The following is a 56,566-nucleotide window of genomic DNA, read 5'->3' as shown; positions in this document are numbered from 1 at the left end:
AAGTGTAAGGATTCATGTTTGCCTCCCAGAAGCCGGGGCGCTCGCGTGGCGGCCCCGGCTTTTTCTCTATCCCCGATTATCCGAGAACCGCTGGGGGAATGAATGGAGAGAACCGACGGAAACCTTGGACTTTTTTGACCATTATTCCTTAAGTTTGGCGATTGAAGCGGGCGGGTGCGGCCGCTTACACTAAGGCGTGAACCCAAACAAAAAACGCCCGCAAGGCAGGCGCTTGATTTAGTGACCGAAGCGTTTTTCCAAGCTCGCCAGGGTCTGCGTGTAGATGATGATGAAGACCAGCCCGAGCAGAAACGAGCGGAGGCCAAAGGTCCAGGCGCCGATGCCGAGAACGGTGAAGTTGATCACGCGCAGGCCAAGCGCCACCGAGACGCGCGGCCAGCGGGCGTTCACCACCAAGGCAAACACATCCAGCCCCGCGGTCGACGCGTGGTGGTCGATGCACAGAAAGTAGCCGGCGCCGACGATCATCCCGGCGATGGGCAGGCTGAGCCAAACCGGTCCGGTGCTGTCGGGCTGCCAGCTCTGCGCGAGGCTGAACCAGCCCATGTAGCTGAAGCTGGACACCAGCGAGTTGACGAAGTTGCGGCGGCCGAGGAATACCAGTGAGGCGCCTAGGCACACGAGCGTGATGGTATTGGTCCAAACCGTGACCGACCACGGACTCATGCGGCCGGCGATCATCGCGCTGGCGGTGACGCCGCCGGAGATGACGTTCAGCCGCACCAGCACCCAGGAGTATGCGAACGCGGTGATGCCGTTGCCGATGATCACACCGATCAGGTCCGTGATGGCCTCACGCGAGCTCAGCGTCGTCGTTTGTTTCATGTGGAACCTTCTTTCCGTGCAGAATACCCGTATTGTAAAGAATATGTAACGGATTGTGAATGGCCATATTAAACTATTTATTAACTCGAAGGCTGGTGTGGTTTTACGTGCTGGGCTCCGGCCCAGCCGGTAACACCTCCAGCTCCGGCGAGCGGCGGCGGAACGCGTGGGGCTCCCCCGAGCCAAAGTCTGGTCTCGGGACCCGCCCTTGCTGTAAGCCGGCAAAGTGCGCCGACTAACAGCAATTTCACGCCTCCGGTCGCGATGCTCCCTACGGTGGCTTGCGGCGTTGCCGGCAAGCACGCTGGCTCGCCGCTCGCCTCCGCTTCCGGTGTCACCGACTGGGCCTCCGCCCTTCGATTTAGAACGGCTCAATTTTGAGCCGAAATGGTTTCATCAACAAGGCATGACGATTGCGGCGCAAATTTATGCTGTGCTTAAAGCGTCTGAATTGGTTCTGATCCGAGTGCTTGAACTTTGAACGTAGAAGGATTTTGCGGTGGGACAAGATCTACGAAGCACGCAGTCGCACAGTTAAATCGCGATTAAATTTCTGATGTCGCCATTTATCTTGGCTATCCAAGTCGCTCACCGTCAGAGGACGGAGGTTCAGCCAGCGGTACTGGAAGCGCCGCTGGCTGGGCCGGAGTCCGGCAGTACAGGTTCGCGCGCTCGTCAAACGCCGTCTCGCTAAGTCCGCGCCGTGTCGCTCTGGGTCTGAAAGGAGGTCCCTGTCCGTGTTTGATCTGAAGAACTTTGCCCCGGAACTGCTGTACGCGTTCACGTTCCATAATGCGCGGCCGGGGACGTATCCGTATCACCAGCACGACTTCATCGAGCTGTCGATCTTGCTGGACGGCAGCTCCGACTACCGGATCAGCGGTCAGTGGCAGCACGTCACGGCCGGCCAGGCGCTGCTGTTCAACCCAGGGGTTTGGCACCAGGAGACTCAGAAGCCGCGGACGCACAGCACGCAACTGCACATCGGCCTGCGCGAGCTAGCCTTGCCGGGGGTGACCCCCGGGGCGCTACCGTTTGCCGACAGCGTGGTGGCGCTGGGGGAACAACAGGCGGCCTTCATGGCGTGCGCGCGGCGGGTGGCGGCGGAGAGTCAGGCGGCCGGGGCCTTTGGGCACGATGTGATGGTGCAGGCGCAGGTGGTCGAGTTGCTGTGCCTGCTGCTTCGGGCGCTACCGGACAACCGGGTCAGCGCCGACCGTGTGATGACTGGGGAACCGGCGGCGACGACAGACCAGCGGGCGCTGGTGGCTGCGGCCACGTACTACCTGGAGGCGCACTACCGTGAGGCGTTGACGCTCACCGCGTTGGCCGCGGAGCTGCACGTGGCACCGGCCCACCTGTCCCGCACGTTCAAGGCGGTCAACGGCGTCAGCCCGATGACGTTTTTGACCCAGCTGCGACTGAAAAAAGCGCATCAGATCCTGCGGGACACGGACTGGCCGGTCAATCAGGTGGCCGGCGCGGTCGGCTATCAGGACCCGTTTTACTTCAGCCGGTTGTTCAAGCAACACTACGGGTCGCCGCCATCCGCGGTGCAAGGCGCGTGGGATAAATAGTATTGCCGGGTATGCCAACTTTTCACAAATAAATGGTTGCGCTTACTTCACACCCAGTTAGACTGAACTTATAACCTCAAAGGAGTGACGCTCTTGAAACGGAATGTGATCTTGATGATTGCCGATGACCAGCGCTTCAACACCATCCACGCGCTGGGCAACCCCGAAATTATTACCCCCAACTTCGACCAACTGGTGGCCCGGGGCACCAGCTTCACGGAAGCCTTCATCCCGGGTGGCTCAAGCGGCGCGGTGTGCATGCCTTCGCGTGCGATGTTGCACACCGGTCGCTATGTGACCAGCTGGGAGGACGATGGCGATACGATCCCAGACGACCAGGCGCTGCTAGGTGAGGAGCTGCAAAAAGGCGGCTACACCAGCATCGGCGTCGGCAAGTGGCACAACGGCACGCGCGCCTTTGCCCGCAGCTTCAACGATGGCGGCAACATTTTCTTCGGCGGCATGTGGGACCACTGGAACGTGCCAGTCAACGACTACGACCCGACTGGCAAGTACGACCACTTCAAGCGCTTCGTCCAGGACCCGTTTTCGTCTAAGCGCATCATCGACCTGCCGGCCGACCGCATCAACATCGGCAAGCACTCCACCGACCTGTTCGCCGACACGATGATCGAAAAGATCCATGAACACGCCGAAGACGATCAGCCGTTCTTTATGTACGGGGCGTTCATGGCACCGCATGATCCGCGGACGATGCCAAGCAAGTACAGCGCGCTGTATGATCCTGACACGATTTCGGTGCCGGACAACTACCTCCCGCAGCACCCGTTCGAGTTTGACATGCGCGCCCAGCGTGACGAGTCGCTGGAGGCGTACCCGCGGCCGATCGCGGCGGTCAAGCGCCACATCGCGGACTACTACGCGATGATCACGCACATCGACGACCGCGTGGGCGACATCGTGGCGGCGCTTGAGGAAACCGGCCAGCTCGACAACACCCTGATCGTTTACGTGGCTGACCACGGGATCTCCCTCGGCCAGCACGGGCTGATGGGCAAGCAGAACCTGTACGACAACTCGATCCGCATTCCGATGATCCTCGCCGGTCCGGACATTCCTGTCAACCACCGCGTGGCGGGCAAGGCGCTGCTTTTGGACATGATGCCGACGATCCTCGACTACGTGGGCTTGCCCAAGCCAGACGGCATGTTTGGCCACAGCCTGCTGCCGCAGATCCACGGCGAAAACGCCGGGCGCGACGCGGTGTACCTGCAGTTCACGGATAAGATTCGCGGGGTGGTGACCCCGGACTACAAACTGATCGAATACCGGACGGTGCAGGGCTCCCATACGCAGCTCTTCGACCGGCACACCGACCCGCTGGAGGAAGTGGACCTGGCCAAGACCGAAGCGGCGCAACCGATCGTGGCCGAGTTGCGCCACCAGCTGCGCGTGATGGCGGCGGCGCAAGGCGACTTGGCGTTTTCACAGGGGCAGGACTTCTGGGCCCGGGAGGAAAAATGATGCGCATTACCACTTACAATGTGCGTTACGACACGCCGAACGATGGCGATTGGCGCTGGCCGGCGCGGCGCGCGGGCGTCTTGGCGAACCTGGCGCGCCTTGCGCCAGACATTTTTACCGTGGAAGAGGCCCTGCCGCACCAGTACGTCGACTTGAACGAGCTACCGGGCTACGCGCACGTTGGCGTGCCGCGCGATGACGGCTTCAGCAAAGGCGAGGCCACGGTGATCTACTACCGCGTGGGGCAGTTCGACCTGCTCGACTCGGGGCACCGGTGGGTTGCCCACACGCCGATCGTGCCAAGCACGTTTCCGGGCACGGGCAACAAGCGAGTCTTCCAGTGGGCGCACCTGCGTCGGCTGAAAGACGACCAAGAGCTGGTCGTGGTGGCCAATCATTTGGATGACTGGATCGCAGCGGCCCGGGTGCTGGGCGTTCAGCAGGTGACCGCCTTCTTGGCGCCCTACCTGGCCGGTGGCGTACCCATCATCTGGTGCGGCGACTTCAACATGCAGCCGGGCGACGTGGCCTATCAGGCGGTTCCGGCGACGCTGCAGGACGCCGCGCTGATCGCGGCGACCAAGGTGGATCCGTTCAACGGCACTTGGCCGGACCAGGAGACGTTTGCGCCGGTGACCACGCAGGCCGTGCAGCGCCTGGATTTCTTCTTTGTCAACGCGGCCGTGCGGGTGCAGCGTTACACCGTGGACACGACGGCCACGGCGGATGGACGCTACGCCTCGGATCATTTTCCGGTCACGCTTGAGGTCGAGTTGGGAGGCCAATCATGAGTAAAACCCCGAATGTGTTATTTATTTTGACGGATCAGCAGCGCAAGGACACGCTGGACGCGTACTTTGACGGGGCGCTGTGCAAGACCCCGAACATCGACGCGCTGGCCCAGCAAGCCACCGTGTTGACCTGTCCGATCTGCACTCCGGCGCGCGCGTCGCTGCAAACTGGGCTGTACCCGATGCACCACGGCATGCTGACGAACTCGTACAACTACGGCAACATGGTGCAGGAGCTACCGGACACACCGGAGCTGTTGTCCCGGCGGCTGAACGCGGCGGGCTACCAAACCGGCTACACCGGCAAGTGGCACCTGGGCAGCGGCATCTACAACGTTCAACACGACGAGTACCTCCAGCACTACATGGGTGACATCCAGTTCGCCGAGTACGCCAAGGGCTTCGATTCCGTGCCGACGCACATCGGCTACACCGGCGACGACTTCCCGGGCCACGGCTTCGGTGGGTTCGGCTACCCTGAGTACTTGGACTGGCTCAAAGCCCAAGGCAAGGAACTCAAAATTGAGCACCGCATCAACGGGTTTTATGAAGGCCACCAGGCGGGGCAGATCACCAGCGGCAAAGACACCAGCATCGACCAGTTCCTGGTCGATCGCACCGAGCACTACCTCAAGCAGTTCGAATCGGCCGGTGAGCCGTGGTACTTCCAGCTGAACTTCTGGGGCCCACACGAACCGTACTTCGTTGCCAGCGAGTTCTTGCACGAATACGACGACGTGAAGCTGCCGCCGTGGCCGAACTTCCAGGACCCGGCCGGCAGTCAAAAACCGCGGGTGCACGACCTCAAGCGCGGCAACATCAGCAGCTGGGATGAGCTTGAGCCGATCATCAAGCACTACTACGCCGAGATCACCTCGATCGACTATCAGATCGGCCGGCTGGTTGCTTGGCTCAAAGCCAACGACATGTACGACAACACGCTGATCATTTTCTCCGCCGATCACGGCGAATCGCTGGGCATTCACGGGGGGCTGTTCGACAAGGCCATCTTCATGTATGACGAAACCACCACGGTGCCGCTGATGCTGAAGCTGCCGCAGCAGCAGGCCCAGACGCGCATCGCGCCGTTCGTCACCAGCGTCGACCTGTACTCGACGATCCTCGACTACGCCGGCGTCGGCAAGGCCGAGCGCGAACGCGACGGCCAATCGTTCCGACCGCTGATCGAGGCGACCCCGATCGATTGGCCGGACACGGTGGTCACCGAGTGCTCCGGCATTGGCAGCGTCCTGTTCTCCCAGCGGATGCTGCGGCGCGGTCAGTTCAAGTACGTGTTCAATTCCGGGGACATCGACGAGCTGTACGACCTGGCCACGGATCCGCACGAAATGGTCAACCAAGTCGATAACGTCGGTTACCAGAACACGCTGCACAGCCTGCGCCTGGCGATGCGCGACTGGATGATCGCCCATCACGACAACTTGATCTATGAATTCAATCACATGCGCTTGCCGTTGAACGAGCGCGAGAGCGGCCGGCAGTTCTAGTTGCTTAATCTCGTGGGCAGCCAGCAACACCTCCAGCTTCGGCGGGTGGCGGCGGAACGCGTGGGGTTCTCTGGAGCCTGCATGCCAGCGCAGCTCGCGCGCTGCTGGAGGAAGCGAAGCGACCGGAAGCACAGGTCTCCAGACCCGCCCTTGTTGTAAGCCGGCAAAGTGCGCCGACTAACAACAATTTCACGCCTCCGGTCGCGGTGCTCCCTACGGTGGCTTGCGGCGTTGCCGGCAAGCGCGCTGGCTCGCCACCCGCCTTCGCTTCCAGTGCCGCTGGCCGCGCGGCCGTCCTCTGGTTGTGAACGCCTCAAACGCATTGGAAATTGGGTTGATCGATTCGTTTCGACTCGAAGCGCAGCCGAACGGAAGCGATAGACTCAAAATTAGATTCAAAAAGGAATCGACAACGATTTAAAATGTTGTCCGATTTCGGAAAGGCCCCATCATGAAAAAAACGGTTAACCTGCTCATCAAACCCGCTTCGGCGCTGTGCAACCTGCGCTGCAAGTACTGCTTTTACGCCAACATCAGTTCCATTCGTGAGGTCCGCTCCTACGGCAAGATGAAGCAAGCCCTGGTCGACGAAATGATCCCGAACATCTACGCCGACCTGAACGATGGTGACGAGCTGTCGATCGCCTTTCAGGGCGGGGAGCCGACGCTGGCGGGGCTGAGCTACTTCGAGCACTTCATCGACGTGATCAACCAGCAGACCAAGCAGGTGACCGTGCACTACGCGATCCAGACCAACGGGACCATCATCAGCAAGCTCTGGGTGCCGCTGTTGCGTGACAATCATTTCCTGGTCGGGCTGTCGATCGACGGCGGCCCGCTCTACCACAACCTGAACCGTGTGGACACGCACCAGCGCGGCACGTTTTGGCGCGTGCTCCAGACCAAGGAGCTGTTCGATGAGGCTGGCATTGACTACAACGTGCTGTGCGTGCTGACCAACGAGCTGGCCAAGCACCCGCAGAAGGTCTACAAGTTCTTTCAGGAACAAAACGTGCCGTTTGTGCAGTTCATCCCGTGCTTGGACGACCTCGATGCGACGAGCAAAAGCGATTTTGCGCTGACCCCCGAACGCTTCGCGAGCTTCTACCAGCAGCTGTTCCCGCTGTGGCTCAACGAGCTCAAGGGCGGCCACTACCGCTCCATCAAGCTCTTTGATGACGTGCTGAACCTGTTTTTGCACGGTCAGGTCAACGCCTGCGGGCTGACAGGCCAGTGCCAGATCCAGTACGTGATCGAGGCCGATGGGTCGGTGTACCCGTGCGACTTCTACGCGCTGGACGAGTACCGCCTCGGCTACATTCAGGAATCGACGCTGCGCGAGCTGTTCAGCCAACCGATCGCCTTTGACTGGCTGAAAAACAAGCAGCCGCTGCCGACGTACTGTGACACCTGCCCGTTCAAAAAAATGTGCTGCGGCGGCTGCAAGCGAATGAAAGACGCGATGTATGTCGCGCCGTCCAACCGCTTTTGCGGCTATCGCACCGTGCTTGAAACGGTGCTGCCGCGCGCGGAGGAGATCATGCAGGTCATGGCGATCTGCCGGGAGCGGGAGCGTCAGCTGTTCAGCGTGCTGGGGCTGCGGCCTCCGCTGGCGGCGCTGGACACGGCCTACTACTGCGACATCGACTTGATGCAGTGGGTGAAGGAACGCTACGGGATCGCGTTTGCCAAGTACTTGGCGAAGCACACCACGCCGACGCAGATCTTGGTGCAGCTGGCGCAGCGCGAGCACCTGATGCTGCTCAAAACCAGTCCGTTCGGCAGCGACACCTGGTCCGTGCGCGTCAGCCTCGCCAATCTGGCCACCGCGCAGTACGCGACGGTGGGCCAGCGCATCATTGCCCTGTTTGACCAAGACTATGCCAGCTGGCATCACCAAGGAGGTGGCCCGGATGGGGACCACAAAATTCGATGAGGTTGCCGCCCAACTTGCGGCGCGCGTGCGCGAGGGGCGCTACGCCACAACGCAAAAGCTGCCGTCAGAGTACGACCTGGCCAAGGAGTTCGGCGTCAGCCGTCTGACCGTGCGCAAGGCGATCGACGCGCTGGTGCAGCGCCAGGTGCTGGTCAAGGACCCAGGCAAGGGCACCTACGTGATGTCCGGCCACGACCCGGCGAAAGTCGAAAGCGGCCGGCTGGGCCTGCAGGGGTTCACCGAGGCGGCCAAGGCGTATGGTCAAACCAGCCGAACCGAGGTGCTGCACTACGGCCCGCTGCCTGACCCGAGCGCCACGGTGCGCGAGAAGCTCGAGCTGGATCGCCGCCTCGACCCGACCGTGGTCAGCCTGACCCGGCGGCGGTTCTGGGGGGATGACCCGATGACGTTGGAACAGATCGTGATCTGCGCCGAGTATGTCCGTGACGCGCTGGCCTCAGACTTTGCCGGCTCGCTGTTCGCGTTGTTGAGCCAACGGGTCGACATCGCGTACTCCCATCAGGAAATCGAGGCGATCCTCGTGGACGCGGAGATGAGCCGGCTGCTCAAGGTGCCGGTGGGGGACCCACTACTGCGCGTCGCGTCGGTGACCTACACCGCGGATGCGAAGCCGATTTTCTACGACACCTCGTACTACCGCGCCGATAAGTACACGTTCAAATCCACGCTGACCCGCTTCGGGCGGGCGTGATGCCGCCGCCGAATGCGGCGAGAAGGGAGTCTCTATGTTAGATTCTGCAACGATTCAAGCCACCATTGCCCAGTCGCGCGACGAATTCGTGCGTGACCTAGCCACGCTGATCGCAGTGCCCAGCGTGCGTGGGGCCAAGGCGCCGCACGCCCCGTTCGGGCAGGAACCGCGGCGGGTATTAGACGTTGCGGTGGCGCTGGCGACCCAGTACGGCTTCAAGGCCAAGGTCGTCAATGACGCCATGGCGTACGCCCAGTGGGGGGATGACGACCAGCACTACATCGGCATCGTCGGGCACCTCGACGTGGTCGCCGCCGGCACGGGCTGGACCAGCGATCCGTTCACCCTGGCGGAGCGCGCCGGGCGCTTTTACGCCCGCGGCATCCTCGATAATAAAGGCCCCGCGTTCGCCTGCCTGTTTGGCATGAAGCTGCTCAAGGACCTGGGCGTGCAACCGCGCCGCACGGTTCGGATGATCTTTGGCTCCGACGAGGAAAGCGGTAGCGGGGACATCCCAATGTATCTCGCGAGTGAGCCGGCGCCGACGTTCGGTTGGACCCCGGACTGCAAGTACCCGGTCGTGTACGGGGAGCGCGGGATCGTCAACTACCGCGTGACCACCTCGCTCCCCGCGGCCGCACTCGCTGAGCTGGGCCCCATTACCGGTGACCAGGCCAAGGACCACGTGCCTGATGACCTGCGCGTGACCGTTGCCAGCCAGCCGCTGCACGTGCACGGCAAGCGCTCGCCAAGTAACGCGCCGGAGCTGGGTGTCAACGCGCTGACCCTGTTATCCCAGCAGATCGTCAGCCACCACCTGGTGCAGGGGCCACTTTTCGACTACTTCCAGTGGCTGGACGCCAGCCTACGCGACAAGCATCATGGGGAGGGCCTGGGCATCGACTTTGCCGATCCCGACAGCGGCACCCTCATCGTCACCCCGTACTTGCTTGAAAAAGTGCCCGGCGGCCTCGCGCTTGAGCTGGCCATGCGCTACCCGGTGACCTTCACCGAGGCGCAGGTCACGGCGGGGCTTGAGGCCCACGTACCGACCGGGTCCACGGTCGACATCGTCCGCAGCATGCCCGGCACCCTGCACGCCAAGGACGACCCGTTCATTCAGGTGCTGTCGGATGTGTACGCGGAGGTGACTGGCTTGGACGGCACCCCGGTGACGACCACCGGCGCCACCTACGCGCGCGAGATGCCTAACATCATTGCCTTTGGCCCGTCCTTCCCCGGTCAAAAAGGCATCGCGCACAAGGAAGACGAATGGATGGACGAGAAAGACCTGATCGCCAACATGACGATCTACATGACGGCCATCGACCGGCTGGTGACGAACTAGGGGCTGAGGGGTCCGTGAAGTAGAGCCCCTGCGTGTCTCAACGATATCTGTTTCAACTGAACGTGTTACAGGTGGCAGTTGCCAATGATCTGGCTGGGCCGAAACCCGAGATTTTCAAACAGGAACTAAGCGAGGGGCTCTGCTAAATACATGTTTTGCCACATTTGAAACGAGCGCCACAACGCAACGCAGGTGCGCCTCGCGACGCTAAGTCACTCGGGGCCAAGACCGCCCCAAGCGCCTTAGCTAGGCGATTCGAACTGCTAAACCCGCGTTGTTCTGCTCTCTGAAAGGACTGATTCAATGACTTGGGGAACGATTGCAACTTGGCGGATGGCGCATGATGGTGTCGTCAAAGCCAGTGACCTTTTAACTGCCGGCGGCCAAGCCGGTGACGCGGTGGAGGCCCTGATCAACGTGGTCGAGGCCTACCCGTACTACAAGAGCGTCGGCTACGGTGGCCTGCCGAACGAGGAAGGCGTCGTTGAAATGGACGCCGCCTTCATGGACGGCGACACGCTGGCGCAAGGGGCCGTGGGCGGCATTCACAATGTGATGCACGCCGTGTCCGTGGCGCGCGCGCTTAGTCACCAGCACTACAACAGCTTCCGCGTCGGGGACGGCGCGACCAAGTTCGCGCAGCTCAACGGCTTTGAAATGACGAACATGCTGACGGACCGCGCCAAGGCCCGCTGGCAAAAACGGTTGGCTGAGCTGGCCACCGAGAATATGACGCCATACGACGGGCACGACACGGTCGGTGCCATCACACTCGACACGACTGGCTCGATGGCCGCCGCCACCTCCACCTCCGGCCTGTTCATGAAAAAGGCCGGCCGCGTGGGCGACTCGCCGCTGTCCGGCTCCGGCTACTACGTGGACAGCGAAATCGGCGGTGCTGCGGCCACCGGTTTGGGCGAGGACATCATGAAGGGCTGCATCTCGTATGAGATCGTTCGGCGCATGGGCGAAGGCGAGACGCCGCAGGAAGCCTGTGACCACGCCGTTTATCCGTTCGTCGCGAAGCTCAAGAAGCGCTACGGCAAGGCCGGAGAGTTTTCGCTGGTGGCGATGAACAACCGCGGCGAGTGGGGCGTGGCGACCAACGTGGAGTTCACCTTCAGCGTCGGCAACGACCAGGCCGCACCGCGCATTCTGATCGCGCACCCGGGCGTGGACGGGCATTCCACGCTGATCGAACCGATCACGCAGGATTGGCTGGACGCGTACGAGAAGCGCATCAAGGCACCAATCGAGTAGGGCCACAATGGGCGCGTGTTGCGCGGCAACACGCCGAATGATAAAGGAGGATTGACCGTGAAAGCAATTATTATTCTAGATCAGATTCAGTCCGGCCTCGGGGGCAAGGAGCGGGCCGATACCCCACTGGGCGGCAAGAAGCTGGCCATGGGGAGTGCGGAAACCATCGATAAGGCGCTGGCTAAGGTCGATGGCAGCATCATGGCCACGTTTTACTGCGGTACGGCGTATTATGCGGACAACCCAACGCTAGTGCAGGACAAGTTTGCCAAAATGGCGACCAAAATGGGCGCCGATGTGGTGATCGCCGGGCCGACTTACGACTACCCGGAATTTTCCCGGATGGCGATGGCGATTGCCGCGCACATCCAAGACACGACCGACATTCCGGTACTGGTGGCCAGCGCCAGTGAGAAAAACGCGGACGCGCTCAGCGAGTTCCAGGACCGCCTGGCCATCGTCAAGATGCCCAAGAAGGGCGGTACCGGTTTGTCCGATGGCATCGCCAACTTGGCCACCGGTTGCCAGATCGTGACCCAAGGCGGCGACCTCGCGACATTCAAATCTGAATTCTGTTACCACAGTTAGGAGGGGTAGCCATGCAAAAGAAGTTCGAACAGATCCTGATGCCTGTGGCCACAAAGCTCGGCAATAACGTGGTCCTGCGCTCCCTGCGTGATGGGTTCCTGATCATCACGCCGTTGATTATCGTCACCTCTATTTTCCTGCTGCTGGCCAACTTCCCGATCCCGGGTTGGGAAAGTTTCTGGACCGGGATTCTGGGTGAAGGCTGGACCAGCTGGTTCAGCGCGGTTTCCAACTCCGTCTTCAGCTTCACCGGGATCTTATCCTGTATGGCGATCGGGTATGCCTACGGGAAAAACCGGGGACTTGAAGCCATTCATTCCGCGGTTGTCGCGCTGATCAGCTTCCTGATCCTGACCCCAACGACCGTTGAAGTCGGCAAGCAAACCACCAGTGCCGTGGGTCTGACCTACGTTGGCCCCAACGGGATTTTCCTCGGGATCTTCATCGCCATCTTCAGCGTTGAAATCTACCGCTTTGCCGTTAAGCGCCACTGGACGATCAAGATGCCCGATGGCGTGCCGCCGGCTGTCAGCCAGTCCTTTGACGCGCTGATCCCGAGCGCGATGGTCATCGTGGCCTTCTTCCTGGTGCGCATCGCCTTCACGCTCAGCCCGTTTGACACCGCGTATAACTTCATCTACTCGATGCTGCAGGCGCCGCTCAAGCACGTCGGCAACTCGCTGCCATCCGTTCTGCTGTACAACTTCCTGGCCAGTCTGCTGTGGTGCTTCGGGATCAACGGACCGACCATCACCAACTCTGTGTGGTCGCCGATCTTCTTCGTCCTCACCCAGGACAACCTGAAAGCGTTCCAGAACCACCTGCCATTGCCACACATTTACACCCAGCCATTCATTGATATCTTTACCACTTACGGTGGCGGTGGGAGCACGCTGTCGCTTTTGATCGTCATGTTCGCTATCTGCAAGTCCAAGCGCATTCGTGAGCTGGGCAAACTGGCGATTTTGCCAGGCATCTTCGGCATCAACGAACCGATCATCTTCGGGCTGCCGGTCGTGCTGAACCCGATCATCGCCATTCCGTTCATCGTGGTGCCGGTGCTGAACACCCTGATCTCTGGGATCGTCTTCACCATCGGATGGGTGCCGTACACCAACGGCGTGCTGCTGCCATGGACCACACCACCGATCATCTCCGGCTGGCTCGCCACTGGGAGCTGGACCGGTTCAGTCCTGCAGCTGTTCGAAATCGTCTTGGGGATCATCATCTACTATCCGTTCGTCAAAATGCTGGATAAGCAGTATTTAGGGGACGAACAAGCCGCAGCCGAGGCTGACCTTGAGATCGACTTTAGTGAAGTCTGAGGGGTTGGCTTAGGGACTAGAAACAATTGAGTGCGCAAAAAAACAGGGACGCCACCGCAGTATGCGGGGTGTCCCTGTTTTTTTGCTGTTAGTGTGATGCACGCTTGGGTAACGCAGACGGGTCAGTTAGCGGGCCCTTGACGAGGTTGGGATAAATGCAGGCTCAGGTTGGAATTCTGAATGATCCCGGACTAGGTTAGCTTTTTCCAAGCTGAGCCAACCGCTTTATCATCCCAATCTCGGCGTTGGCCTGATTGCCACGCACTTCACGTGTGACACATTGAAATCGTGACTGTTGGGAACTAAGATTGCATTGAACAACTATCATATGACAGGGGGAAAGACCATGACAACGTTAAAATGGTTCGCGGGTGGCACGGATAGAGCGGCACAAGCGATAAAAATTATTGATGACTTGCGCCATGAGCTGAACGGTGCCCCTGAGAATACCATGGGTCAGAATATGCTACTAAAGTATCGGCGTGAGCTGGTGGCGAAGGAATCCAGCGTTCCGTTCATCTTGAGCCGGATGAATCTAGAAGTTTCGAACGCGATGATAAAAAGCGGTCTGACTTTATCCGCGGATCAATCGCGCAAATTGAAGCAACTCATGGCCTTGGCAAATATTAGGTATGGTTACTGACTGCAGATAAACTCGTTCGGTATTGGTGGTGAGGTTGTTCAATAGACCGATCCAGTTATCGGTTACGGGCATGACCACGATCAACCATGTTAGGCCTTTTTAGCGAACACCCTGTAAACGAGACGAACGCCTCAATACCCAATTTTGAGTGTTGAGGCGTTCGCAATATGACGAGCTAGGGCTGGCACGGTTGCCAGCGACAATTATGCTTAGAATTGATTCTTATCGCCGTACCAGGCGCGATACGATCCGTTTAAACCAGCGCGTTGACCAGCCTGACTCAGCTGTGTAACCAGTGCGTCTTGTTGGTCAGTAAATGTGATTTTTTCAGTATAGCCGATGAAATGGATATAGTTGGCGAGTTTGTTTGCGACAACGATCGGGTCTCTTTGAGGCAGGTGGCGATAGGAACGCAACAGCACGTCACGAATTTCGGCTGTCTCCTCGTGATCCTGCTCGGCCAAACTGTTGTATAGATTGTGAATTAAGCTGGGGACATCATGTTGTTGTGCGAGATTTGGCAAGGTTTCATCACCTTTCAGCTGGCTCGAATGGAGGATCCCCTGGAAAAAGATCAACTAGAAGACCACATTTGGAGGATAGCTCTTTTGATCAGGCAAGTCAAAAATAGAAAATACGGGCGTATAATGAAGGCACGAAACAGGCGAAAAGAGGGTAGCTGTGGGCATTCAAACCTTGGCGCAGAAGTTGGTGCATGCGCTCGGGCAACTGGCGCGGGATGAGGATAGTCCAGCTTGTTTGGGCAACTTGTCAGTCAAATTAGGGATGGCAACCGGCTGACCCCGGGGGTTTATTTGGAGGAAGTATGAACAAAGTCAAAATCATCCAACATCGCCTTGGTGAGGGCGCACTTGTCTTCCTTATTGCGATTGGTTGGGCTGCCTTATCCGGAATCGGGGATATTGTTTTAGGCGTATTTCAGGTCAACGTCCGCTCCCTGCCGCTGAATTTTTATCTGCTGTCAATGTTGTATTGTGAAGGGATCGCAGTCTTGGCCATGTTGGTGAGGTATCGTCAGCGACCACTGTTGTTGGGGACTTCAAACAGTGACATAAACATAGACCGCGACTATCTCTGGGGCCTGTTGCTGGGGGGCATCGTGTTCACTGTGATCTGGGCTTTGATCCTCATTCAAGGTGGCTACGCTCTCAGCGTGGTATTTAAGGCAAGCCACTTGTGGTTGATCGTCCTCTATCTGTTTGGATTCATGATTCAGTCGTTATTCGAGGAACTGGTTTGTCGCGGCTATGTCATGGGGTATTGGCTCGAACAGGGGCACGTTTTGACAGCAGTCTTGCTCAACGCGCTACTCTTTATGGGCCTGCACCTTGGCAATCCTGGCTTCAATAAACAGGCAGCCTTAGGGATCTTCTTATTCGGGATCTTAATGTCGTTGGTCCGATTGGCTTGTGGGTCGATTTGGATGGGTGCGGGGTTTCATGCGATTTGGAACTTTTTTGAGGGGATCGTCTTTGGCACCGCGGTTTCTGGGCTGCCAAATATTGGGTTGATCGTTAAGTCGTCCGCCACTGCGAATAATCCGTTGGCTTCTGGCGGTGTATTTGGCTTGGAAAGTAGCACCACTTCGATTGTTGTGCACTTGATCGCCATTGCGGCAGTATTATTCATAATTCAAAATAGTGGTCCCAAGGGCAGCTTTAGTAAACGATTGTCGCTGAACGGCAAGGGCACGAATGTTGAAGCCCGAGATGATTGATCACGCAAACGGGAAGACTGACCGTGAGCTAATTTGCGGGCGAGGTGTGCTGAAACAGTCAAAATGGGGATCGTCGCGTGGTGTGCACGTTCCGATCCCCATTATTAATTGCGTGAGCGTATACTGAAGGCACCAAAAGGGGGCGAAAAAATGGAACTCGTGTTCAACCAAACCTTGGTCCGAACACTAGCGCACGCGCTGGGGCAACCGGTGCTGACACTGGCGCTGGAGGCGCAGTTCGGTGCGCTGACGCGCTGGGATGACCGAACGGATCCGTTTTGGGCGCGCAAGGCGCAGTATGCGCGCCCGCGCGTCACTGCCACTCAGTGCTGGGCGGGCTTTCAGCGGCAGCGGGTTGCGTTTCAGGCGGCCGTTGCAAGCGGGGTGCCACTGCGGCTGTGGTGGAGCGACACGGCGGAGGACCAGTTGGGCCAGCTGTGGGTGTTCGAGCAGTTGGCCGCGGCGCCCAATCCGCTGACCGCGGTGCACGTCCCACTGGTTGCCGCCCATGGCGACGGGGCGGCCGCAACGCTGACGACCATGGCCGCACCACGGGAGTTGGATGAAGCGGCGTTGCGTCATCTGACGGTCACGGCCACGCCGCAGCCAATGGCGTTGCGGCAGGCGTTGCGGCAGGCGTTGCACTGGCAGTGGCAACAACTGCAGGATGAGGCGGCGCCGGTGCGGATCGCGCTGGAGGGGCAGCTGATCGGTGTGGCGGAAGACTTCTTTGACCGGTTTCTGGCGCCGCACCGGCCGAACGAATCAGCCACGGCCGTGCTCGGGCGAACGATGGGCCAGACGCAGCTCAATGTGCCGGAGTGGTGGTGGCGCTATCGGCTGGTGCAGACAGGAAGGGCAGCAGAATGAAAGCAATCGTTTTTGATCAATTCGGGGCGCCTGCGGTTTTGCACGCAGTCGAACTGCCTGCGCCCACGCTGACGCCCACCACGGCGATCGTGCGGGTCGAGGCCGTGGCAGTGAACCACGTGGACACCTTCATTCGCAGCGGCGCCTTTCAGACCGCGCTGGCAACGCCGCATGTGGTGGGGCGGGATCTGGTCGGCGTGGTGACTGCGGTGGGGCGTGATGTCACCACCGTGCACGTGGGCCAGCGAGTGTGGACGAACTCGGCGGGCTACGAAGGCCGGCCGGGCGCCACGAGTGAGCTGGTGGCCGTGGCGGCGGACCGGTTGTACCCCGCACCTGATCGGGTCGCAGCGCCGGTGCTGGTGGCGGCGCTGCACCCAGGGGCGCCGGCCGCGATCGTGCTCAGCGCGGTGATGCAGGCCAAGCCGGGTCAGCGCTTGCTGGTGGAAGGGGCCGCGGGCCACGTCGGGCGCGCCTTCGTGACGCTGGCGCACCACCTTGGGCTGACGGTGGCCACGACCAGCGCGGCGGCAGACCGGGCGCAGCTTGCGGCCCTTGGCAGCACGCAGTGGCAGGACTATCATGACCCGCTGCCGGCGGCGTGGCGTGACACGTTTGACCATGTCGTGGACACTTCGGGGCGCGTGGCGCTGCAGGCCAACTTAGATGCGCTGCGGCTCGGCGGTGCGGTGACGCTGATCACCGCGCCGGCGGATGACCGGTTCACGTTCGGCGTGCGCGCGTTTTACATGGCGCAAAAGCGGCTCAACGGCTTTGTCATCAGCCACGCCACGGCCGCCCAGTTGGCCGCCGCGGCAACGGTGCTCAACGGCGCCTTTGCGCGCGGTCAGCTGCTCGATGCGCCGCTGTTGGTACGGCCGTTCGAAGACGCCGCGTGGGCGCACGCCACCTTGGCGGCTGGCACCCACCACCTTGGCGGCTGGCACCCACCACCGTGCGCGCATCGTGCTGGTCCCCAACCAAGTTGATTGAGCGCACTGCCAAAAATCCGCCGTGCAGGCAACTGATCGTTGCTTGCACGACGGATTTTTTTGGCAGGATTACTTAACGACCGTCCACGCATCGATGGTTTTGCCTTCGGGGTCGGTGAGCTGTAGCCAACTATTGGTGTTGGCGAAGTACAAAAAGTGACCGACCTCATTGACGCTTTTGAGCGTGACGTCTTCAGTGGTCGTGAAGTCGGCACTGATGCTGGCGGCGTGCTCCTGGCGCAGTTGCTGGGCAAAGCGCGCGGCAAAACCCAGGCTCCCATCGGCGTTCAGGTCGGCTTGTGGCTTGAGCTTGGCGCCCGCCTTGATCACCAGCTCGTTGCGCTTGGCCCAGTAAACAGTGGCCTGACTGCCGCCAAAGGTCGTGGTGAACGGCACCTTGGCCACAGCGGCGCGCCAGCGGTGCTGCGCCTTGGCCGGTCTCTTTTGCGGCGCAAGGGTCATGCCAAGCAACGTGAGCAACGGGGTGAGGGTGGTCCAGTAGGCAAGGGCCGAGGCGCGGTGGTTGGCCGGCAGGGCATCAGTCGGGGCCTGCACCAGCTTGAGCTTGGCGCTGTCGGCCTGTTCGGCAATGAGGCGCGCGAGGTAGGCCGGCTCAAGCGTCACAGGGGGGATGATCGTCAGGGTCCGCGTCACCGGTGTATCCGCGGGCACCCCGTCGATGCCGATCAGGTGCGCAGCGTGCCAGTAAAGGGTGACGGCTGCAGCATCAGCCGGCACTAGGCCGGCGGCGAGGTGCAGCGTCCCTTGCGCATCGGGCAGGGTCAGGGTGAGTGTGTCGCGGATCCAATCGCCAGAGAATGGGGTCATCGCAAAAGCCTCCTAGTGAATGATTGCTTTTAGTATACCGCAGTGGCGAATGACCGCGCTTGCCAAAAAACAAAAATTAAGGTATACCTAAATTAGCGCCAAGAAGCGCCGAAAGGAAGGGATGCCCATGTTGAAATTCCAACCCGTTAGGTCAATGCCGCAGCGCCGCGCGTGCCTGACTGTTTACCGTGATGCGATGGACTATTTTGCCCGGTGTGGCGCGCCGTACCCCGGCCGCAGTACCGTTGAAGACGACCGGACCACCATGCCTGAAGCGCCGCACGGCGAGAAGGTTTACGCGCTGGTGATGCGCGACGGAACCGTGGTGGGGGTGATCGCGTATGTTTTGGCCGCGCCAGGGCCACGCGAAGTCACCCTTGAGCTGCTACTGGTGCCCACGCAGGTGCGCAACCAAGGCATTGGGACGCAGGCCCTTGCGCAGCTGCAGATGCTGGCTGCGGCGGCCGGTATGCAGCGCCTGGTGGTGACGCTGATCAACCCCAAGAACGCGGATGCGGCATTTTGGCAGCACCGTGGGTTTCGGGTGGTGGGGCAGGCGCGTGAGGCACTGGCGGCCGGCGTTTACCGGCGCGTCGTGCGCTTGAGCGCACCGGTGCGCGTGCCCGTGACCGTTTAGCGCGCATCAAAAGGGGGCCCGTCCGCGTGCGGATAGGCCCCCTTTTTGCATCACTAGAACCAGCTGAGGATGTGGGTGATCAGCCCGCTGTCCCAGAAGACGTATAGCCCGATCAGCACGTAGCAGACGCGCATCAGCGGCTCACCGAAGCGGTCCATCAGCTGTGTCACGACCGGGGTGGCGGCGACTAGGTGAATTAGCCAGACGATCAAAAGCGTCAGGGCACCGATAAAAATCAGCGTTAGGCCGAAGTGACCGAATGATTCGCCGGCCAGCACCGGCAGAAAAATTGCAAGGTTGCACCCGGCACAGACGGACAGGTACGTCAGCATCACAGTCATCACCGGCTGGTGGTGCGTTGCGGTGGTCTCGTCATCCGAATCCGCACGCAGGGCCATCCAGATCGGAAGCACCCCGAGCACGCCCAGCAGCCATTCAGGCAGTATGCTGGCCAGCACCTTCCCCGCGGCAAAGCTCAGGGTCAAGAGTAACAGCGTGCCCAGCAGGTAGCCGAGCATGACAGTGTGCATGGCGTACTTCTTGAGCAGGAATAAGAGCATGAAGAAAAAATCGAGGTTCACGCTAAGAAACGTGAGGGTGAGCAAGACGTAATTCATCAGGTGCCTCCAAGTCGCATTTCCCCATCGCGGGATGATTCACCTATTGTAGGGCAGAATCGGGCCGTGGGCAATTTTGCGAAGTTCATGCAGACCAAAATTTCAACGACCGCTCAGTTGCCGCGGGCGATCGCACCGTTGCCCGCCCTCAACCGAAAAACCGGCCGGACTGGCGTGCCAACCAATCCCACACCGCAATAAGTGACCGCCAAAAGTTCTGTAAGCAGCAACTTTTGCCAACCGAAACCCATCAAATGTCGCGTGTAGACTGATACTGGCACCGACGGATCGTTGCGAAGAAGGCGTTCAGCCACAATGGCGGTTTTCAGAAATTTTGCGTGTTACTCGCACCGCGGATGAATAAAATGTGTCGGATAATTATTTTCATCGAATGCTTTGAAACGCCTAATTCTACAAGGCTTGGTATATCAGGTGATACCCGCTTATCAATTTAGAAATGTTAGCTTACCCTCAAAAAAATCTTGCCTTTGGATTTTTCTGCCGTATACTAACGGTGGTTCCAAAAATCCTCACACGGTGGGGCGCCGCATGAGCGGCAGTTCGGATCGGGGCACGATCCGGACAGAAAGGAAGGGTTGAGATGAAAGATGCACCAGAGACACCCCGTAAGCATAAGCTGATCGAGTATGCGAACGGGCCCTCATTGGAGGAAATTAACGGCACGGTTGAGGTGCCAAAAGGTAAGGGCTTTTGGCGGACGTTATTCGCCTATTCCGGCCCAGGTGCGCTAGTTGCGGTGGGATACATGGATCCCGGCAACTGGTCGACTTCCATCACAGGGGGGCAAAACTTCGGTTACCTGCTGATGACGGTCATTCTGGTTTCAAGCTTAATCGCGATGCTGTTGCAGAACATGGCGGCTAAGCTTGGGATTGTCGGACGCATGGATCTGGCTCAGGCCATCCGCGCCCGCACGAGTAAGACGCTCGGGATCATCCTCTGGATCATGACCGAGTTTGCCATCATGGCGACCGATATCGCCGAAGTTATTGGGGCCGCGATCGCCCTGTACTTGCTGTTCCACATTCCGTTAGTGATTGCCGTATTCTTAACCGTATTAGACGTTCTGATCTTATTACTGCTAACGAAAATTGGGTTCCGCAAAATCGAAGCGATCGTGGTCTGCTTGATCCTCGTGATCCTCTTGGTGTTCGTTTACCAAGTGGCGCTGTCTGACCCGAACTGGGGTGCGGTTATCAAGGCCCTTGTCCCATCCGCTGGGGCGGTCGCAACGCATCCAAGCGTGAACGGCATGACGCCGTTGAGCGGGGCCCTTGGGATCATCGGGGCGACCGTGATGCCGCATAACTTGTACCTGCACAGCGCGGTTTCCCAGACGCGCAAAATTGATCATGACGACGAAGAAGAAGTTGCAACGGCCGTTCGGTTCAGCCAGTGGGACTCTAACATTCAGCTGAGCTTCGCGTTCGTTGTCAACTCCCTGCTTCTGATCATGGGGGTCGCGGTGTTCAAGTCTGGCGCCGTCAAGGACCCGTCGTTCTTCGGGTTGTTTGAAGCCCTGTCCGACACCTCGACGCTGAGCAACGGTGTGCTGATCGCCGTGGCCAAGTCCGGGATCCTCTCCATTCTCTTCGCCGTGGCGCTGCTGGCGTCCGGCCAAAACTCCACGATCACCGGGACCCTGACCGGGCAAGTGATCATGGAAGGGTTCGTGCACATGCGCATGCCGCTGTGGGCCCGCCGGCTGGTCACCCGACTGATCTCGGTCATTCCGGTGTTGGTCTGCGTGGCTATGACCAGTGGCCTGAACAAGGTCGACCAGCACGAGGCGCTGAACACGCTGATGAACAACTCGCAGGTCTTCTTGGCCTTCGCGCTGCCGTTCTCCATGTTGCCACTGCTGATGCTGACCGATAGCAAGGCCGAAATGGGCCAGCGCTTCAAGAACTCGACTTGGGTCAAGGTCTGCGGCTGGATCTCGGTGATCGGCCTGACGTTTTTGAACCTGTTGAACCTGCCCGACTCCTTTGCCGCCTTCTTGGGGGACAACGCGAGTGCCGGTGCAGTCCAAAGCGCACATATCGCCGCTTACGTCGCCATTTTCTTGATCCTGGCCCTGTTGGCCTGGTGCTTGGCAGACCTGTACCGCGGTGATCAAAAACTGGCCGCGGCTGAAGCGGCAGCTGAATTGGCAAACAAGGAGGCAGAATAATGACTGAAGATTTCAAGAAGATCCTGGTCGGGGTCGATGATTCCGCAGACGCACTGGCGGCGTTTCAGTACGCCCTGCACCGCGCCAAGGCGGATGGGGCCGAGCTGATCATCGCCAGCATCCTCGAGGATGATGAGATGAACGTGTACCAGGCGATGAACAAGGATTACGTTCACGGCGAGCGGGCCGAGCTTGAACAGCACATCAACGAATATCGCCACCTGGCCGAGCAGGCGGGGTTGACCAACGTGCGCGCCATTATCGGTGAAGGGAACCCCGGCGAGACGATCGTGAAAACGATCATCCCAAAGGTCAAGCCGGATCTCTTGATCATCGGGGCGGAAGCGAAGAAGGGGCTGGCTAAGCACTTCGGGAGCCAAGCCACGTATATGGTGAAGCACGCCACAATTTCAGTCTTGGTCGTCCGGGAATAGCGCAACGGACCATCATATCGCGGAAGGGCGCTGGCCCTTCCGCTTTTTCTTTTGGTGCCCAGCGCAAAGGGTTAAGCCAGCCCTCGTGCGCAAAGCGCGCAACAATTGACCCAAAACCGGCCGAAGAAATGAGGACGAGAGATGACAACCAATGAAACCTTACGCACCCAGCAAAAAGCGGGCATTCTCGAAGTGGCCCGCCAGTTATTTGCCGCCCAGGGTTACCAGGCGACCACCACGCGCCAGATCAACGCCGCTTTTCGGGGAAGCGAAGGGCTGTTGTACTATTACTTCCGGCAAGGGAAACGGGAGATCCTCGATGCCGTGATCGCCCAAGGCGCCGACTGGCCGCTCCCTAAGGCGTGGCGACTCGGCGCACCGCAAACGCCGGCGGCCTTGGAGCAGCAACTGCTGGCGGGCCTTGAAACCTGGTGGCAGGTGATGCTGACGCCGGCGGTGTACGAAACGATTTTGATCCTCATTCGGGAACGGCCGCAGCTGACGGATGAGCAGGTGGCTTGGTGCACCCAGCGGGAGCGCGCGTTGCACGATGACCTCGCCAACGCGCTGGCCGCACTGCCGGCCCCGTATGTTCTGACGCCGCGCCGGGCTGATGCGACCGCCACGCTGATTGTTGGGTTGTACCAGCGCGTGGTACTGGAGAATCTGTTGATCGCGGGGCAGCCGCGCCAGGCGGTGGACCTATTTGCTGAGTTGCAGCCCAGTCTGCACGCGTTGATCGCGAATTGGGAGGCGTCTGATGTGGCCGATCAGCCTGGATGAACCGGTTGTCGCGGCGTTGCTGGCGCAGGCGTGCGGGGATCAGAAGGCGCAACAGCCGTTGCTCAGGGCGCGCGTGCTGCTGGATACGCTCACGCTTGCCGGTCCTCGGTTGGATGGGCCTCAGGTCAAGTATCGGGAAACCGCAGGGCAGCTCCTGATGCAGCTGCGTCCGAGCCCCCATGATGTGCTGTTCGTGGTGCCGGGGCAACCGGGGTACCGGGTGGTGGCAGTCGCTACTTACCAAACCGAGCGAGAGCTGAAGCAGGGGGTTCAGACCGCGCTCCAGGCACAAACCGCGCGACACCGTCCGCGGATGGCGTGGGCGCAGGTCCGCTCCCAGCTCCCCCCGGCCGAGCCGGCGGCGGCGATGGTGCTGGATGCGCTTGCGCAGCTGATCGGTCGGCGCTTCCTGCAAGGGGTCGATGTGCCAACGCTGGCAGCACGGCTGGCAGTGAGCCCGGCGCAAGTCGCCAAGATCGAGCGCATCGATGCACGGCCCACACTGGCGACGCTCCAGCGGTACGCCCAGGCGCTTGAGCTGACCCTTGAGTTGAACGTGCGATAAATGAAACAGGGGCTGTGACGATTGTCACAGCCCCTGTTTGACGCAAAAAAGGAAAGGGTTCGCGGCACTAAGGCGCTTGGCAGGCGCCACCGCGGCTGAATTGTAAAACGCAATTAGGTTGAGATGAAGGGCAAGGTTAAGGTCACCCTTAACCTTACATACCTATCATACCGCGAGTTGCGGTGACCAGGCGATGAAAAAGAGGCCAAAACAGCATTAACGCCCAAGAATGGATCACGATGATTCCGGAATGGTCCGAGCCAAAACGCAACGCCCGTGCCGTAAAAGCCGGCCACCATGGCAAACCTAAGCGCGGGTTTGTCATGGTGGCCGGCTGATCCGCTGGGCTAAAAGCGCGTTTTGTCTCAGCTTGGGCCGAAGCGCTTAGTCTTGCGCGAGGCCGGCGTGGATCTTGTCGAGGTTCCATTTCATCATGCTGTAGTAGGTGTCGCCGGTGGTGCCTTTTTGCGCCAGGGAGTCGGTGAAGATCTTGCTGTAGATGCTCAGCCCGGTTTCCTTGGCGACCTTGTTCATTGACTTCGGCGAGACGGAGGATTCGACGAACAGTGCGCGCACGTCCGAAGCCGCGATCTTGGCCAGAACGGCCTTCATCTGCGCCGGGGTGCCCTGGGCCTCGGTGTTGATCTCCCAGATATAGGCCGGGGTCACGTGGTACGCGGCGGAAAAGTACTTGAACGCCCCTTCCGAGGTGACGAGCAGGCGCTTTTCCTCAGGAATGTCGAGGAACTGCTGGGTCGCCGTTTCGTGCAGCTTTTGCAGCTTGGCGGTGTAAGCATCGGCGTTTTTTTGGTAGAAGCTCGCGTTGTCAGGATCCTTTTGCTTCAGCACCTTGGTGATCGTCTTGACGTACTGAATGCCGTTTTGAAGGTCAAGCCACGCGTGCGGGTCCTCCTCGTTGACATTGGTGGTCAGGTGCTGTGCCTTAACGCCCGTGCTGGCGGCAAAAACGTCCTCGTCAAACGCCTTGTGCGAGGTTTCCACCAGCTTCTTGAACCAGCCGTTGCCACCCGTTTCCAGGTTCAGCCCATTGTGGAATAACACATCGGCCTCGGTGGCCTCGGAGATGTCGGTTGGCCGGGGTTCGTACTCGTGCGGATCAGTGCCGCGCTGCACGATGCTGTACAGGTGGATGCGGTCTTTGCCGACATTGCGCACCATGTCCTCAAGAATCGAGTTCGTGGTGACCACGCGGAGCTTGGTGGCCGTATCGGCTTCCGGCTGCTTTGTCGTGGTGCGGTGGTTGACGAACCAGAAAATGCCGGCGAGAAACGCGACTAAGGCCGCGGCGGTGATGAGCAACTTTTTCATTCAGATGGGTCCTCCTTGGAATTGGCTCACTTGCGCTTGAACAAGTTGCCTTGCTTGGGGGAGACGAGAAACGAAATGGCGAACATGGCGGCGGCGACGATGACGATGGCCGGGCCGGATGCCCAGTTGAAGGTGTAGCTGAAGTACAGTCCGACCATCGACGCGATGACGCCGAAGCTGGCGGCCATGACCAGCATGTGGCTCAGCTTGTCCGTCCATAAAAAGGCGGTGGCGGCCGGGGTGATCAGCATGGCGACCACCAGGATGATCCCGACCGTTTGAAGCGCGGAGACGGTGACCAGGGTCAGCACTAGCATCAGCGCGTAATGCAGCAGTTGCGTGTGCAGGCCGTAAGTCTTGGCGAAGGTCTCGTCAAAGGAGGTGATCAACAGCTCCTTGTAGAACACCACCACGAACAGCACGACAAGGGCCAGCACAATGGCTGTGGTCAGAATGTCGGAATCGCTGACGGCCAGGATGTTCCCGAACAGGATGTGGTGCAGGTTCGTCGCGCTTTCGGCCATCGAGATCAGGATGAACCCGAGGGCATAAAAGGCGGAGAACACCACCCCGATCGAGGTGTCCGTTTTGATTTTGCTGTGCGCGGCGACAAAGCCGATCAGCATGGCAGCCAGGATGCCGAACACCGAGGCCCCGAGCAGCACGTTGATGCCCAGCATGTAGGCAACGGCCACCCCAGGTAAGACGGCGTGGGAAATCGCATCGCCCATCAACGACATCCCACGCAGGATGATGAAGCTCCCGATGAGTCCGGACATGATGCCGACCATGATCGCGGTGATCAGGGCGCTTTGGAGGAAGTCGTACTGGCCGAGGGCGTGAAAGAAATTCGTCAGTGAGCTCATTGGGCCGCCTCCTTTTCAAACAGAACGGCTGACAAGTCTGCCGAGAACGCCTTTTCGATGTTCGCCGCGGTGTAGACCTGCGCCACCGGTCCGTAGTCGATGATGCCGTGGTTCATCACGACCAGGTCATCGAAGTAGTGGGAGACCTTGTTCAGGTCGTGGTGGACGACGATGATGGTTTTGCCTGCGTCGCGCCACTGCCGCAGGATCGCCATGATGGCCGTTTCGCTTTGGAGATCGATGCCGACGAACGGTTCGTCGAGAATAATGAGGTTGGCGTCCTGCACGATGGCGCGCGCAACGAACACGCGCTGCAGCTGGCCCCCGGACAGGTTGCCGATCTGGCGCTGCGTGAAGTCAGATAAAGACACTTGCGCCAGGGCATCGGCCGCGGCGGCCTTTTCGGCCTTGCCTGGGCTCTTGAACAGCCCGAGGCGGCCGTACGTGCCGGTCAGCACGACATCGAAGACGTTGATGGGGAACGTCAGGTCCAGGTCCTTGCGCTGTTCCACATAAGCAATCTGCTTTTGCATGTGACTCAGCGGTTGGCCGTTGAACGTGGCCGTGCCGGCTGATGCGGTGATCAAGCCAAGCATGGCCTTGATCAGGGTGGATTTGCCTGCACCGTTGGGCCCGATGATGCCAGTGATTTTGCCTGCGTCAAATTGAACGGCAGCATCAGTGAAGACTGGTGTGTCATCGTAAGCAACGGTGAGGTTTGTGAGTTGTAACATAAGCCCCTCCTTTTAGGCGCAACTAAACATTGTACACCTAATTTTATCTGAATTTTTGCGCCTCAGCAACTGTAGTTTAGTTGCGGCTAATCTTTTTGCGCAAAAGTGAGTTCTGGCGCAGTTTCGTGATGGGAAATCGGTGAGAAGTCGTGCATCCGGGCCGCTGACCGCGGGAAAAAACAAATTGCAAAGTCGAGTGTACTGTTTATAATAGTACACGTAATACAAGGAGGGCAGAACATGGATGATGCGCGCTTCACGCACCTGGCCTACTATGAACGGCTGGTGCTTCAGATCAAGGAACAAGTCGTCACCGGCGTCTTGGCGCCTGGCGCCAAGCTCCCGTCCGTGCGCGAGATGGCCAAACAGGTGCAGCTGAACCCCAACACCGTTGCCAAGGCGTACAAGCAACTGGAAAGCGACCGGGTGATCACGGTGCGGCCGGGGCTGGGCTCGTTCATCGCAATGGATGCGCCGGTGCAACCGGAAGCCATCGCGGCGCTGCGGCAGCGCTTCAGCGCGCTGGTGGTGGCGGCCAAGGCGGCCGGCGTGACTGACACCCAGCTCGCAACCTGGTTAGAGGAGGAGAGACAATGACACTGACGGTTCATGAGTTAGGGAAGACCGTGACACACAAGCCGGTGCTACAGGCCATCACCTTTGCCTGGCAGCCCGGAGAGATCATCGGGCTGGTGGGCCGCAACGGCGCAGGGAAAACGACCCTGATGCGCACACTTGTGGATCAGTACCACGCGGATCACGGGGGCGCAGAAATCGACGGCCAGCTACTGGCCACTCACCCCGCGCTGCGGGCACAGCTGATCTACATCGATCCGACGCAGACCTTTTTTGCGCGCTACACGCTGGCGGCGCTGGGCGATTTTTACGCGCTTGCGTATCCCGCGTTTGACCGGCAGCGCTTCGCTCAGCTGGCGGCGGATTACGACCTTGGCCTGCATCAGCGCTATCGCGAGCTGTCCAAGGGCTACCAGGCCTTGGTGGTGATGCTGTTGACGCTGGCCAGCAACGCCCCGTACATGCTACTGGACGAGCCGTTCGATGGGCTAGATCTGTTCGTGCGCGAGGCCATCGTGACGCTGGTAATCAACGAGGTCGCAGACGGCACCCGCGGCTTTTTGATCGCCTCACACGACCTGCGCGAGCTCGATGGGCTGGCCGACCGGATCCTGTTTTTGAAGCGCAACACCATCAGCCATGATTACGCGCTGGAAGACTTGCGGCAAAAGGCCGTCAAGTTGCAGCTGGTGTTCAAGCAGCCGGAGATCCCGCAACCGGTGCGCGACTTGGGCGAGATCCTCAGCGTGCGTGGTCGCGTGATCGAGGCGCTGTTTCGCGACTACACCCCGGCGGTGGAAGCCCAGTTGCGGGCGCTTGAGCCGGTGCTGATGGCGCCGCTGTCGCTGGATCTGACGGACATTTTTCGCAGTGAGTACGGGCGATTGAAGGAGGGCAAGTAAAATGGCGATCTTACGATTGATCTGGCGGCGGCACCGCTGGCTGTGGCTGGTGGCGGCACTGCTGATGGTTCTGTATGGTGGGTCTGTCGTCGATCAGGCGCACAAGACGCATACCGCGATGCAAAAAGAGATGATGACCCCGGTGCGCTTTGACCGCGAGCTTAAGAAGCCCAAGGATGAGCGCAGCACGGATGCCAGGACGTACACCGAGTACCGCGATGACACCCTGATGCTGTACCACGAGCAACTCAATGTGGTCGACGACACTGCCATGCTGCCGACCACGTATGGGATCCAGCCGCTGCGCGTGGATTTCTTCTATCTGGGGGGGATCTTTCTGCTCGGGGTGGTGGTCGCGGCATGGGACCACTACAGTCGCTTCGACCGGTTCCTGATGGCAGCCGGGCTGACGCGACGGCGCACCTACTGGACGCGCGCGGGCCTGTTCTTCGGGCTGGTCGTGCTGGGTACTGTACTGGTGGACACGGGCATCGTCGGCGGGCTGTACGCGCTGTTGCCCGCGCATGATGTGAACCTCTCCTTGCAACAGGCGTTCGGGCTCACGCTGTACAACACAACGTTGGCCGCCTTGTGCTTTGCAGTGGGGCAACTGTACGGGTTGCTGTGTGGTCGTCTCTGGTTACTGGCAGCGCTGGTGCCGCTGACGCTGGCCAGCGCCAACCAGACGCTCCAGAACCTGGGCGTTCTGTTCGGTCAGACCTTCGTGAAGGCGAACGTTTCGTGGCCGCGGGTGGATAATCCCTTGTGGGCGTACTGGCCGTTTGTCATCGGGTTCGTGTTGGTGACCGGCATCTGTCTGGGACTCGCGGCGTGGGGCTTCACCCACCTGTCGCTGGAGCACGATGGCACAGCGCTGATGGTGCCCGCACTGCGCCCGCTGGTGATCGGCATTGGCATGGTGGTGGCCTTCGCCCTGTTCATGGGGACGGACGACCACGGGCACTTCGTCTGGCAAAGCAGCCTGTTCGCGCCGCTTTTGACCCTGGCGCTCGGCGTGCTATGGGCGCAATGGTCACGGCTTACGGCGGCCATCGCGCGCCGGCGGGCTGCGGCGTAATTCAGCTCGGGTTGTGCGCCGCAAAGCCCACTGTTTTGCAAAATGCGCGCTGGAATTAATTAAGGCACCGTTGCACGCCCGTCATCTTATGCGATGGCGGCGACAACGGTGCCTTTTTGGCGGCCGACGCTAGGCGCGCGACCAGAGATCCAGCTCGGCTTGGGCCAGGATGTGGCCGGCCATGGCGTGGCGGGCCTCATTGAGCCAAAAGCCTGGCGCGAGGTCAAGCGCAGTGTCGAGTGCGTACACGGTCAGCGTGTACGCGTGATCGGCGTTGGGCGGCTGCGGGCCCACGTAACCCGTGGCGATCAGCGGGTCGGTCGCGCCGACCATGGCCCCGGCGTTGCTGTTGCGGCCTTGCACCATCGGCACGATGCCACTGCGGCTGGCGTCCTCCGGTATCGTCGTGGTGGTGTTCGGCAGGTTGACGGCCACCCAGTGGATCCAGGGAAACCCGGACACGGGGACGGCGTCAAAGTCGATTAGCGTGAGCGCTAGGGTCTTCGTGCCGCTGGGGGCGTCGCTGATCGTGATGGGCAGACTACGCTTGGGCGTCCCGGCGTGCAGGTCGGGCCCACTCGCGTACTTGCCGAAGCGGTCGGCCAGGTAACCCGCGGTGAGCGGAACAAGTATTTTCAATTGAATCGCCTCCCAATAATGGTTACTCTAATAGTAACACGACCGCAGAAAGGAAACGGTTCATGACCTACTACGACCAGCACGTGCACACCTATTTTTCCTTCGACTCGCAGGCGCAGTTCGAGGCCTACCTCGCCCAAACCACGCACCCGTTCGTCACCACCGAGCACTTAGAGATGGCCAATCCCGATGATGGCGGCCGCGATGATGCGCCGGACTATGCGGCGTATGTGGCAAAGCTCGCGGCGCTACGGCAGCAGGTCCCGAATCAGCTGCTACGCGGCATCGAGGTGGGTTATTACGCGCCCAAGCAGGCAGCGCTGAGCGCCTATCTGGCGGCCGGCGACTACGACTTGGTGCTGCTGAGCTTTCACCATGACGGTCAGTACGACTACCAAGACAAGCACTTCCTGACGGTGCCGCTGCGCGCCCATGTTGAGGCGTACTACGACCGGATGCTGGCGGGGCTGACCGCGTTTGACGGCGCGGATGTGCTGGCGCATTTTGATTACGGCTTGCGCGTCTTGACGGTGACGCCAACGCAGCTGATCGACTGGGTCGGCCCAACGCTGAAGCGGATTTTGCAAACCGTGATCGCCAAGGACATGGCGCTGGAGTTCAATGCCAAGTCTGCGTACCAGTGGGACAACCTGGCGCTGTATGAACGCGTGCTACCGTGGTACGTGCAGCTTGGCGGCACCAAGGTCACGTTGGGCAGCGACGCCCACACCGCCGACAAGTTCGAGACCCATTTTGAAGATGCCAAAACTATCCTGCGCGCGGCCGGGGTCACCCACCTGACCACGTACCGCGCGCACCACGCCGAATTGGAGGCCCTGTAACATGATCCCAGAAACCTTGCAACCACTGCTGACCGCCGTTCAAGCCCATTACAGCATGCCCATTGAGGTCGTCATTGACGGTCCGGCCAGCGGTGTTTTGACCCACGAGCAGTCCCATCAGGAACTGCTTGCCAACGGCCACCTGCAGCTGACCGTCAGCGATACCACTGATGTGGCCTACACGCTGAGCCACGAGCTGCTGCACATGCAGCTGACCACCGCCGGCTACCCGCCGCTGCAATTCCACCTCGCGACCGGCGAGCCGCAGGTGGATCAGCAGTTCTTCGCGGTGGCAACGGCGCTGTACGATGCCGCGCTGCACGGGCAGATCCGCGCCTGGCAGGTGGCGCATGGGCTGTTCACCCCAGCCGTGGAAAAAGCACTGGCGGCCGGGTTCACGCAGAAGCTTAAAGGCGACGACGCAACGCAGCTGAGCGTCTTTCGCACGCTGACGGCGCTGGATGCGTACGTGATGTTTGACGGCCGCGCCGGTGACTGGCTGGCGGACGTGCCAGACGAGGCCACGGCGGCCGCCGACTTGTACGGGGTGCTGGCGGCCAAGCCGATCGACTCGCCGTTTGCCTTCCGCCGCACCGTCATCAAGCTATGGCGGGCCTTCGACCAGACCCTGACGCGCCACGGCTACCAAGAAACCGGCAACGCCGAGTTCGCCACGCTACCGCCGGTGCTGTCCGAACGGCAGCTGCGCCTGGCGCTGAACCAGACCTTTGAGGTGCGCCACAGCGCGCTGCGCGATCGCACGACCCGCCAGCGCGCGTACGTCGCGCAGGGCAAGGGTGACGGGCAAAACGCCTTCGTGCTGCCACTGCCGGCCAGCTTCAGCCCGGAGGCGTTCCAAAAACTGTATCAAACCCCGCTGAGTGACATCCTGGCGCGCTATGAGCTGGATTACACCGTGCGCTAAGAACCGGGTTAAAGTGGTGGCATTTCAGGAAAGGAAGCGGTCGAATGTTTGCCCTCAAGGACGCGATTGCACAAGCCGAGTTTGTCACCTTCATGACCGGCGCCGGGGTGTCCATTGCCTCGGGCATCCCGGATTACCGCAGCAAGGGCGGGTTGTACAGCGGCATGGCGCGGCCGGAAGCAGCGCTGAGCATTGACAACTTGCGCGCGCACCACGCGGCGTTTCACGAGTGGGTCTGCACCAACATGTACTTCCCGGCCGCCCGGCCCAACGTGATCCACAAGGCAATGGCGACCATCACGAACCAAAAAGGGGCCATTGTGACCCAGAACGTGGACGGGTTGCACACGTTGGCTGGCGCCCAGCACGTGATCGAGTTTCACGGTAACTTGTACGAGATCTACTGCCAGACCTGCGGTGCCCACGTTGATTACCAAACCTATCAGGCGTCCGATGTGCATGCGGTGGACGGCGGGATTTTGCGCCCGGCGATCGTGCTGTACGGGGAGCCGATCGCCAGCGCCGTGATCGCGGCAGCGGTGGCGGCCATTCGGCGCGCGGACCTGCTGGTGGTGGTCGGGACCAGCTTTCAGGTGTACCCGTTCGCCGGTCTGATTCAGGAGGCCCGGCCCGATGCCGTACTGGCGGCTGTCAACCGCGAGCCGATCGCGTTGCCGGCTGGCGCTCACATGGTGGTGGGGGATGCTCAGACGATTTTTGCCGCACTGTCGTTGCACTGAACGCGTCGTTGGGGGGCGGCGCATGCCTGAATGGAGGAGTCGCACATGCCGAAAGGTCGACTTGAAGCATTTACGGATGGCGTGATCGCCATTATTATCACGATCATGGTGTTGGAGCTACGGCCGCCAGCGGGGGGCACGTTTGCCGCGCTGTGGGGGCTGCGCTACTCATTGCTGATCTACTTAGTCTCGTTTTTCACCCTCGCCGTGTACTGGAACAATCACCACCACCTGTTTCTGATCGTGCGCAAAATCAGTGGGCGGGTGCTGTGGGCCAATGTCTTGTTTCTGTTCACCATCAGCCTCTTTCCCTTCGCCACTGCCTGGGTGGGTGAGCACCATGTCGGCAATGCCGCACCGGAGATGACCTATGGTATCGTGGTGTGTGCCACGAATGCGGCGTTTTTTCTGCTGATCCGGTGCCTGAGTCACGCGGACAAAACCAACCATGACTTTGCCCAGCTCGTGGGGCGTGACTATTACAAGCCGGTCGTGTCGGTGCTGGGTAGCTTTGGCGGCATCTTTGCCGCGCTGATCTGGCCGCCGCTGACGATCATGATCAATGCGGCGCTGCTGCTGTTGTGGGTGCAACCCGAGCGGCGCATCGAACGGCATGTTCAACACAAATAAGGTAACGCGAACAATCGTGGCCTGTGGGCGACGATTTTTTGATCGGACGCAAAAAGACTCGAGGCATCATTAACGGCCCAAGAATGAGTCACGACTACACCAGCATAGAACGAGCCAAAAAGCGACGCCCGAGCCGAATAAGAGGGAGGTACTGTCAAACCTAAGTACGGGTTTGTCAGTACCTCCCTCTTCCATTCTGGGCTAAAACCGCTTTTTGGCTCAGCTTCGGGTTGGCAATCAGGATTAAGCTTCGGCCTGCTCTTCGGTCATCGCTTCTTGGGATTCCTCGGAAACGATGGCAACGGTGGAGTCCTTGTCGAAGAAGTGGGACTTGTTGATGTCAAAGCCCATGTCAACCTTGTCACCAGGGTTGTGGAAGTCGCGGGCGTCAACGGTGGCAACGAATTCGGTGCCATCAACCTTGGAGTAGAGCTGGGAGGTGGCCCCGAGCAGCTCGGACACGACCACATCGGCGTGGACCGTGGCGCCAGGCCAGGTTTCGATGAAGGCTTCCTCGGTGTGGATATCTTCCGGGCGGATCCCGAAGACGATCTCCTTGCCATCGTAGCCGCGGGCATCAAGCACCTTGGAGCGGCCTTCTGGCAGTTCGAGCACCAGGCCCTTGCCATCCGAGATCTTGCCGTCCTTGTAGGTCACGTTGAAGAAGTTCATCGCAGGGCTGCCCATGAACCCAGCCACGAACATGTTGCGTGGGTTGTCGTAAACTTCGGCCGGGGTGCCGATCTGCTGCACCTTCCCGACGGACATGACAACCACGCGGTCAGCCATGGTCATCGCTTCGGTTTGGTCATGGGTCACGTAGATGGTCGTCGTGTTCAAGCGCTGGTGCAGCTTGGCGATTTCGGCACGCATGGAGACACGCAGCTTGGCATCCAAGTTCGACAGCGGTTCGTCCATCAGGAAGATCGGCGCGTCACGCACGATCGCACGGCCCAGGGCAACACGCTGGCGCTGACCACCGGACAGGTCGGCCGGCTTGCGGTCCAGGAATTCGGTCAGCCCGAGGATCTCGGCGGCTTCGTCCACGTGCTTTTTGATGTCTTCCTTGCTGTACTTACGCAGCTTCAACCCGAAGGCCATGTTGTCAAACACGGTCATGTGCGGGTACAGGGCGTAGTTCTGGAACACCATCGCGATATCGCGATCCTTGGGCGCCACGTCGTTCATCAGCTTGCCGCTGATGGTCAACTCGCCCTTGGTGATATCCTCCAGCCCGGCGATCATGCGTAGCGTCGTGGACTTGCCACACCCGGAAGGCCCAACGAATACGATGAATTCCTTGTCTTTCACGTGCAGGTTAAAGTCCATGACGGAATCACTGTCCGCATTTGGGTAACGCTTATAAATATGATCCAGTGCGATTTCTACCATTAGTCACCACTCCTTTTGATTTCACTTATCAGTTTAGTTGTAAGCGGTTGCGGATTCCTCGGCAGAATGCCCAAGAATCCGGCGCGCTTTTGGGCAAAATGGTAAACTGAAGGCGAGGTGAGCACACATGACAAAAGCACTGACCGTTGTTCTCGTTGAGACGCTCACGGGAATTATTCTGATCAACCGGCGCAAGCCCCCGTACCGTGGCCTGTGGAACGGGCTGGGGGGCAAAGTCGAACCTGGCGAGCACCCCGCAGCCGGGGCACGGCGCGAGGTCGCCGAGGAAAGTGGCATTCAGCTGGCGCCGGGTGAGTTAACACCGGCTGGGCTGGTGCACTGGCACGTGGACGGCGCGCTGCTGGGCGACCTTTACCTGTACACGGCCCAGACTGAACGCACGCTGGCCGGGCCGCAACAGACACGCGAAGGCATCATTGCCCCAATGCCGCGCGACTGGCTGCTGGCTCCCGATAACCTCGGGTTGGTGCCAGACCTGCAGCCGCTGCTGACGCCAATGCTGGCGGGAGAAGCGCGTGAGTACGACTCGTGGTTCGTGGGCGACCGGTTCGACCGCCTTGAGGTGCTCGGGCCATGGGCGTGATCCAAGTCGGCCTGACCAGCGTGGCCGATCACCCGAGCCTGGCCAGCCGTGGGGCAACGAGTACGCTGGCGGATCTAGCGGGGCACTTTCCGGTCGTAGAGCTGGACACCACGTTTTACGCGCAGCCCAGCGTTGCCACGGTGCAGGCCTGGCAGCGGCAGGTGCCCCCGACGTTTCGCTTCATCCTCAAGGCCACGCAGTACATGACCCGGCACAAAACGGCGCCAGATCACGAGCTGGTAGCCGAATTCACCGCGTTTCGCCGCGGGCTCGCCCCGCTGCTCGAAACCAATCAGCTTGCGGCTATTCTGTTTCAGCTGCCGCCGTATTTTGGTGTGACCCTAGAAAACGTGCGCTACTTGCGGCAGCTCCGGCGGCTGTACCCGGACCTTCCGATCGCGCTGGAGTTTCGCAATAACGGCTGGTACAGTGCGGACTATCAGGCCAGCACCTTCGATTTGATGCGCACGCTGAAGCTGACCCATGTGGTGGTGGACGAACCGCAGACGCCGGCCGGTAGTGTGGCGCAGGTGCCCGTGGTGACCACGGCCGACCTGGCGATCCTGCGCCTGCACGGGCGCAATACCGCCGGTTGGCTGGAGCGCGACCCACAGTGGCGCAGTCGGCGCACGAACTATCGCTACAGTGAAGCGGCGCTGCAGTCGCTAGGGGCCGTGGCGCGTCAGCTACCGGCCCAGCAGGTCATTGTCATTTTCAACAACAATGGGGGCCACGATGCGGCTGCTAACGCACGGACGTTCATCGCACAACAGAACCTCACTTTTGACGGGCTGGGGCCGAGTCAGCTGGACCTGTTTTGAGCCGTCACTCTAGCGGTTGATTCTGATAAACCTGCACCGGGTCCTCGTTACCGGTACGGTCGGCCGCCTGAATCATTGCCCTGGATTCTCCGAGGTCGGTGTAGAATAGCCCATTGGGCGTGTAAGCATGGAAGTAGTATGTGGTCTCACCCAGCGTGGTCGTCCGGTAAAATAGCGTGATTTGGCGGCCGCCTTCGGTAAAGGTCGCCTCCCGCGAGCCGAGAAAGCGAACGGCAGGGCTGTTGTGACCCCAGCAAAACAGGGTCAGACTGAGGCTGATGGCCAGTAGCACAGGACTGGGACGAGGCTGCCACCACAGAAGCACCACAACGACGAGGCTGACCAAGCTGAGGGTCAGGCCAACGGGGGATTGAATGAGCGCGCGGCTGCTGAGGAGCAGGGCCAGAATAAACGCGGCGGTGGCAATCGCGGCGTGCGTTTGATTTTTCATGAGGGCACCTTCTTGCGTTCAGTGTACGCGCTGGTCGCGGCGGTCGGTGAATGGACAGTGCAGTTTAACCAAAGCTTGGGAAAGCGTGGCTAGTGGTGATTCTTCCCACGACTGGGTGCAAGTCATGGTATACTGAAAGCAATCTGAACACTTTTTCCATAGACAAAAGTGATTCTTGCAGGAGGCACATTATTCATGGCAAAACCAACGTTCTACGTGACCACACCAATCTATTACCCAAGCGGGAAGCTACACATCGGGAACGCCTACTCGACCATCGCCGCCGACGTCATTGCGCGCTACAAGCGCCTGATGGGCTTTGACGTCTTTTTCCTGACGGGGACGGACGAGCACGGGTTGAAGATCGAGCAAAAAGCAGAGAAGCTGGGCATCACGCCGCAAGCGTATGTCGATGGGATGGTCGCGCAGATCAAGTCCTTGTGGCAACTGCTCGAAATCACTAATGACAAGTTCATTCGCACAACCGACGAAGAGCACGTTTTGGCGGTGCAGCAGATCGTGGAGCGCCTGATCAAGCAAGGTGACGTGTATCTCGGTGAGTACACCGGCTGGTACTCCGTTGAAGACGAGGAGTACTTCACGGAACCACAGCTGGCCGAAGTTTACCGCGATGATGACGGCAACGTCATCGGTGGGAAGGCCCCATCTGGTCACGAGGTTCAGCTGGTCAAGGAGGAGAGCTATTTCTTCCGCATGAGCAAGTACGCGGATCAGCTGCTGAAGTTCTACGAGTCGCACCCAGACTTCATTCAGCCTGCGTCCCGCAAAAACGAAATGATCAACAACTTCATCAAGCCGGGCCTAGAAGACTTGGCGATGAGCCGCACCAGCTTCAACTGGGGCGTGCCAGTGCCAGAAAACCCGAAGCACGTGGTGTACGTGTGGGTTGACGCGCTGCTGAACTATATTACGGCGCTGGGCTACGGCTCCGCCAACCATGACCTGTTCGATAAGTACTGGCCCGCTGACTTGCAGCTGATCGGGAAGGAAATCGTGCGGTTCCACACCATCTACTGGCCGATCATTCTGATGGCGCTCGGGCTGCCGATCCCAAAGAAAATCTACGGCCACGGCTGGCTGGTGATGAAGGACGGCAAGATGAGCAAGTCCAAAGGGAACGCGATCTACCCTGAGATGCTTGTGGAGCGTTACGGCCTGGACGCCTTGCGCTACTACCTGATGCGCGCCATTCCGTTTGGCAATGACGGCATTTTCACGCCTGAGGACTTCATCGACCGGATCAACTATGACCTGGCCAATGACCTGGGCAACCTGTTGAACCGGACTGTGGCCATGATCAATAAGTACGTTGACGGCGTGCTGCCGGATCTGACCCAAGTCACGGCCACCCCGTTTGACGCTGATCTGGAGGCCACGGCCGCGCAGAGCATTGCCGCTTACCACGACCTGATGGGCAAGCTGCAGTTCAACGATGCGCTGGACGCGACCTGGAAGCTGGTGGCGCGCGCCAATAAGTACATTGACGAAACCGAACCGTGGAACCTCGCCAAGGATCCCGCTAAGGCTGGGGAGCTGGCCAGCGTCATGGGCCACCTGGCTGAAAGCCTGCGCCTGATCGCGCTGTTGATCCAGCCGGTCATGACCCACGCACCGAAGCAGATCTTCGGTCAGCTCGGGTTGGACGCGGCACTGGACGAGCAGGAAACCCTTGAATGGGGGCACCTGCCGGCCGGCAACAAGATCGTTGAGAAGGGCACCCCAATCTTCCCTCGCCTGGATGTCGAGGAAGAGGTCGCCTACATCAAGTCTCAGATGCAGCCGCCGAAGAAGCAGGCCACCGTTGCAGCCGATACCCGCAAGCCGGAAATCGACTTCAAGGCCTTTGATCAATCGGAGATCCGCGTGGCGGAGATCCTCAACGTGGAGAAGGTCAAGGGAGCGGACAAGCTCCTGAAGTTCACCTTGGACGCCGGGGATGAAGGCACGCGCCAGATCCTGTCCGGCATCGCGGCCTACTACCCACACTTCGAGGAACTGAAGGGACAAAAAGTGATGGCCGTCGTCAACCTGAAGCCGCGCAAGCTGAAGGGCGAGATGAGCGAGGGCATGCTGCTGTCCGCCGAAGACAGCCAGGGCCACATTACGCTGCTGGCCGTGGATCAGAGCCTTGAGAACGGGAGCTTGATAGGGTAACGGATTATTGATGTACATGCGCTATCCTGGTGCAGGGAATCAATTTGAAGTTATCTCAAATAAACTCTTCAAGGTGCAGAGCCGGTGGTGCTATCAGCGCCTTTGATGAATGGCGTTTTCTGACTTTAGCGAGATCAGTACAATATGTTATGGTTCATCAACGGAGTGGCAATCTTCCTCGACTTGGAAGATTGCCATTTTGTTTCGTGCGAGAGAGAAAAAGACCCGTAATTTGGGTAAAAAGCTGACCACGTGGACGATGACCTTGACGAATCTTGAGATGATGGGCCAGTAAGTACCTTTTAAAAAGGTAATTTATGTTTGACTTTAGTTTTTAGAAATAAACGACATTCGTTTATGTGATTTTAGCAACTAGCGTGACACAGTGCGTGTATGCTACGGCCGAATTTCTATTTTTAGGTTAGAATCCACGTTTTGTTGATGGGGATTATGTTCCTTCTCGTACTTATCGAGCAGGCTGACCATCGTTGGACAAAGCATTGCCGTTACGATGATGGCTGCTGCAACTTGGACAGTAGCCTGCGGCGCAATTGTTTTAAAAGAAGCGTCAATTGCGGCCACAATTGCTGGTGTTCCAATCGCGTTTCCTGCAGTGGCGCCAACTGCGGCGCCGACTTGTGGATACTTAAAACCGAACAAATGGAAGATGCCCCAGCCTGCAAACCCAGTAATGAGCGTGCAGGAGAAACCCAATAAAATACCGGCGCCACCGGCTGATGCTAATTGCCCGAGATTCAGCGCAGCACCGAGGGGGAAAGCAAAGAAGGGAATTAACAGGGTTGTGCCTGGCTTAAGAAAATATCGAATATCCGAGTCGAGATTTCCGAGAATAAAGCCCATCAGGATTGGCATTAGCGCTGCTAGTAATGCAGTAAGTGGAATTCGTGTTAAACCTGTTACCCCAAAAGCTAGCATAGTGAAGAACGGGCCGTCGCTTAACGCAATAATGGATGTAGCTCCAACATCTGAAGTATCACCATATTCGTTAGCTAGGGCCGCATACAGACCGCTATTCTTATTGGTCAGAGAGGAAACAATTGCGAGTGGGCTAAGTCCTAATATTCCTTTTGGTCCCCAAAAATGTCCGACTGTAATTCCTAAAAATGCTCCGATAGAGACCTTTGTGATAAGTAAAATTATTCCCTTCGATATAGACACGCCAGCTTGTTTGATATCAATCTGAGCACCGCTGCAAAAGAGAAAAGCGGCGAGCAAGGCAGTAGAGCCAGACTTAAAAAGCGCCTCGGTAAACCCACCGAGGGCGAAGAACTGTGGAAAGAATGTGTTTGTTAACGCACCTATTAATAATGGGCAAACCATTATACCACCAGGTACGCTCTTAACGACATGTAATATTTTCATTTCTATTTTCTCCTGTAACCTTTTCGCTTTGCTACATGTTTATAAACGTTGTCTGTGAAATCACCAGCAAATATTGAAACGAGACATGTGTCTAATCACAAAGTGTAAGAGCAACCGTCCCACTACAAATAAAGACGAGTTGGTTGTTTGCGTAGACTGTGTAGTCATGCATGTTGTGAGATGGAAAATAAGTAATTTGAACAGAACCTGAAGAGGTCGCGAAAATAGTGGTCGACTCCTTGAGATGCTTTCACTTGTTCTAAATAAAGCGTCACTCTAATTAAACGGCACCCAAAAAAGAGTCGGTTATCACGGCCGGCTCCATTTGTTTAGTGAGTGTTCGATACTGGGATTATTTGGAGGTGTGTTTGATATTAACATTGAGTACGCGCTCACCGGCGTTAACTTTTTTGGTCGTTATAAGTGGGAGTGGGAGTGCAATAGACATATTAGAAATAGCAACGATTACCGTGGATCCAGCTGACTATTTTGTATATCGCTTAAAGACATCGTTCCTAGGAGATCTCCCGCTTGAATATGTTGCCCTGCCACAACGGTGAGGCTAAAAGGTGTGCCATTAAGACTAACGGTATCAAGCCCGAGATGGAGAATGACTTCTAAGCCGGTTTCGGTAGTGATGGTAAGTGCATGCTTTGTCGGGAAAACACTAGAGATCTCTCCTGAAGCCGGTGAGACTAGAGTGCCATTGTTTGGAATGACAGCGAAGCCATCACCAATCATTTTTTGAGAAAATACAGGGTCGTTAACTGAGGTGATTGGAATTAATTGTCCATCAACGGGGGCAACAAACTCTGTTGATAACTGGCTTTTTTTAAAAAAATTGAACATGGTATCCCTCCCCTTTATCTGCTAAACGCTGCTGTATCATAACAATTTGCTGACATTGCCAACAAGTCCCAGGGGGGAAGATGAACTTATTTTTCGTTAAATGAAACGGCCGGCAGACTTTCCTGTTTATTTCTCTCAATCAAGATTGCCTGGATCAAAAGATCAAACGCAAAACTCATTGACGTGATTTGCCAATGTAAGCGCCCGGCACGGCTAGGTTCACTTGCAAAGAATAACGAAATCGAGGCTTCTTTACTTAACGATGTTGGGGCGTCGCTTGTCACACTAATAATTGGAATTCCGCGAAGATGTATCTCATCAGCGGTATCCTCGTAGCCACTTAGAGTTCCAGACATCGACGTAAATAGTAAAAGATCATTGCTAGTCATATGAGTGACAGCATTTGCCAAATCTGTTTTGTTACGTAGTGTCAGACTTTGCTCACCGTAAATTAAGAGGTCAGTTGAGAAATTGTCAACGACTTGTTTTTGCTTCCATCCCGTGCCATACACGTAACGCGCATCGGCACCGAGAAAAAGTCTTGCAGCTGATGTCAGCTGAGCTTGATTTAGCGCATAGGTCTTGTTGATTTGGTTAATTGTCATATCAAGTAAATTTGAAGGTGCGGGATACTTCGGCGTTTCTTCGACTAACGAGTCACTTACCCGGTATTTGAAAGTTGAGTAGCCATCAAATCCAAGTTTGCGAATTAAACGATAAAGCGTGGACTTTGAAATGAAAAGCTGAGTCGCCATTGTCGAAATTGTAGATCCTGGAATTTCATTGGCGTGCCGGGATAGTTCGGTCAACAAGGCTAGCTCGCTAGTTGAAAGGATTGACTTATATCGGTTGAATAAGGACAAAAAAAGTGATGTCAATGTTAGATCCCCTTTTTGCAATATTTTTCAGATGTTGACACAAATTTTCTGTGTAGGAAAATTCGCATCTACTATCGGTTGAACGCTTTCATTGTAACTTATTTGAGCGTGTAATATACATGTATCAAAATATTGTTAATGGAGGAGTTCTCTATGAGTTACGTTATAACTATTGCTGGTGGGGGGAGTGGACATACACCCGGAATCTTGCTGACGGCGTTGAGATACAGGAAAGAATTTCTGATCAACGAAATTCGTCTCTACGATACTGATGAGGTGCGCAACGAAGATATGCGCATTATTATGGATTTCCTGCTGAAGCGTGAACATGAAGATGTCAAATTAGTTGCTACTTCAGATCCCAAGGACGCTTTTACAGGCTGTGATTTTATTTTTTCGCAGATTCGTGTTGGCGGCATGGAAATGCGTGAGCTAGATGAAAAAATTCCGTTGAAGTACGGTTTGGTTGGTCAAGAAACATGCGGACTTGGTGGTTTTGCTTATGGTATGAGAACCATGAAAGGCTTTACTGAGATGGTTGGGTTCATTCAGCAGTATCCACCTGATGCATGGATTCTAAATTACACCAATCCTGAAACGATTGTCTCCGAGACGGTCCGGCGTCAGTTCCCGAATATTAAAATTATCAATGCATGTGATATGACGATCGGGATTGAAATGCTTCTGGAGCGATCCTTCGGTTATGATCGCAAAAACCTCGTTGCTACTTACTACGGATTAAATCACTTCGGCTGGTATCACGATATTTACGATGTCACAAAAGGTAGAGATGTTATGCCGGAAATTCTCGAAAAGATCAAGCAGCAAGGCTTTAATACCGAAGGCACAGAACCGTCGTGGGCGCATACCTGGAACATTATGGCAGATATGCAGCGTGTTTTCCCAGATAATCTAATGAACAACTATCTACAGTACTACCTGTTCCCTGATAAGATCGTTGAATCTGCTAATCCGACCTACACTCGGGCGAATGAGATAATGGATGGCCGTAATAAAACAATTAAAGAGAACGTTGCAAAAATCCAGGAAAATCGAGATCTAGATACAATTGACTACAAGAGCGTGGCACATGGCCAATATATCGTAGAAATGGCAATGTCAATTATTCATAATCAGAATAAACGGTTTATGCTAATTGTTCCAAATATGGGTGCAATTCCGAACCTTCGCCCGGATGCTGTTGTAGAGATTCCTTGTTATGTGAATGCGAAGGGAGTCGAGCCTATTTCGCTTCGATTCGACATTCCGGACTTTCAGAAGGGTTTGATGGAAGCGCAGGTTGCCGCCGAAAAGTTGTTGGTAGATGCTTTCTTCGAGAATTCTTATCAGAAAGCTTTGGAGGCATTTACGTTGAATCAAACGGTACCAAATGCAACGGTTGCTAAGAATGTTCTTGATGACTTCATCGCGGCAAATGGCGACTATTGGGTGAATTTGAAGTAGGAGGATTTACATGAATTTATTGATTATCAATGCGGACGACTTTGGATATGGTCCAGGGCTAAACCATGCTATTTTGGATTCCTATCAATTAGGCGTTTTAACATCTACGACGCTAATGGCAAATATGCCAGGCTTTGACCAAGCCGTTGCAATGGCAAAGGAAAATCCTGGCCTGGGTATAGGCGTACATTTAGTTCTAACCTGTGGGACACCAATTTTAAAAACTGGTAGTTCGATTACAACTGACCAAGGTGATTTTAAAAAGATTTCCTTTTATGAAGAACACTTTGAAATTGATCCCGATGAACTCTATAAAGAATGGCATGCGCAGATTGATCGGGTTTTCGCTGCGGGCTTAACACCCGATCATCTTGACAGTCACCACCACGTTGATATGTTGCCAGCGATTCAGCCTGTTTACGAGAGATTAGCTCGCGAGTTTGGGCTCCCTGTGCGTCGAAATTATGAGGTTCCAAGTGACATTAAATCCCCTGCACACCTTGACGATGCGTTTGATCATCTTGGATTAACTAAGGCAATCTGGAAGCCAATGACCACACGAAACCTTATTGAGGATGTTCATGCCTGTGGAAGTGTAGAGGCGATGTGTCATCCAGGGTATGTTGACGCGGAACTAAACAGTCGCTCAAGCCTGACGACCAATCGTGTTTATACTGCCCGTGAGTTACAACGCCCGGAGTATAAGGTAATGATGAAAAATGAGGGTATCACCTTAGGTAGATTCAGTGATTTATAGAGTGTTAGTGAATCGGAAGGGCAAATGCTTGCGAGATTAAGTGCGCTCGATTGAGTCTATGAGGAATAATTATGACAAAAGCATGGTGGAAGGAAGCTGTTGTATACCAGGTTTATACGCGATCATTTCAAGATAGTGATGGAGATGGAATTGGTGATATTCGGGGAATTATTAACCGACTCGGCTATATAAAAGAACTGGGCGCTGATGTGATCTGGCTCAATCCGATATTTAAGAGTCCCAACGTCGATAACGGCTACGATATTAGTGATTATCAGGCCATTCACTCAGATTTTGGGACCATGGCCGACTTCGATGAGCTTCTGAGACGTGCACATCACGAGGGTATAAAAATTATCCTTGATCTCGTAGTCAATCACACAAGCGATGAACACCCATGGTTTATTGAAAGTCGTAAGAGTCGCAATAACGAGTTCAGTGATTATTACATCTGGCAGAACGGAGATAATGGTGATGCACCGAATGACTGGGAGTCGAGATTTATGGGTTCGGCGTGGAAGTACGAATCTTCTCGTGAACAATATTACTTGCATATCTATACGGATAAACAACCTGATCTAAATTGGCGTTCGAAGTTCGTTCGGGAATCGATCTTTGAGATGATGCGTTGGTGGTTAGACAAGGGAATCGATGGCTTTCGTATGGATGTCATCAACATGATTGCAAAGCCGGAAAAGTTCAGTCAGAATACACCAAGGCCAATCAATTTACCGGAAGTACAGGAGTACCTAAAAGAGATGAATAATGCTGTACTACAGCATTACGATATTATGACCGTGGGCGAGATGATGGATACAGAGCCAGAACTTGCCAAGGAATATGCTGGATTCGACTCGAATGAATTAAATATGATTTTTCAGTTTCAGCATATGAGACTTGATCACGATGATAAATATGCGCAATGGCGCCTTCACCCGCTTAAACTCAGTAAGCTTAAGTCGATTATGAGTCGATGGCAAGAAGGACTAGATGGCAAGGCTTGGAATTCTCTCTATTGGAATAATCATGACCAACCACGCGTCGTGTCACGCTTTGGCAGTGACACTGAGAAATTTCGTGAACGTTCGGCTAAAATGTTAGGCGCAGTACTACACTATCAGCAAGGAACCCCTTATATTTACCAAGGGGAAGAGCTTGGGATGACCAACAACTCAAATTTTTATCGACTGGGCGATTTTCGTGATATTCAAAGTTTGAATGCTTATCATGAATGGGTCGAAAAGAATCGTGAGTTAACGCCAGAGCAAATGCTGGAGGCGTTACGTAGAGGTTCACGTGATAATGCACGCACACCGATGCAGTGGGATAATCGACCTAATGCGGGCTTTACAACATCAGATATAAAACCGTGGATAATGGTTAATCCGAATTACCAGGCAATCAATGCAGAAAAAGAAATTAGGGATGGAAACTCTGTATTTTCTTTCTACAAGCAGATGAATCGGCTGCGTCGCCTGTACCCGATTATTGTGTACGGTGACTACCAGTTAATAAGTCCTGAGGATGAGGAGGCTTGGATCTATCAAAGACGTTTTGAGGGGCAGACATTGACTTTAATTGCAAATTGGACAGATCGAGAGATTTCGCGCGAAATTGCAGCAAGAGACGAACGGTTGCTACAAAGCAATTACATGGATGACCGTGGTGCCTACCTCCGAGCGTATGAGGTGAAAGTCTACTTGAACAAAAATTGAAAGTATCGATTAGCGCAGGCTTTGAAAAGCAAAATGTAAGCGCTAACCTAACTGAAAAACCACTTCAAATAAAAAAAGACTGGAGGCAAGAACATGAAAGTGAAACTTCAAAAATTGACTCAAACATTTGCGAGAGCCATTATTCAACCTGTGATGTTCATGGCAGTATCTGGGCTATTTATCTCTGTTGCTGCGTTATTTAAGATCAAAGAAATGCCAGCCCTTCTGCAGACTGTCGGAAATGGTATTTTTACCGTTCTCAACGGGGCAGCAATCAGCCAACTATCCGTTATTTTCTGTGTCGGAATTGCGACTGCGATTGCCAAGAAGAAAAAAACAGATGCCGCAATTCTAGCAATTACAACCTTTCTAATTTTTCTCTACTCAAACCACTTTTGGCTTGATCTAACTCACAGATTAGCTAAGCCTGGGCCGTCTGGCCTGTATGGTACAGGGCAAAACCTCATTCTCGGTATTCAAGCGACTGATATGGGGGTTTTTCTTGGAATTATTCTAGGGTGTTTAGTAGGATTCTTTGTTAATAAATTTGGTGGCGTTAAGTTTAAGGTATCCTTTCTAGCTCCTTACGAGGGAACAAAGTTTACCTATGTTTTGTTAATCTTCACAACGATGTTCTTTGCAATTCTAGTTTCCTATGTGTGGCCACCAATTAATCACTTGGTTACCTTATCGGTGGAAAGCATGTCAGGAATGGGTGCGCTTGGATACATGTTTTATGGATTCCTTAATCGGTTGATGTTGCCGTTTGGTATGCATCACCTTCTCTGGATGCCAATTTACTATACGCCACTTGGTGGCACTGCACGAATTGCGGGGAAGACTGTAAGCGGTGCCATGAATATCTGGCTGACTGAGCTTGGAAATGCAAACAGTCTGACCCATATGGATCCATCAATTGGGTATCTTGGCAATATGGGGCCGATGTTCTTGCCAATCGGTATTGGGCTGGCGCTTGTTGCTACAGCACTTCCCAAAAATAAGGCGCGCGCGAAAGCAATCGTTTGGCCTGCTGTATTCACGGCTGTTGTTGCGGGCATTACTGAACCGATTGAATTTCTCTTCTTGTTTGTTAGCCCGATTCTGTGGTTCGCGCACGCTGTTATTTATGGTTTCGGTCTCTTTTTAGCAAACGTTGCTGGAATTCGAATCTCGGTGGAGGCCATCATCACCACGGTCATGTATAGTCTGGCTATTCCACCGAGTGTAGGACATCAGATAATGATCATACCAGTTGGTTTAGCAATGATTGCAATTGAGTACTTTGTGTTTAAGACGCTGATTGTAAAGCTTAAGATTCCAACCATTGGCCGAGAGGATATCATTGGAGTTGATCTTGATACTGACGGAGATGTCGTTCTCGATAATCCTTCGCCAACGCTTGACCCTAGCAAGGAAGGCTCTGATGTATTTGACTCACAAGAAACACCTTCAAGTAATCAAGCACCTGCACCCAACGCACTTAGTACAGCGGGGAATTTTAAACCTATTGTTGAAGGGTTAGGAGGCATTGATAACATAGAAGAAATCAATAACTGTATCTCACGATTACGGATTGATGTTTTCGACCCTAATAAAGTTGACGTTGCAACGCTGAAAAAGTATCCTGCTGCAGGTGTAATTCAAAAGAGTCACAATGTGCAAATTGTGATCGGCGTAGGCGTCTCAGATGTGGCGGAAGATTTGAAGGACTACATTAAAGGACTAAGCGCAGTCGCGGAGTAGCGAAGCTTCTAATTGGTAGGCAAATTTCCTTTTATTTGGAAGCTATTTTGACGAAGGGACGCAAATATCGGAACGGATATGACCAAATTTTCTTGATAGTTAGAAATCTAAATGTTCTCAAAAAGCCCGCCCCAGCGCGGCCGGGTCCTGCAATTGCAGGACATCGGCCACGCCAGAGGCGAGCTTTTTGGGTTAGGCCAGTGTCAGCGTAAAGCCGACGGTTTTGTGGTCGCCACCCTTGAGTACGGTGTTGCCAGCTTTTTGAAGCCAGTTGCTCGGGTGACCGGCCTGGTCCGGCAGGCCATCGAAGGGTTCCACACAGATGAATGGGGCCTGTTTGTGCTCCGGGCTCCACAGGGTCAGGTACGGGAAATCCGCCAGGTCGATCGTGACGGTGTGGCTACCGTCTGCGGTGGCGAGAGTGGCGCTGGTCGCGGTGCGGGCGTCGAGAATCACGAGGCCGTCGTCCAGCAGTGCGTAGCTGAGCGGAATGGTGGTGCCTGCCGCCGCAGCGAGTGGGGCCAGCGTCTCGTCACGGAACGGGACGGGGCCGATACCGAACGCCTCAACTGGGGTCGTGGCGCCGTTCAGGGTGACGGTGTAGTGATCAAGCGGCTGGGTCAGTGCAAACCCGGGGTGAAAGCCCAAGGCAAACGGCATTTTGCGCGCTGGGACGGCGTTGCGGTTGGTGACCGTGGCCTCGACCTGTAGCCCGGTGGCAGTGAGCGTGTAGGTAATGGTCAATGCGAAGTCAAACGGGAACAGCTGCTTCGTCTCCGGGGTGGCGTGTAGTGTCAGGTTGACGCTGTCGGCCGCGTTTGGGGTGATGGTGTCGAACGTAAAATCGCGGGCAAATCCGTGCTGGCGCATCGGGTAGGTTTGCCCGTCCAGCACGTACTCGTCTGAGTTGGAGCGGCCGATCGAGGGGAAAAGAATCGGCGCGTGGCGGCTCCAGTAGCGCCCGTCTGCATCGGCCCAGATGTAGTTGCGGCCGTCCGCGTTGCGGGTCAGGGTCGTCAGCTCGGCCCCCAAGGGATTGATGGTCGCGGTGAACTGTGAATTCGTAATCGTGAGCATGGTGGCCTCCTACAGTGCGGTGACGGTGACTTTGGCGTAGTATTCGTCAAACAGTGCCGGGTTGACGAAGCCGGTCTGGGCTTCCATCGTGTTGAGCATGCCGGTGGTCATGGCCGTCTTCATCACGGCTTCGTCATCCTTGCCGTCCGCGATCGCCATGGCAAGGCCGGCCAAGGTCGAATCACCGGAGCCAACAGGGTTGACAACGTTGATCTTCGGGATCGCGGCTTGGTAGTAGCGGTCGTTGTGCTTAACGAACGCACCGGCGGCCCCGAGGGACACGACGATCCACTCGATACCCGCGAACACCGGGGCCTGAAGGTGTTGCTTCAAGGCCGGCAGGTCGTGCTTGTCGACCGGGACGTTGAGCAACGCGGCCAGCTCGTCTTCGTTAGGCTTGATGAGCAGTGGCTTGATCGAGGCGGTGATGCCGGCCGTCAAGGCGGCACCAGACGCATCTAGGATCACCTTGACCTGCTTGGCGGCAGCGTGGGCGATCATAGTGCTGTAGAAGTCCGGGGCTAAACCGCGTGGCAGGGAGCCGGAGATGGTGACGAGGTCCGCTTGCGCCAGCAACTGGTCGAAGTGGGTGAGAAAGGCCGCACCGTCTGCGGCACTCAGCTCAGGCCCGGCTTCGAGGATCTCGGTTTGGTTGCCGCCGTCGTGCAGGATGGCGATGCACTGGCGCGACTCCTGATCGATGTGGCTGAAGTCGTGAGGAATGCCGTCTTCGTCGAGCTTGGTTTCGATGAAGCGGCCGAAGTTGCCGCCCAACACACCAGTGGCGACCAGTGGGTGGCTCAGCAGGTGGATCACGCGCGACACGTTGAGACCTTTGCCGCCGGCGGTTTTGCGGACATCAGTGATGCGGTTGACAGTGTCGATGGCCAAATGGTCCAGTGGGTAGGCGATATCAATGGATGGGTTCATGGTAACGGTGAGAATCATGGCTAAAACTCCTTTCCGCACACAGGGGTGCGAACAGAAAAAGCCGGTCCCGATAACCGGGATCGGCTTTTGTGTGACGTCGCTTAGTCGGTGACCACTTTGTTCGTCCAAGGGGTGGCGGTTTCGGCCAGCACCTTGTTCAGACGGTCGATGTTGGCCTTGCCTTCGGTTTGCAGCCAGGTCTTACCGGCTTCTTCGCCTTCGGCAGCGAATGGCTTCACACCGTTCTTCCAGGTTGCGCGGCCGCAAAGCACGCCGTTGAAGGTGGAGCCCGCGTCCTTAGCGAATTGCAGTTCCTTCAAGAACAGGTCGTTGGTCACGCCAGCGGACAGGAAGATGAATGGCAGGTCCGTTGCGTCGGACTGTTCCTTGTAGTAAGCCGCAGCTTCTGCCTTGGTATAAACGGCTTCGGTGCCGTCTTCGGTGAAGCCTTCAACGAACTTCTGGTTAACCGGCACTTCGAGCTTCAACACGGCAACGTTGTAGCGTGGCTTGGAGAATTCCTTGGTCATTTCGATGACCTTGTGTGGCTTGACCTTGGAGTAAGCGGCATCGGTCACGGAGTCCATGTTGGCATCGTAGGAAACGAGTTCCAAGAACATTGGCAGGTCGTTGGCCTTGGCTTCGGCCCCAACGCGTTCAACGAAGGCCTTCTTGCGGTCGTTGATGGCATCGGATTCGTCTGTGTCGTAGTAAAGCAGGAACTTAACGGCGTCGCCACCTTCTTCGGCGATGCGCAGGGCGCTTTGGTCGTCGATCAGGTCAGGGAAGCGGCCAGGTTCGGTGGCATCGTAACCGGTCTTTTCGTAGGAAAGCAGCAAGCCGGCGTTTTCATCGCGCACGTTGGCAGCTGGCAGGCCGTATTCTGGGTCCAGCAGGATGGAGCTGGCGTACTTGGTTAATTCAGCGGAAACGGCCTTCTTGAAGTCAACGATTTCAGTTTCGTTAGAAGGTTGGTTCGCGGCCGCCGCGATCATCTTCTTCAGGGAACCGCGCTGGTCGATGGCCAGGGCGGAGATCACGTTGTTCTTGTCAGAGAGTTTCTTCAAGTGTTCCAATTGACCAGCAGTAAGCTTTACAGACATTAATAGTCCCTCCATATTGTGGTGTCCCGGTCGCCCGGTCACCGTCTAGATTACAGCAACAGTGTCAAACTTGCGCATTTTCCGACTCGCCAGTCAGCACTTGCGTGAATTGGCCGTACGCCGCCCGGTCGGTGGCGTTGATCGCAGCGTTGGTGATCAGCGCTGTGGTTTGGTCCAACGCGTAGAACGTGTAGAAGTCGCGGTGGTTCAGCTTGGTCAGGTCGGCCAGGACGTAGCGGGCCTTGGCGTTGTCAAAGGCGATGCGCTGGGTCTGGCCTTCATCGGGGCTGGCATTGGTGATGGCGTTACCGTCAATGCCGTTCACATTGATGAAGGCCAGATCGGTGCGCAGCCTGAGGATCACCTCGTTGGCCAAGCTGCCGATGAACGCCCCGGAGTGGGCCTGATAGGTCCCTCCGATGAGCTGCAAGGCGAACTGGGCCGAGCGGTCCTGAAAGCTTTGGAAAACGGGGAGGCTGTTCGTCACCACCCGGACGTCTGAGAGGTTCAGGTAAGTGGCAATCAGCTCGTTGGTGGTGCCGGGGCCGATGTAGATCGTGTCCCCGGAGTGAACCAACCCGGCCGCAATTTTCGCCACCTCGTTTTTCTCCGCCACGTTCAACGCCCGCCGCTCCAAGCGTGCGATCTCCGCGCTTTGGCGGTAGCGCATGCTCTGCGCGCCGCCGTGAATGCGGACCAAAGCGTGCTCTTCCGCCAGCTCATCGAGGTCGCGCCGGACGGTCATGGTCGACACGCCCAAGCTATCGCCGATCTCGTTGACAGTCATGATGCCCTTGTCATCGACCAGCGTGCGAATCTTCAGCAGTCGTTCTCGTTTTAGCAAGTGCTCACCTCGATTCTGTTAGAAAATGTTTGTTTCTGTTTACTCGACCACGATAACACGGACTGAATCCGCCGTCAACCCCTGATGAAACCGGTCCCTGCATCATCGCGAACCGCACTGGGGCGCGCCTTATTGGTCAACCTCACGCGCGCGGCAGCGGAATAAACATTGGCAAACAAAAACACACAGTCGCAGGGGTGACCGCCGGGCAATGGTCTACTTGTGTGGTGGTTGTCGCGTCGTCAGGCGCGCCGTGAGCGTTGCGATCTGTTGCTGAAGCGCGGCACCGATATCGGTTTGGGCGACCGTGCGGCGCTGGCGTTCGGCGGCCACGACGCGCTTGGTCGAAAGGATGTCCGTCAGGTCGCGCAGGGCTTCTTTTTTGGACACGAACGGTTGGTGGGTGACAAGCTGCATCCCATACGAGTTGTCCAGCAGGGTGTAGCCGCCGATGCCGGTCGTGGCCTGATAAGGGCGGGAAAAGCCGCCATCAATGACGATCATTTTGCGGTTGGCCATGATGGGGGAGTTGCCCTTTTTGATCGGCGTGTGGCCGTTGATCACGTGCCCAACGGCCTGGTCCAGCCCGAACTCGCGCAGGAGCCGTTGGACGAACGCGGGGTCGTGACGCAGGTGATAATAGGGGTTCGGATGCTCGTCATGCGCCGCTGTGGCCTGAATGAAGTAGCGCTCGAACGTGGTCATGTCGTGCTTGCCAAACAGCGGGGAGTACGGCCCGGTCCACAGGTACCACAGCAGGTCCGTGGCGCGGTCCGCCGACTCCGCGGGGTGGGTGTAAGCCACGCGCAGGTTCGCCTCCAGCATCTCAAACAGCGCGCGGCCGGCGTAGGTCACCCCGTCCAGCGTCAGGCCGACGAATGCGCCCGCATCGTTCACGGGCACACAGCCGTGCAAGAGCAGGTTCTGGTTGTACTGCAGGAACATGTGGCCGTGATCGACCAGAAAATCCATGTGGCGGTGCAGGCGTTCGGAGTGCGTGAAGGCGTGGACCAGCTGATCGATGACGGTCTGTTCTTCCGGTAATAGCGTGAACGGGGCGGCGGCATCCACCGTGACGAAGCACCCGTTCGTCACCGGATAGTCCTGGCCGTTGAGGTGCACCTGCGTGCGGTCTGCAGTGAGTTTATCTAGGATCAGGCGGTGCGTCATGTGAAATTCGGGGCGGCGCAAAATGACGGGGCCCTCCAGCTTGAACTGCAGGATGGCGATGGCCTGGTGGATTTTGGTCACTTCCAGCTGTTCATCAACGCTCAGTGGCGCGCGGCCACTGTCCAGCTTGGGCCGAAACATCGGGTTGTCGGCGTAGTAGCGTTCGGCGAGGCGAGTGAGCGGCCGCAGGTTGATGCCGTACGCCTCCTCAAGAATATCGAGGTTCCCATAGCGGGCGCAGATGCGGATCAGGTTGGCGATGCACAGCGGGGAACCGGCCGCGCCGCCCAGCCAGAGAATGTCGTGGTTGCCCCATTGCAGATCCACGGTGTCGCTGCGCTGGATCAGCGTCTCGACAATCTGATCCGGGGCGGGCCCACGATCGTAAATATCGCCGACAATGTGCCAGTGGTCGACGGTCAGGCGCTGGATCGTGTGGCAGGTGGCCACGATCCAGCCGTCCACCTGGTGCAGGTCGATCAGCGTGTTGATCAGCGTGCCGTAGTAGGTCACCTTGTCATCGGCAGTGGCTGAGTTGTACAGCAGTTCCTCGGTGATGTAGACAAAATTCGGGTCGAGTGCCTTGCGCACCTTGGAGCGTGTGTACTTCATGGCCGTGTATGCGAGCAGGCGGAGCAGTTGACGCACGGTGGTGAGGTACCACTGCGTGAGCGCCTCGCCGGTGGTGCGGGTGTGCTGGACGGTCAACCGCTCGCTGGGGTAGTAGACCAAAAAGGCCAGCTCCTGCAGGGCGGTGGGCGTCAGCTCACCGATGAAGCATTCTTGGATCTTGACTTTGACGTTGCCGCTACCACTGCGCAGGACATGCTGAAACGCATCGTACTCGCCGTGGAGATCGCTCATGAAGGCCTCGGTCGGCTTGGGCAAGTGCAAAATGGCAGTCAGGTTGATCAGCTCAGTGGTGATGGCAGGCAGCGTCTGGTAGGCGGCAGTTGGGTCAGCCACAGTATCGTCTCCTTTGCTAGACCAGTTTGCCCCCACTATACCGGAAGTTGGCCGAAACACCAAATGTCACTGCCTGATTTTTGGACCGGATACGGGTGGACCAAAGCAAAAACGACCACCCTTCACCAGACTGAGCGACGTGCTGGCGAGGGGTGGCCGCATCAATAAGGGGCGCGGCGCCTTATTCTTGTGGGTGGCCCTTGAGGTTGTGGGGGCTGGTTTCAATGACGGGGTAGGTGGCAAGCTGGGGCAGGTCGGTGTCAAGCGGCACCGTGTACAGGAGCAAGTGGATCGCCGCGGTGGCTTCATGCCTAAGCTGGTTCAGTCGCGTTAGCGCCTTGGCGTGATCGGCACTCGCGTAGATGACTTCGACGACCTGCCGATGGTCGAGGTCGGTATACACCCGGACAATCAAATTAACTGTGGACATCAATATTCCCTCCAAAGAATTTGATTACATTATAGCAGGATGATACTAGAATGAAAGATGAATTATGGTTGGGGTCATTCACCTTCAAACCGACCCCGAATGCGTGCGGGGATTAGTGTATAATGGAACGGATACGAAGGCAGGGAGGCCACAAGATGGAGATTTTTGACTCACACACCCACCTGAACGATACCCCGTACGCAGGCCGCGAGGCGGCGTATGTGGCGGAAGCCGCAGCGCTGGGCGTCACCGAGATGGCCATCGTCGGGTCGGACACGGCGATGAACGCCGGAGCCATGGCGCTGGCGGTGCAGTTCCCGCAGCTGTACGCGATCGTCGGCTGGCACCCCGAGTCCAGCAAGGATTACACGCCGGCCGCCGAGGCGCTTTTGATGACGCAGCTGGCGACGCCCAAAACCGTGGCGCTGGGCGAGATCGGCCTGGACTACCACTGGGACACCAGCCCCCGCGAGACCCAGCGCCGCGTGTTTGCGCGCCAGCTGGCGATCGCCCGGGAGCAGCACATGCCGGTGTCGATCCACACCCGCGATGCCTTTGAGGACACCTACACGCTTTTGAAGGCGGCGCACCTCGAAGACTTCGGCGGCATCATGCACAGCTTCACCGGAGACGCCGAGTGGGCCAAGCGCTTCCTTGACCTGGGGATGTACGTCTCCTACTCGGGCATCGTCAGCTTCAAAAATGCCCCGGCGGAACACGAAAGCGTGCAGGTGATCCCCGCCGACCGCCTGCTGGTGGAAACCGACGCCCCGTACCTGACACCGGTGCCGTACCGCGGCAAGCCGAACCAGCCCGCCTACACCCGCTACGTGGTGGAAGCCGTGGCGAAGTACCGCGAGACCACGCCTGAAGCGATCGCGGCAATGACGCGCGCCAACGCCCACCGGGTGTTTGGCCTCACAGACACAGATAAAGGATAAAACATGACATTCAAGCAAGTGATCGTGGTGGAAGGCCGCGATGACACCAAGCGGCTTTACGAGACATTTGGCCCCATTGATACGATTGAGACCCAAGGCAGCGCGATCTCCCCGGCCACGCTTGCGCTGATCCAAAAGGCGCAGGCGACCCGCGGGGTGATCGTGCTGACGGACCCGGATTTTCCCGGCGAAAAGATCCGCAAAACCATCAGCCGCGCCGTGCCCGGCGTGACCCACGCCTTTTTGCCCCGCGCCGAAGCGGTGCCGGACAAGCAGGGGTCGCTGGGTGTCGAGCACGCCAGCCCGGCGGCCTTGCGCGAGGCACTGACGCACCTGACCACCGAGCAAGTGGCCGCGCCGACCCTGATCCCGCGCACCGACCTGCTGGACGCCGGCCTGCTGGGCGGCCCCAACGCACGTCAGCGCCGGGAGCAACTCGGCGAGCTGCTGCACATCGGCTACACCAACGGCAAGCAGTTGCAAAAACGCCTCGCGCAGTTTCAGATCACTCCGGCCGCGTTTGCCGCGGCCATACAGCAGCTTCAATCCAAGGAGGACGCCCATGCCTGACCACATTGCAACGCCGAGCCGCACCAATGACATCCTGCGCCGGCACGGCTTTCGGTTCAAGAAGAGCCTCGGCCAGAACTTTTTGACCAACCCGAAGATCCTCAGTAACATTGTGGCCGCTGCCGCCGTGTCAGCCGCCGATGACGTGATCGAGATCGGCCCCGGCATCGGCGCGCTGACCGAGTTCCTGGCCACCGCGGCGCACCAGGTGCTGGCGCTTGAGATCGATCCGCGGTTGCTGCCGGTGCTGGCCGAAACGCTGGCGCCGTACCCCAACACCACGGTGGTAGAAGGGGATGTCCTGAAGGCGGATCTGGCGACGCTGATCGCGACGCACTTTGATGGGCAGCACGCCATCAAAGTAGTGGCGAACCTGCCGTACTACATCACAACGCCGATCCTGATGCACCTGATCGATGCGCCCATCGACTTTGCCAGCATCACGGTGATGATGCAAAAGGAGGTGGCGGCGCGCCTGACCGCTCAGCCAAACAGTAAGGACTACGGCAGCCTCTCCATCGGCGTGCAGCAGCACATGGATGTGGCCGTGGCCTTCACCGTCAGCCGCACCGCGTTCGTGCCGGCCCCCAACGTGGACTCCGCCATCGTTACGCTGACCCGGCGGGCGACCCCGCGTGCCGCCGTGGTAGATCAGGCCGCATTTGATCGCCTGGTGCGCGGCAGTTTCGTTGCCCGGCGCAAGACCCTGTGGAACAACCTGACCAGCCTGTATGGTAAGAGCGACGACACCAAGGCCAAGCTGACAACCGCGCTCGCCGCGGTTGAGATCGCGCCGAGTCAGCGTGCCGAGCAGCTTTCGATCGCCCAGTTTGCCGCACTCAGCGAGGCCCTGCGAACAGCTGGACTGTAAGGGCCCCCACATCAATGAGAAAACCCTAAAAAAACGCCGAGTGGCGGCGCGTTTTGGTTGCGGGGTTTGAATTGTAATGGTATAATTGCAAATTTCTTGCATTTGTGCTATTATCTCTTGTAAGGGGTGAAGTGCATGCCAATTACAATCGCAAGCATCAAGCAACAACTCGATTCAAAAATCGGGGAAAATCTAACCGTTGTCGCTCAGGCCGGCCGCAAAAAAGTGACCCGCCGCAAGGGAACCCTCAAAGAAACGTACCCGGCAATTTTCGTGGTCGACCTGGACCAAGACGAGAATGCATTTGAACGGGTCTCATACAGTTATGCGGACCTCCTCACCAAATCGATTCAGATCACATTTGATGACGAAGTAAAAGCGTCGTAAAAAACCGGCTGTGGGCCGGTTTTTTTGTGCGACGAATTGTCAACTCAAGTGCAACTTTTTACCCAGGTAGACTTCTGATGGTGTCTTCCAGCCTAAGACCTTGCGAG

The 56,566-nt window shown here is 57.3% G+C and carries 56 protein-coding genes and 2 pseudogenes (1 of these 58 cut by a window edge); 38 read left to right on the top strand and 20 right to left on the bottom strand.

Annotated elements, in window-relative coordinates; all coding sequences use genetic code 11:
• Together EKM88_RS10410 and EKM88_RS10405 are read right to left on the bottom strand one after the other, a co-directional pair.
• On the bottom strand, positions 1–16 hold the 5' end (the start) of the coding sequence (locus EKM88_RS10410) for an ABC transporter ATP-binding protein (protein ID WP_125705931.1). It extends 1,736 nt beyond the left edge of the window; the window shows 16 of its 1,752 coding nt (coding positions 1–16); it begins with the start codon at positions 14–16; the stop codon falls past the left edge of the window.
• 221 nt (positions 17–237) lie between these two features.
• Positions 238–846 (bottom strand): YitT family protein, encoded by a 609-nt coding sequence (locus EKM88_RS10405; protein ID WP_125705929.1) that lies wholly within the window; start codon positions 844–846, stop codon positions 238–240.
• Positions 847–1,583: 737 nt separating this feature from the next.
• On the opposite strand from EKM88_RS10405, the gene EKM88_RS10400 reads away from it, so the two are divergent.
• From EKM88_RS10400 to EKM88_RS10350, 12 genes and pseudogenes are all read left to right on the top strand, one after another.
• On the top strand, positions 1,584–2,423 hold the full coding sequence (locus EKM88_RS10400; RefSeq protein WP_125705927.1) for an AraC family transcriptional regulator: 840 nt from the start codon (positions 1,584–1,586) through the stop codon (positions 2,421–2,423).
• A gap of 93 nt (positions 2,424–2,516) precedes the next feature.
• The gene (locus EKM88_RS10395; RefSeq protein WP_125705925.1) at positions 2,517–3,908 is read left to right on the top strand and encodes a sulfatase-like hydrolase/transferase; all 1,392 of its coding nucleotides are present in this window, start codon (positions 2,517–2,519) and stop codon (positions 3,906–3,908) included.
• Positions 3,908–4,699, top strand: a complete 792-nt coding sequence (locus EKM88_RS10390) for an endonuclease/exonuclease/phosphatase family protein (RefSeq protein WP_164512077.1) — start codon at positions 3,908–3,910, stop codon at positions 4,697–4,699. Before EKM88_RS10395 ends, EKM88_RS10390 begins: the two co-directional genes overlap by 1 nt.
• On the top strand, positions 4,696–6,207 hold the full coding sequence (locus tag EKM88_RS10385) for a sulfatase-like hydrolase/transferase (protein ID WP_125705921.1): 1,512 nt from the start codon (positions 4,696–4,698) through the stop codon (positions 6,205–6,207). The genes EKM88_RS10390 and EKM88_RS10385 overlap by 4 nt, the downstream gene beginning before the upstream one ends.
• Before the next feature lie 451 nt (positions 6,208–6,658).
• Positions 6,659–7,759, top strand: a pseudogene (locus tag EKM88_RS10380) (SPASM domain-containing protein); the annotation flags it as partial.
• A pseudogene (locus EKM88_RS13620) lies at positions 7,751–8,143 on the top strand (aspartate 4-decarboxylase); the annotation flags it as partial. The pseudogenes EKM88_RS10380 and EKM88_RS13620, both read left to right, overlap by 9 nt.
• Positions 8,121–8,855 carry a GntR family transcriptional regulator, LSA1692 subfamily gene (locus EKM88_RS10375; protein WP_125705916.1) on the top strand — a complete coding sequence of 245 codons (735 nt, stop codon included), beginning with the start codon at positions 8,121–8,123 and terminating at the stop codon, positions 8,853–8,855. The pseudogene EKM88_RS13620 and the gene EKM88_RS10375, both read left to right, overlap by 23 nt.
• Before the next feature lie 34 nt (positions 8,856–8,889).
• On the top strand, positions 8,890–10,203 hold the full coding sequence (locus EKM88_RS10370; protein WP_125705914.1) for a Sapep family Mn(2+)-dependent dipeptidase: 1,314 nt from the start codon (positions 8,890–8,892) through the stop codon (positions 10,201–10,203).
• Positions 10,204–10,506: 303 nt separating this feature from the next.
• Positions 10,507–11,463, top strand: coding sequence for a N(4)-(beta-N-acetylglucosaminyl)-L-asparaginase (locus EKM88_RS10365; protein ID WP_125705912.1), 957 nt, complete (start codon positions 10,507–10,509; stop codon positions 11,461–11,463).
• Positions 11,464–11,520: 57 nt separating this feature from the next.
• A complete protein-coding gene (locus EKM88_RS10360) occupies positions 11,521–12,051 on the top strand; it encodes a GrdB-related putative oxidoreductase (protein ID WP_125705910.1) in 531 nt (176 codons plus the stop codon).
• An 11-nt stretch (positions 12,052–12,062) separates the two neighbouring features.
• Positions 12,063–13,376 carry a PTS sugar transporter subunit IIC gene (locus tag EKM88_RS10355; RefSeq protein ID WP_125705908.1) on the top strand — a complete coding sequence of 438 codons (1,314 nt, stop codon included), beginning with the start codon at positions 12,063–12,065 and terminating at the stop codon, positions 13,374–13,376.
• A 346-nt stretch (positions 13,377–13,722) separates the two neighbouring features.
• Positions 13,723–14,019 (top strand): bacteriocin immunity protein, encoded by a 297-nt coding sequence (locus EKM88_RS10350; RefSeq protein WP_125705906.1) that lies wholly within the window; start codon positions 13,723–13,725, stop codon positions 14,017–14,019.
• 209 nt (positions 14,020–14,228) lie between these two features.
• On the opposite strand, the gene EKM88_RS10345 is transcribed toward EKM88_RS10350, so the two are convergent.
• The gene (locus EKM88_RS10345; RefSeq protein WP_225418471.1) at positions 14,229–14,597 is read right to left on the bottom strand and encodes a bacteriocin immunity protein; all 369 of its coding nucleotides are present in this window, start codon (positions 14,595–14,597) and stop codon (positions 14,229–14,231) included.
• 248 nt (positions 14,598–14,845) lie between these two features.
• On the opposite strand from EKM88_RS10345, the gene EKM88_RS10340 reads away from it, so the two are divergent.
• From EKM88_RS10340 to EKM88_RS10330, 3 genes are all read left to right on the top strand, one after another.
• Positions 14,846–15,757: a CPBP family intramembrane glutamic endopeptidase gene (locus EKM88_RS10340; RefSeq protein WP_125705904.1), complete on the top strand. Its 912-nt coding sequence runs from the start codon at positions 14,846–14,848 to the stop codon at positions 15,755–15,757.
• A gap of 150 nt (positions 15,758–15,907) precedes the next feature.
• Positions 15,908–16,627: a DUF3658 domain-containing protein gene (locus tag EKM88_RS10335; RefSeq protein ID WP_125705903.1), complete on the top strand. Its 720-nt coding sequence runs from the start codon at positions 15,908–15,910 to the stop codon at positions 16,625–16,627.
• The gene (locus EKM88_RS10330; RefSeq protein ID WP_125705901.1) at positions 16,624–17,616 is read left to right on the top strand and encodes an alcohol dehydrogenase catalytic domain-containing protein; all 993 of its coding nucleotides are present in this window, start codon (positions 16,624–16,626) and stop codon (positions 17,614–17,616) included. The genes EKM88_RS10335 and EKM88_RS10330 overlap by 4 nt, the downstream gene beginning before the upstream one ends.
• A 72-nt stretch (positions 17,617–17,688) precedes the next feature.
• Here EKM88_RS10330 and EKM88_RS10325 read toward each other — a convergent pair whose 3' ends face one another.
• Positions 17,689–18,447: a hypothetical protein gene (locus EKM88_RS10325; RefSeq protein WP_125705899.1), complete on the bottom strand. Its 759-nt coding sequence runs from the start codon at positions 18,445–18,447 to the stop codon at positions 17,689–17,691.
• 127 nt (positions 18,448–18,574) lie between these two features.
• Here EKM88_RS10325 and EKM88_RS10320 point away from each other — a divergent pair, with 127 nt between their 5' ends.
• Positions 18,575–19,084, top strand: coding sequence for a GNAT family N-acetyltransferase (locus EKM88_RS10320; protein WP_164512076.1), 510 nt, complete (start codon positions 18,575–18,577; stop codon positions 19,082–19,084).
• Between the two features lie 53 nt (positions 19,085–19,137).
• On the opposite strand, the gene EKM88_RS10315 is transcribed toward EKM88_RS10320, so the two are convergent.
• A complete protein-coding gene (locus EKM88_RS10315) occupies positions 19,138–19,701 on the bottom strand; it encodes a cadmium resistance transporter (RefSeq protein WP_125705894.1) in 564 nt (187 codons plus the stop codon).
• 601 nt (positions 19,702–20,302) lie between these two features.
• On the opposite strand from EKM88_RS10315, the gene EKM88_RS10310 reads away from it, so the two are divergent.
• From EKM88_RS10310 to EKM88_RS10295, 4 genes are all read left to right on the top strand, one after another.
• Entirely contained in the window at positions 20,303–21,895 is a 1,593-nt protein-coding gene (locus EKM88_RS10310) for an Nramp family divalent metal transporter (protein WP_125705891.1), read from the top strand.
• Positions 21,895–22,329, top strand: a complete 435-nt coding sequence (locus tag EKM88_RS10305) for a universal stress protein (protein ID WP_125705889.1) — start codon at positions 21,895–21,897, stop codon at positions 22,327–22,329. The genes EKM88_RS10310 and EKM88_RS10305 overlap by 1 nt, the downstream gene beginning before the upstream one ends.
• Before the next feature lie 141 nt (positions 22,330–22,470).
• A complete protein-coding gene (locus EKM88_RS10300) occupies positions 22,471–23,112 on the top strand; it encodes a TetR/AcrR family transcriptional regulator (protein WP_125705887.1) in 642 nt (213 codons plus the stop codon).
• Entirely contained in the window at positions 23,090–23,677 is a 588-nt protein-coding gene (locus tag EKM88_RS10295; RefSeq protein WP_125705885.1) for a helix-turn-helix domain-containing protein, read from the top strand. Before EKM88_RS10300 ends, EKM88_RS10295 begins: the two co-directional genes overlap by 23 nt.
• A gap of 384 nt (positions 23,678–24,061) precedes the next feature.
• Here the strand turns inward: EKM88_RS10295 and EKM88_RS10290 are convergent, their stop codons facing one another.
• From EKM88_RS10290 to EKM88_RS10280, 3 genes are read right to left on the bottom strand one after another with little or no spacing between them, the layout of a single operon-like run.
• Positions 24,062–25,006, bottom strand: a complete 945-nt coding sequence (locus EKM88_RS10290; RefSeq protein ID WP_125705883.1) for a metal ABC transporter solute-binding protein, Zn/Mn family — start codon at positions 25,004–25,006, stop codon at positions 24,062–24,064.
• Positions 25,007–25,032: 26 nt separating this feature from the next.
• Positions 25,033–25,872 carry a metal ABC transporter permease gene (locus EKM88_RS10285; RefSeq protein ID WP_125705881.1) on the bottom strand — a complete coding sequence of 280 codons (840 nt, stop codon included), beginning with the start codon at positions 25,870–25,872 and terminating at the stop codon, positions 25,033–25,035.
• A complete protein-coding gene (locus EKM88_RS10280; RefSeq protein ID WP_125705879.1) occupies positions 25,869–26,606 on the bottom strand; it encodes a metal ABC transporter ATP-binding protein in 738 nt (245 codons plus the stop codon). The genes EKM88_RS10285 and EKM88_RS10280 overlap by 4 nt, the downstream gene beginning before the upstream one ends.
• Positions 26,607–26,846: 240 nt before the next feature.
• On the opposite strand from EKM88_RS10280, the gene EKM88_RS10275 reads away from it, so the two are divergent.
• The 3 genes from EKM88_RS10275 to EKM88_RS10265 are packed head-to-tail and all read left to right on the top strand — an operon-like array spanning position 26,847 to position 29,162.
• Positions 26,847–27,203 (top strand): GntR family transcriptional regulator, encoded by a 357-nt coding sequence (locus EKM88_RS10275; protein ID WP_125705878.1) that lies wholly within the window; start codon positions 26,847–26,849, stop codon positions 27,201–27,203.
• Positions 27,200–28,084, top strand: coding sequence for an ATP-binding cassette domain-containing protein (locus EKM88_RS10270; RefSeq protein WP_125705876.1), 885 nt, complete (start codon positions 27,200–27,202; stop codon positions 28,082–28,084). The genes EKM88_RS10275 and EKM88_RS10270 overlap by 4 nt, the downstream gene beginning before the upstream one ends.
• Before the next feature lies 1 nt (position 28,085).
• A complete protein-coding gene (locus EKM88_RS10265) occupies positions 28,086–29,162 on the top strand; it encodes a hypothetical protein (protein ID WP_125705874.1) in 1,077 nt (358 codons plus the stop codon).
• Positions 29,163–29,291: 129 nt separating this feature from the next.
• Here the strand turns inward: EKM88_RS10265 and EKM88_RS10260 are convergent, their stop codons facing one another.
• Entirely contained in the window at positions 29,292–29,801 is a 510-nt protein-coding gene (locus EKM88_RS10260; protein ID WP_125705872.1) for a YbhB/YbcL family Raf kinase inhibitor-like protein, read from the bottom strand.
• Between the two features lie 62 nt (positions 29,802–29,863).
• On the opposite strand from EKM88_RS10260, the gene EKM88_RS10255 reads away from it, so the two are divergent.
• Genes EKM88_RS10255 through EKM88_RS10240 form a run of 4 tightly spaced genes read left to right on the top strand, consistent with a single transcriptional unit; the run spans position 29,864 to position 32,938 of the window.
• On the top strand, positions 29,864–30,643 hold the full coding sequence (locus EKM88_RS10255) for a PHP domain-containing protein (RefSeq protein WP_125705869.1): 780 nt from the start codon (positions 29,864–29,866) through the stop codon (positions 30,641–30,643).
• A gap of 4 nt (positions 30,644–30,647) precedes the next feature.
• Positions 30,648–31,568, top strand: a complete 921-nt coding sequence (locus EKM88_RS10250; protein ID WP_125705950.1) for a hypothetical protein — start codon at positions 30,648–30,650, stop codon at positions 31,566–31,568.
• 44 nt (positions 31,569–31,612) lie between these two features.
• Positions 31,613–32,308 carry an NAD-dependent protein deacylase gene (locus EKM88_RS10245; RefSeq protein ID WP_125705867.1) on the top strand — a complete coding sequence of 232 codons (696 nt, stop codon included), beginning with the start codon at positions 31,613–31,615 and terminating at the stop codon, positions 32,306–32,308.
• Between the two features lie 45 nt (positions 32,309–32,353).
• On the top strand, positions 32,354–32,938 hold the full coding sequence (locus EKM88_RS10240; protein ID WP_125705865.1) for a TMEM175 family protein: 585 nt from the start codon (positions 32,354–32,356) through the stop codon (positions 32,936–32,938).
• Positions 32,939–33,181: 243 nt separating this feature from the next.
• Here the strand turns inward: EKM88_RS10240 and EKM88_RS10235 are convergent, their stop codons facing one another.
• Positions 33,182–34,330: an ABC transporter ATP-binding protein gene (locus EKM88_RS10235; RefSeq protein WP_125705863.1), complete on the bottom strand. Its 1,149-nt coding sequence runs from the start codon at positions 34,328–34,330 to the stop codon at positions 33,182–33,184.
• A 127-nt stretch (positions 34,331–34,457) separates the two neighbouring features.
• Between EKM88_RS10235 and EKM88_RS10230 the strand changes: the two genes are divergently transcribed.
• Together EKM88_RS10230 and EKM88_RS10225 are read left to right on the top strand one after the other, a co-directional pair.
• The gene (locus EKM88_RS10230; protein ID WP_125705861.1) at positions 34,458–34,934 is read left to right on the top strand and encodes an NUDIX domain-containing protein; all 477 of its coding nucleotides are present in this window, start codon (positions 34,458–34,460) and stop codon (positions 34,932–34,934) included.
• Positions 34,931–35,755 (top strand): DUF72 domain-containing protein, encoded by an 825-nt coding sequence (locus EKM88_RS10225; protein ID WP_125705948.1) that lies wholly within the window; start codon positions 34,931–34,933, stop codon positions 35,753–35,755. Before EKM88_RS10230 ends, EKM88_RS10225 begins: the two co-directional genes overlap by 4 nt.
• 4 nt (positions 35,756–35,759) lie before the next feature.
• On the opposite strand, the gene EKM88_RS10220 is transcribed toward EKM88_RS10225, so the two are convergent.
• Positions 35,760–36,206, bottom strand: coding sequence for a hypothetical protein (locus EKM88_RS10220; RefSeq protein ID WP_125705858.1), 447 nt, complete (start codon positions 36,204–36,206; stop codon positions 35,760–35,762).
• Between the two features lie 195 nt (positions 36,207–36,401).
• On the opposite strand from EKM88_RS10220, the gene metG reads away from it, so the two are divergent.
• Positions 36,402–38,381, top strand: coding sequence for a methionine--tRNA ligase (metG, locus tag EKM88_RS10215; RefSeq protein WP_125705857.1), 1,980 nt, complete (start codon positions 36,402–36,404; stop codon positions 38,379–38,381).
• 396 nt (positions 38,382–38,777) lie between these two features.
• On the opposite strand, the gene EKM88_RS10210 is transcribed toward metG, so the two are convergent.
• From EKM88_RS10210 to EKM88_RS10200, 3 genes are all read right to left on the bottom strand, one after another.
• Complete coding sequence (locus EKM88_RS10210) at positions 38,778–39,764, bottom strand: 2-keto-3-deoxygluconate permease (RefSeq protein ID WP_125705855.1); 987 nt, start codon at positions 39,762–39,764, stop codon at positions 38,778–38,780.
• A gap of 465 nt (positions 39,765–40,229) precedes the next feature.
• Positions 40,230–40,613 (bottom strand): PTS sugar transporter subunit IIA, encoded by a 384-nt coding sequence (locus EKM88_RS10205; RefSeq protein ID WP_225418469.1) that lies wholly within the window; start codon positions 40,611–40,613, stop codon positions 40,230–40,232.
• A gap of 86 nt (positions 40,614–40,699) precedes the next feature.
• Positions 40,700–41,476: a MurR/RpiR family transcriptional regulator gene (locus EKM88_RS10200; protein ID WP_225418472.1), complete on the bottom strand. Its 777-nt coding sequence runs from the start codon at positions 41,474–41,476 to the stop codon at positions 40,700–40,702.
• 168 nt (positions 41,477–41,644) lie between these two features.
• Between EKM88_RS10200 and EKM88_RS10195 the strand changes: the two genes are divergently transcribed.
• From EKM88_RS10195 to EKM88_RS10180, 4 genes are all read left to right on the top strand, one after another.
• Positions 41,645–42,955: a family 4 glycosyl hydrolase gene (locus EKM88_RS10195; RefSeq protein WP_125705851.1), complete on the top strand. Its 1,311-nt coding sequence runs from the start codon at positions 41,645–41,647 to the stop codon at positions 42,953–42,955.
• 10 nt (positions 42,956–42,965) lie between these two features.
• Entirely contained in the window at positions 42,966–43,712 is a 747-nt protein-coding gene (locus EKM88_RS10190; RefSeq protein ID WP_125705849.1) for a carbohydrate deacetylase, read from the top strand.
• Positions 43,713–43,783: 71 nt separating this feature from the next.
• Entirely contained in the window at positions 43,784–45,427 is a 1,644-nt protein-coding gene (locus EKM88_RS10185; RefSeq protein ID WP_125705847.1) for an alpha-glucosidase, read from the top strand.
• A 93-nt stretch (positions 45,428–45,520) separates the two neighbouring features.
• Positions 45,521–47,170: a PTS transporter subunit EIIC gene (locus EKM88_RS10180; RefSeq protein WP_125705845.1), complete on the top strand. Its 1,650-nt coding sequence runs from the start codon at positions 45,521–45,523 to the stop codon at positions 47,168–47,170.
• A gap of 192 nt (positions 47,171–47,362) precedes the next feature.
• Here the strand turns inward: EKM88_RS10180 and EKM88_RS10175 are convergent, their stop codons facing one another.
• The 6 genes from EKM88_RS10175 to EKM88_RS10150 form a co-directional block, all read right to left on the bottom strand.
• Positions 47,363–48,247: an aldose 1-epimerase family protein gene (locus EKM88_RS10175; RefSeq protein WP_125705843.1), complete on the bottom strand. Its 885-nt coding sequence runs from the start codon at positions 48,245–48,247 to the stop codon at positions 47,363–47,365.
• A 9-nt stretch (positions 48,248–48,256) separates the two neighbouring features.
• Complete coding sequence (locus EKM88_RS10170; protein WP_125705841.1) at positions 48,257–49,195, bottom strand: hexose kinase; 939 nt, start codon at positions 49,193–49,195, stop codon at positions 48,257–48,259.
• Positions 49,196–49,278: 83 nt separating this feature from the next.
• The gene (locus EKM88_RS10165; RefSeq protein ID WP_125705839.1) at positions 49,279–50,280 is read right to left on the bottom strand and encodes a tagatose-bisphosphate aldolase; all 1,002 of its coding nucleotides are present in this window, start codon (positions 50,278–50,280) and stop codon (positions 49,279–49,281) included.
• Between the two features lie 64 nt (positions 50,281–50,344).
• Positions 50,345–51,124, bottom strand: coding sequence for a DeoR/GlpR family DNA-binding transcription regulator (locus EKM88_RS10160; protein ID WP_125705837.1), 780 nt, complete (start codon positions 51,122–51,124; stop codon positions 50,345–50,347).
• 216 nt (positions 51,125–51,340) lie between these two features.
• Positions 51,341–53,260, bottom strand: a complete 1,920-nt coding sequence (locus EKM88_RS10155; RefSeq protein WP_125705836.1) for a fructose-1,6-bisphosphatase — start codon at positions 53,258–53,260, stop codon at positions 51,341–51,343.
• 181 nt (positions 53,261–53,441) lie between these two features.
• Complete coding sequence (locus tag EKM88_RS10150) at positions 53,442–53,690, bottom strand: hypothetical protein (RefSeq protein WP_125705834.1); 249 nt, start codon at positions 53,688–53,690, stop codon at positions 53,442–53,444.
• Between the two features lie 155 nt (positions 53,691–53,845).
• Between EKM88_RS10150 and EKM88_RS10145 the strand changes: the two genes are divergently transcribed.
• From EKM88_RS10145 to EKM88_RS10130, 4 genes are all read left to right on the top strand, one after another.
• Positions 53,846–54,631 (top strand): TatD family hydrolase, encoded by a 786-nt coding sequence (locus EKM88_RS10145; RefSeq protein ID WP_125705832.1) that lies wholly within the window; start codon positions 53,846–53,848, stop codon positions 54,629–54,631.
• A gap of 3 nt (positions 54,632–54,634) precedes the next feature.
• Complete coding sequence (rnmV, locus tag EKM88_RS10140; RefSeq protein ID WP_125705830.1) at positions 54,635–55,201, top strand: ribonuclease M5; 567 nt, start codon at positions 54,635–54,637, stop codon at positions 55,199–55,201.
• Entirely contained in the window at positions 55,194–56,072 is an 879-nt protein-coding gene (gene rsmA, locus EKM88_RS10135) for a 16S rRNA (adenine(1518)-N(6)/adenine(1519)-N(6))-dimethyltransferase RsmA (RefSeq protein WP_125705828.1), read from the top strand. The genes rnmV and rsmA overlap by 8 nt, the downstream gene beginning before the upstream one ends.
• Positions 56,073–56,207: 135 nt before the next feature.
• Positions 56,208–56,459 (top strand): Veg family protein, encoded by a 252-nt coding sequence (locus EKM88_RS10130; protein WP_125705826.1) that lies wholly within the window; start codon positions 56,208–56,210, stop codon positions 56,457–56,459.
• Positions 56,460–56,566: the final 107 nt, after the last annotated feature.

The organism is Lacticaseibacillus daqingensis (genome assembly GCF_003946115.1).
Classification (GTDB): Bacteria; Bacillota; Bacilli; order Lactobacillales; family Lactobacillaceae; genus Lacticaseibacillus; species Lacticaseibacillus daqingensis.
The sequence above is the reverse complement of the archived record's forward strand: the minus strand, read 5'-3'. Positions and strand labels throughout refer to the sequence as shown.

What these genes read in the sequence shown, in the direction of transcription:
- EKM88_RS10405 (WP_125705929.1), bottom strand. Translation starts at nt 846, where the DNA reads ATGAAACAAACGACGACGCTGAGCTCGCGTGAGGCCATCACGGACCTG.
- EKM88_RS10390 (WP_164512077.1), top strand. Translation starts at nt 3,908, where the DNA reads ATGCGCATTACCACTTACAATGTGCGTTACGACACGCCGAACGATGGC.
- EKM88_RS10385 (WP_125705921.1), top strand. Translation starts at nt 4,696, where the DNA reads ATGAGTAAAACCCCGAATGTGTTATTTATTTTGACGGATCAGCAGCGC.
- EKM88_RS10375 (WP_125705916.1), top strand. Translation starts at nt 8,121, where the DNA reads ATGGGGACCACAAAATTCGATGAGGTTGCCGCCCAACTTGCGGCGCGC.
- EKM88_RS10370 (WP_125705914.1), top strand. Translation starts at nt 8,890, where the DNA reads ATGTTAGATTCTGCAACGATTCAAGCCACCATTGCCCAGTCGCGCGAC.
- EKM88_RS10365 (WP_125705912.1), top strand. Translation starts at nt 10,507, where the DNA reads ATGACTTGGGGAACGATTGCAACTTGGCGGATGGCGCATGATGGTGTC.
- EKM88_RS10355 (WP_125705908.1), top strand. Translation starts at nt 12,063, where the DNA reads ATGCAAAAGAAGTTCGAACAGATCCTGATGCCTGTGGCCACAAAGCTC.
- EKM88_RS10350 (WP_125705906.1), top strand. Translation starts at nt 13,723, where the DNA reads ATGACAACGTTAAAATGGTTCGCGGGTGGCACGGATAGAGCGGCACAA.
- EKM88_RS10340 (WP_125705904.1), top strand. Translation starts at nt 14,846, where the DNA reads ATGAACAAAGTCAAAATCATCCAACATCGCCTTGGTGAGGGCGCACTT.
- EKM88_RS10335 (WP_125705903.1), top strand. Translation starts at nt 15,908, where the DNA reads ATGGAACTCGTGTTCAACCAAACCTTGGTCCGAACACTAGCGCACGCG.
- EKM88_RS10330 (WP_125705901.1), top strand. Translation starts at nt 16,624, where the DNA reads ATGAAAGCAATCGTTTTTGATCAATTCGGGGCGCCTGCGGTTTTGCAC.
- EKM88_RS10325 (WP_125705899.1), bottom strand. Translation starts at nt 18,447, where the DNA reads ATGACCCCATTCTCTGGCGATTGGATCCGCGACACACTCACCCTGACC.
- EKM88_RS10320 (WP_164512076.1), top strand. Translation starts at nt 18,575, where the DNA reads ATGTTGAAATTCCAACCCGTTAGGTCAATGCCGCAGCGCCGCGCGTGC.
- EKM88_RS10315 (WP_125705894.1), bottom strand. Translation starts at nt 19,701, where the DNA reads ATGAATTACGTCTTGCTCACCCTCACGTTTCTTAGCGTGAACCTCGAT.
- EKM88_RS10310 (WP_125705891.1), top strand. Translation starts at nt 20,303, where the DNA reads ATGAAAGATGCACCAGAGACACCCCGTAAGCATAAGCTGATCGAGTAT.
- EKM88_RS10305 (WP_125705889.1), top strand. Translation starts at nt 21,895, where the DNA reads ATGACTGAAGATTTCAAGAAGATCCTGGTCGGGGTCGATGATTCCGCA.
- EKM88_RS10300 (WP_125705887.1), top strand. Translation starts at nt 22,471, where the DNA reads ATGACAACCAATGAAACCTTACGCACCCAGCAAAAAGCGGGCATTCTC.
- EKM88_RS10295 (WP_125705885.1), top strand. Translation starts at nt 23,090, where the DNA reads ATGTGGCCGATCAGCCTGGATGAACCGGTTGTCGCGGCGTTGCTGGCG.
- EKM88_RS10290 (WP_125705883.1), bottom strand. Translation starts at nt 25,006, where the DNA reads ATGAAAAAGTTGCTCATCACCGCCGCGGCCTTAGTCGCGTTTCTCGCC.
- EKM88_RS10285 (WP_125705881.1), bottom strand. Translation starts at nt 25,872, where the DNA reads ATGAGCTCACTGACGAATTTCTTTCACGCCCTCGGCCAGTACGACTTC.
- EKM88_RS10280 (WP_125705879.1), bottom strand. Translation starts at nt 26,606, where the DNA reads ATGTTACAACTCACAAACCTCACCGTTGCTTACGATGACACACCAGTC.
- EKM88_RS10275 (WP_125705878.1), top strand. Translation starts at nt 26,847, where the DNA reads ATGGATGATGCGCGCTTCACGCACCTGGCCTACTATGAACGGCTGGTG.
- EKM88_RS10270 (WP_125705876.1), top strand. Translation starts at nt 27,200, where the DNA reads ATGACACTGACGGTTCATGAGTTAGGGAAGACCGTGACACACAAGCCG.
- EKM88_RS10265 (WP_125705874.1), top strand. Translation starts at nt 28,086, where the DNA reads ATGGCGATCTTACGATTGATCTGGCGGCGGCACCGCTGGCTGTGGCTG.
- EKM88_RS10255 (WP_125705869.1), top strand. Translation starts at nt 29,864, where the DNA reads ATGACCTACTACGACCAGCACGTGCACACCTATTTTTCCTTCGACTCG.
- EKM88_RS10245 (WP_125705867.1), top strand. Translation starts at nt 31,613, where the DNA reads ATGTTTGCCCTCAAGGACGCGATTGCACAAGCCGAGTTTGTCACCTTC.
- EKM88_RS10240 (WP_125705865.1), top strand. Translation starts at nt 32,354, where the DNA reads ATGCCGAAAGGTCGACTTGAAGCATTTACGGATGGCGTGATCGCCATT.
- EKM88_RS10235 (WP_125705863.1), bottom strand. Translation starts at nt 34,330, where the DNA reads ATGGTAGAAATCGCACTGGATCATATTTATAAGCGTTACCCAAATGCG.
- EKM88_RS10230 (WP_125705861.1), top strand. Translation starts at nt 34,458, where the DNA reads ATGACAAAAGCACTGACCGTTGTTCTCGTTGAGACGCTCACGGGAATT.
- EKM88_RS10220 (WP_125705858.1), bottom strand. Translation starts at nt 36,206, where the DNA reads ATGAAAAATCAAACGCACGCCGCGATTGCCACCGCCGCGTTTATTCTG.
- metG (WP_125705857.1), top strand. Translation starts at nt 36,402, where the DNA reads ATGGCAAAACCAACGTTCTACGTGACCACACCAATCTATTACCCAAGC.
- EKM88_RS10210 (WP_125705855.1), bottom strand. Translation starts at nt 39,764, where the DNA reads ATGAAAATATTACATGTCGTTAAGAGCGTACCTGGTGGTATAATGGTT.
- EKM88_RS10205 (WP_225418469.1), bottom strand. Translation starts at nt 40,613, where the DNA reads ATGTTCAATTTTTTTAAAAAAAGCCAGTTATCAACAGAGTTTGTTGCC.
- EKM88_RS10195 (WP_125705851.1), top strand. Translation starts at nt 41,645, where the DNA reads ATGAGTTACGTTATAACTATTGCTGGTGGGGGGAGTGGACATACACCC.
- EKM88_RS10190 (WP_125705849.1), top strand. Translation starts at nt 42,966, where the DNA reads ATGAATTTATTGATTATCAATGCGGACGACTTTGGATATGGTCCAGGG.
- EKM88_RS10185 (WP_125705847.1), top strand. Translation starts at nt 43,784, where the DNA reads ATGACAAAAGCATGGTGGAAGGAAGCTGTTGTATACCAGGTTTATACG.
- EKM88_RS10180 (WP_125705845.1), top strand. Translation starts at nt 45,521, where the DNA reads ATGAAAGTGAAACTTCAAAAATTGACTCAAACATTTGCGAGAGCCATT.
- EKM88_RS10175 (WP_125705843.1), bottom strand. Translation starts at nt 48,247, where the DNA reads ATGCTCACGATTACGAATTCACAGTTCACCGCGACCATCAATCCCTTG.
- EKM88_RS10170 (WP_125705841.1), bottom strand. Translation starts at nt 49,195, where the DNA reads ATGATTCTCACCGTTACCATGAACCCATCCATTGATATCGCCTACCCA.
- EKM88_RS10165 (WP_125705839.1), bottom strand. Translation starts at nt 50,280, where the DNA reads ATGTCTGTAAAGCTTACTGCTGGTCAATTGGAACACTTGAAGAAACTC.
- EKM88_RS10150 (WP_125705834.1), bottom strand. Translation starts at nt 53,690, where the DNA reads ATGTCCACAGTTAATTTGATTGTCCGGGTGTATACCGACCTCGACCAT.
- EKM88_RS10145 (WP_125705832.1), top strand. Translation starts at nt 53,846, where the DNA reads ATGGAGATTTTTGACTCACACACCCACCTGAACGATACCCCGTACGCA.
- rnmV (WP_125705830.1), top strand. Translation starts at nt 54,635, where the DNA reads ATGACATTCAAGCAAGTGATCGTGGTGGAAGGCCGCGATGACACCAAG.
- rsmA (WP_125705828.1), top strand. Translation starts at nt 55,194, where the DNA reads ATGCCTGACCACATTGCAACGCCGAGCCGCACCAATGACATCCTGCGC.
- EKM88_RS10130 (WP_125705826.1), top strand. Translation starts at nt 56,208, where the DNA reads ATGCCAATTACAATCGCAAGCATCAAGCAACAACTCGATTCAAAAATC.